57 protein-coding genes (2 of these 57 running past the window's edge) are annotated in these 57,671 nt (G+C 35.7%); 34 read left to right on the plus strand and 23 right to left on the minus strand.

From position 1 onward, the window contains the following. Positions 1-168 carry the 3' end of an ABC transporter substrate-binding protein gene (locus BC781_RS04235; protein WP_109615978.1) on the plus strand. Its footprint begins 1,080 nt before the window's first position, so only the last 168 of its 1,248 coding nucleotides appear in the window; the start codon falls outside the window, past its left edge; it ends in the stop codon at positions 166-168. A gap of 68 nt (positions 169-236) precedes the next feature. On the opposite strand, the gene BC781_RS04240 is transcribed toward BC781_RS04235, so the two are convergent. Further along, positions 237-917, minus strand: a complete 681-nt coding sequence (locus BC781_RS04240; RefSeq protein WP_109615979.1) for an FKBP-type peptidyl-prolyl cis-trans isomerase — start codon at positions 915-917, stop codon at positions 237-239. Between the two features lie 88 nt (positions 918-1,005). On the opposite strand from BC781_RS04240, the gene BC781_RS04245 reads away from it, so the two are divergent. From BC781_RS04245 to BC781_RS04255, 3 genes are all read left to right on the plus strand, one after another. Then, on the plus strand, positions 1,006-2,238 hold the full coding sequence (locus BC781_RS04245; protein ID WP_109615980.1) for a M48 family metallopeptidase: 1,233 nt from the start codon (positions 1,006-1,008) through the stop codon (positions 2,236-2,238). Between the two features lie 166 nt (positions 2,239-2,404). Further along, positions 2,405-3,622: a DUF4493 domain-containing protein gene (locus BC781_RS04250; RefSeq protein ID WP_109615981.1), complete on the plus strand. Its 1,218-nt coding sequence runs from the start codon at positions 2,405-2,407 to the stop codon at positions 3,620-3,622. A gap of 126 nt (positions 3,623-3,748) precedes the next feature. Continuing rightward, positions 3,749-4,975: an MFS transporter gene (locus BC781_RS04255; protein ID WP_109615982.1), complete on the plus strand. Its 1,227-nt coding sequence runs from the start codon at positions 3,749-3,751 to the stop codon at positions 4,973-4,975. Between the two features lie 78 nt (positions 4,976-5,053). Here BC781_RS04255 and BC781_RS04260 read toward each other — a convergent pair whose 3' ends face one another. Beyond that, positions 5,054-5,974: a pseudouridine-5'-phosphate glycosidase gene (locus BC781_RS04260; RefSeq protein ID WP_109615983.1), complete on the minus strand. Its 921-nt coding sequence runs from the start codon at positions 5,972-5,974 to the stop codon at positions 5,054-5,056. A 259-nt stretch (positions 5,975-6,233) separates the two neighbouring features. Between BC781_RS04260 and BC781_RS04265 the strand changes: the two genes are divergently transcribed. Next, the gene (locus tag BC781_RS04265) at positions 6,234-7,400 is read left to right on the plus strand and encodes a BamA/TamA family outer membrane protein (protein ID WP_109615984.1); all 1,167 of its coding nucleotides are present in this window, start codon (positions 6,234-6,236) and stop codon (positions 7,398-7,400) included. Positions 7,401-7,459: 59 nt separating this feature from the next. Here BC781_RS04265 and BC781_RS04270 read toward each other — a convergent pair whose 3' ends face one another. The 4 genes from BC781_RS04270 to prfB all read right to left on the minus strand — a co-directional run bounded on the left by BC781_RS04270 (position 7,460) and on the right by prfB (position 11,721). Continuing rightward, positions 7,460-7,870: a response regulator gene (locus tag BC781_RS04270; RefSeq protein WP_109615985.1), complete on the minus strand. Its 411-nt coding sequence runs from the start codon at positions 7,868-7,870 to the stop codon at positions 7,460-7,462. Between the two features lie 280 nt (positions 7,871-8,150). Next, positions 8,151-9,683 (minus strand): L-piperidine-6-carboxylate dehydrogenase, encoded by a 1,533-nt coding sequence (amaB, locus tag BC781_RS04275; protein WP_109615986.1) that lies wholly within the window; start codon positions 9,681-9,683, stop codon positions 8,151-8,153. A 168-nt stretch (positions 9,684-9,851) separates the two neighbouring features. Next, entirely contained in the window at positions 9,852-10,349 is a 498-nt protein-coding gene (locus BC781_RS04280; RefSeq protein ID WP_109615987.1) for a hypothetical protein, read from the minus strand. A 294-nt stretch (positions 10,350-10,643) separates the two neighbouring features. Continuing rightward, positions 10,644-11,721 (minus strand): peptide chain release factor 2 gene (prfB, locus tag BC781_RS04285; RefSeq protein WP_109615988.1). Its coding sequence is split into 2 segments (ribosomal slippage): positions 10,644-11,660 and positions 11,662-11,721, totalling 1,077 coding nucleotides; the frame shifts between segments, so codons are not numbered across the junction. Positions 11,722-11,911: 190 nt separating this feature from the next. Here prfB and BC781_RS04290 point away from each other — a divergent pair. Next, positions 11,912-12,619, plus strand: a complete 708-nt coding sequence (locus BC781_RS04290) for a head GIN domain-containing protein (RefSeq protein ID WP_109615989.1) — start codon at positions 11,912-11,914, stop codon at positions 12,617-12,619. Positions 12,620-12,709: 90 nt separating this feature from the next. On the opposite strand, the gene BC781_RS04295 is transcribed toward BC781_RS04290, so the two are convergent. Both BC781_RS04295 and BC781_RS04300 read right to left on the minus strand, forming a co-directional pair. Beyond that, complete coding sequence (locus tag BC781_RS04295) at positions 12,710-12,958, minus strand: NifU family protein (protein ID WP_109615990.1); 249 nt, start codon at positions 12,956-12,958, stop codon at positions 12,710-12,712. Positions 12,959-12,974: 16 nt separating this feature from the next. Further along, positions 12,975-14,078 (minus strand): Mrp/NBP35 family ATP-binding protein, encoded by a 1,104-nt coding sequence (locus tag BC781_RS04300; protein WP_109615991.1) that lies wholly within the window; start codon positions 14,076-14,078, stop codon positions 12,975-12,977. A gap of 199 nt (positions 14,079-14,277) precedes the next feature. Here BC781_RS04300 and BC781_RS04305 point away from each other — a divergent pair, with 199 nt between their 5' ends. Then, positions 14,278-14,604, plus strand: coding sequence for a nucleotide pyrophosphohydrolase (locus tag BC781_RS04305; RefSeq protein ID WP_109615992.1), 327 nt, complete (start codon positions 14,278-14,280; stop codon positions 14,602-14,604). A gap of 63 nt (positions 14,605-14,667) precedes the next feature. Here the strand turns inward: BC781_RS04305 and BC781_RS04310 are convergent, their stop codons facing one another. The 4 genes from BC781_RS04310 to BC781_RS04325 form a co-directional block, all read right to left on the minus strand. Next, positions 14,668-15,882, minus strand: a complete 1,215-nt coding sequence (locus BC781_RS04310; RefSeq protein ID WP_109615993.1) for an NAD(P)-dependent oxidoreductase — start codon at positions 15,880-15,882, stop codon at positions 14,668-14,670. 63 nt (positions 15,883-15,945) lie between these two features. Beyond that, positions 15,946-16,506: a thioredoxin family protein gene (locus BC781_RS04315; protein ID WP_109615994.1), complete on the minus strand. Its 561-nt coding sequence runs from the start codon at positions 16,504-16,506 to the stop codon at positions 15,946-15,948. 434 nt (positions 16,507-16,940) lie between these two features. Beyond that, entirely contained in the window at positions 16,941-17,129 is a 189-nt protein-coding gene (locus BC781_RS25850; protein WP_109615995.1) for a helix-turn-helix domain-containing protein, read from the minus strand. A 416-nt stretch (positions 17,130-17,545) separates the two neighbouring features. Continuing rightward, positions 17,546-18,007 (minus strand): lecithin retinol acyltransferase family protein, encoded by a 462-nt coding sequence (locus BC781_RS04325; protein WP_109615996.1) that lies wholly within the window; start codon positions 18,005-18,007, stop codon positions 17,546-17,548. Between the two features lie 183 nt (positions 18,008-18,190). Between BC781_RS04325 and arsC the strand changes: the two genes are divergently transcribed. The 3 genes from arsC (at position 18,191) to BC781_RS04340 (ending at position 21,250) form a co-directional block, all read left to right on the plus strand. Further along, a complete protein-coding gene (gene arsC, locus BC781_RS04330; RefSeq protein WP_109615997.1) occupies positions 18,191-18,529 on the plus strand; it encodes an arsenate reductase (glutaredoxin) in 339 nt (112 codons plus the stop codon). Positions 18,530-18,730: 201 nt separating this feature from the next. Beyond that, on the plus strand, positions 18,731-20,782 hold the full coding sequence (locus tag BC781_RS04335) for a SpoIIE family protein phosphatase (RefSeq protein WP_109615998.1): 2,052 nt from the start codon (positions 18,731-18,733) through the stop codon (positions 20,780-20,782). A 147-nt stretch (positions 20,783-20,929) separates the two neighbouring features. Beyond that, positions 20,930-21,250, plus strand: a complete 321-nt coding sequence (locus tag BC781_RS04340; protein WP_109615999.1) for a hypothetical protein — start codon at positions 20,930-20,932, stop codon at positions 21,248-21,250. Here BC781_RS04340 and BC781_RS04345 read toward each other — a convergent pair. The 9 genes from BC781_RS04345 to BC781_RS04385 form a co-directional block, all read right to left on the minus strand. Beyond that, a complete protein-coding gene (locus BC781_RS04345; RefSeq protein WP_109616000.1) occupies positions 21,247-22,236 on the minus strand; it encodes a sodium:calcium antiporter in 990 nt (329 codons plus the stop codon). The two genes, BC781_RS04340 and BC781_RS04345, sit on opposite strands and share 4 nt — an antisense overlap. 10 nt (positions 22,237-22,246) lie before the next feature. After that, entirely contained in the window at positions 22,247-23,029 is a 783-nt protein-coding gene (locus BC781_RS04350; protein ID WP_109616001.1) for an amidohydrolase, read from the minus strand. 24 nt (positions 23,030-23,053) lie between these two features. Beyond that, positions 23,054-23,539 (minus strand): CAP domain-containing protein, encoded by a 486-nt coding sequence (locus BC781_RS04355; RefSeq protein WP_109616002.1) that lies wholly within the window; start codon positions 23,537-23,539, stop codon positions 23,054-23,056. A gap of 67 nt (positions 23,540-23,606) precedes the next feature. Further along, the gene (gene def, locus BC781_RS04360; RefSeq protein WP_109616003.1) at positions 23,607-24,167 is read right to left on the minus strand and encodes a peptide deformylase; all 561 of its coding nucleotides are present in this window, start codon (positions 24,165-24,167) and stop codon (positions 23,607-23,609) included. 37 nt (positions 24,168-24,204) lie between these two features. After that, positions 24,205-24,618, minus strand: a complete 414-nt coding sequence (ruvX, locus tag BC781_RS04365) for a Holliday junction resolvase RuvX (RefSeq protein ID WP_109616004.1) — start codon at positions 24,616-24,618, stop codon at positions 24,205-24,207. Positions 24,619-24,740: 122 nt separating this feature from the next. After that, positions 24,741-25,100, minus strand: a complete 360-nt coding sequence (locus BC781_RS04370) for an arsenate reductase family protein (protein WP_109616585.1) — start codon at positions 25,098-25,100, stop codon at positions 24,741-24,743. Positions 25,101-25,112: 12 nt separating this feature from the next. Further along, positions 25,113-26,009, minus strand: coding sequence for a bestrophin family protein (locus BC781_RS04375; protein ID WP_109616005.1), 897 nt, complete (start codon positions 26,007-26,009; stop codon positions 25,113-25,115). A gap of 113 nt (positions 26,010-26,122) precedes the next feature. After that, complete coding sequence (locus tag BC781_RS04380) at positions 26,123-26,524, minus strand: MaoC family dehydratase (RefSeq protein WP_109616006.1); 402 nt, start codon at positions 26,522-26,524, stop codon at positions 26,123-26,125. Positions 26,525-26,573: 49 nt separating this feature from the next. Next, positions 26,574-26,849 carry a hypothetical protein gene (locus BC781_RS04385; RefSeq protein ID WP_109616007.1) on the minus strand — a complete coding sequence of 92 codons (276 nt, stop codon included), beginning with the start codon at positions 26,847-26,849 and terminating at the stop codon, positions 26,574-26,576. Positions 26,850-27,159: 310 nt separating this feature from the next. On the opposite strand from BC781_RS04385, the gene BC781_RS04390 reads away from it, so the two are divergent. The 4 genes from BC781_RS04390 to hemE all read left to right on the plus strand — a co-directional run bounded on the left by BC781_RS04390 (position 27,160) and on the right by hemE (position 32,642). Then, entirely contained in the window at positions 27,160-27,861 is a 702-nt protein-coding gene (locus BC781_RS04390) for a 2'-5' RNA ligase family protein (protein WP_109616008.1), read from the plus strand. Between the two features lie 120 nt (positions 27,862-27,981). Beyond that, complete coding sequence (locus BC781_RS04395; RefSeq protein ID WP_109616009.1) at positions 27,982-29,913, plus strand: ATP-binding protein; 1,932 nt, start codon at positions 27,982-27,984, stop codon at positions 29,911-29,913. Between the two features lie 183 nt (positions 29,914-30,096). Further along, a complete protein-coding gene (locus tag BC781_RS04400) occupies positions 30,097-31,575 on the plus strand; it encodes a CCA tRNA nucleotidyltransferase (RefSeq protein WP_109616010.1) in 1,479 nt (492 codons plus the stop codon). A gap of 32 nt (positions 31,576-31,607) precedes the next feature. Beyond that, positions 31,608-32,642: a uroporphyrinogen decarboxylase gene (hemE, locus tag BC781_RS04405; protein ID WP_109616011.1), complete on the plus strand. Its 1,035-nt coding sequence runs from the start codon at positions 31,608-31,610 to the stop codon at positions 32,640-32,642. Between the two features lie 79 nt (positions 32,643-32,721). Here hemE and BC781_RS04410 read toward each other — a convergent pair whose 3' ends face one another. Continuing rightward, positions 32,722-33,147: an STAS/SEC14 domain-containing protein gene (locus BC781_RS04410; protein WP_109616012.1), complete on the minus strand. Its 426-nt coding sequence runs from the start codon at positions 33,145-33,147 to the stop codon at positions 32,722-32,724. A 206-nt stretch (positions 33,148-33,353) separates the two neighbouring features. Here BC781_RS04410 and tsaB point away from each other — a divergent pair, with 206 nt between their 5' ends. The 20 genes from tsaB to purB all read left to right on the plus strand — a co-directional run bounded on the left by tsaB (position 33,354) and on the right by purB (position 57,485). Continuing rightward, positions 33,354-34,061: a tRNA (adenosine(37)-N6)-threonylcarbamoyltransferase complex dimerization subunit type 1 TsaB gene (gene tsaB, locus BC781_RS04415; RefSeq protein WP_109616013.1), complete on the plus strand. Its 708-nt coding sequence runs from the start codon at positions 33,354-33,356 to the stop codon at positions 34,059-34,061. A 132-nt stretch (positions 34,062-34,193) separates the two neighbouring features. Beyond that, positions 34,194-36,710: a replication restart helicase PriA gene (gene priA / locus BC781_RS04420; protein WP_109616014.1), complete on the plus strand. Its 2,517-nt coding sequence runs from the start codon at positions 34,194-34,196 to the stop codon at positions 36,708-36,710. Between the two features lie 243 nt (positions 36,711-36,953). Next, on the plus strand, positions 36,954-38,117 hold the full coding sequence (locus tag BC781_RS04425; protein ID WP_109616015.1) for a hypothetical protein: 1,164 nt from the start codon (positions 36,954-36,956) through the stop codon (positions 38,115-38,117). A gap of 141 nt (positions 38,118-38,258) precedes the next feature. Beyond that, positions 38,259-38,687, plus strand: a complete 429-nt coding sequence (locus BC781_RS04430; protein ID WP_109616016.1) for an RrF2 family transcriptional regulator — start codon at positions 38,259-38,261, stop codon at positions 38,685-38,687. Between the two features lie 239 nt (positions 38,688-38,926). After that, positions 38,927-39,649 carry a phosphoadenylyl-sulfate reductase gene (locus tag BC781_RS04435; protein WP_109616017.1) on the plus strand — a complete coding sequence of 241 codons (723 nt, stop codon included), beginning with the start codon at positions 38,927-38,929 and terminating at the stop codon, positions 39,647-39,649. A gap of 181 nt (positions 39,650-39,830) precedes the next feature. Next, positions 39,831-40,376, plus strand: a complete 546-nt coding sequence (locus BC781_RS04440; RefSeq protein ID WP_109616018.1) for a DUF4178 domain-containing protein — start codon at positions 39,831-39,833, stop codon at positions 40,374-40,376. Positions 40,377-40,456: 80 nt separating this feature from the next. Then, the gene (locus tag BC781_RS04445) at positions 40,457-41,311 is read left to right on the plus strand and encodes a hypothetical protein (RefSeq protein ID WP_109616019.1); all 855 of its coding nucleotides are present in this window, start codon (positions 40,457-40,459) and stop codon (positions 41,309-41,311) included. Positions 41,312-41,398: 87 nt separating this feature from the next. Next, complete coding sequence (locus BC781_RS04450) at positions 41,399-42,991, plus strand: polyamine aminopropyltransferase (protein ID WP_109616020.1); 1,593 nt, start codon at positions 41,399-41,401, stop codon at positions 42,989-42,991. Between the two features lie 388 nt (positions 42,992-43,379). Then, positions 43,380-44,072 carry a succinate dehydrogenase cytochrome b subunit gene (locus BC781_RS04455; RefSeq protein WP_109616021.1) on the plus strand — a complete coding sequence of 231 codons (693 nt, stop codon included), beginning with the start codon at positions 43,380-43,382 and terminating at the stop codon, positions 44,070-44,072. A 19-nt stretch (positions 44,073-44,091) separates the two neighbouring features. Next, positions 44,092-46,023, plus strand: coding sequence for a fumarate reductase/succinate dehydrogenase flavoprotein subunit (locus tag BC781_RS04460; RefSeq protein WP_109616022.1), 1,932 nt, complete (start codon positions 44,092-44,094; stop codon positions 46,021-46,023). Positions 46,024-46,042: 19 nt separating this feature from the next. Beyond that, entirely contained in the window at positions 46,043-46,795 is a 753-nt protein-coding gene (locus BC781_RS04465) for a succinate dehydrogenase/fumarate reductase iron-sulfur subunit (RefSeq protein WP_109616586.1), read from the plus strand. 204 nt (positions 46,796-46,999) lie between these two features. Continuing rightward, positions 47,000-48,259, plus strand: a complete 1,260-nt coding sequence (locus tag BC781_RS04470) for a tetratricopeptide repeat protein (RefSeq protein WP_109616023.1) — start codon at positions 47,000-47,002, stop codon at positions 48,257-48,259. A gap of 110 nt (positions 48,260-48,369) precedes the next feature. Then, positions 48,370-48,804, plus strand: a complete 435-nt coding sequence (locus BC781_RS04475) for an SRPBCC family protein (RefSeq protein WP_109616024.1) — start codon at positions 48,370-48,372, stop codon at positions 48,802-48,804. A 47-nt stretch (positions 48,805-48,851) separates the two neighbouring features. Next, positions 48,852-49,913, plus strand: a complete 1,062-nt coding sequence (locus BC781_RS04480; RefSeq protein ID WP_109616025.1) for a M42 family metallopeptidase — start codon at positions 48,852-48,854, stop codon at positions 49,911-49,913. Positions 49,914-50,113: 200 nt separating this feature from the next. Continuing rightward, complete coding sequence (locus tag BC781_RS04485) at positions 50,114-52,552, plus strand: penicillin acylase family protein (protein WP_109616026.1); 2,439 nt, start codon at positions 50,114-50,116, stop codon at positions 52,550-52,552. A gap of 58 nt (positions 52,553-52,610) precedes the next feature. Then, on the plus strand, positions 52,611-52,910 hold the full coding sequence (locus BC781_RS04490; protein ID WP_146201618.1) for a hypothetical protein: 300 nt from the start codon (positions 52,611-52,613) through the stop codon (positions 52,908-52,910). Positions 52,911-52,922: 12 nt separating this feature from the next. Continuing rightward, positions 52,923-53,960 (plus strand): bestrophin family protein, encoded by a 1,038-nt coding sequence (locus BC781_RS04495; RefSeq protein ID WP_109616028.1) that lies wholly within the window; start codon positions 52,923-52,925, stop codon positions 53,958-53,960. Between the two features lie 140 nt (positions 53,961-54,100). After that, positions 54,101-54,475, plus strand: a complete 375-nt coding sequence (locus tag BC781_RS04500) for a TerB family tellurite resistance protein (RefSeq protein WP_109616029.1) — start codon at positions 54,101-54,103, stop codon at positions 54,473-54,475. Positions 54,476-54,741: 266 nt separating this feature from the next. Continuing rightward, complete coding sequence (gene rsgA, locus BC781_RS04505) at positions 54,742-55,806, plus strand: ribosome small subunit-dependent GTPase A (RefSeq protein WP_109616030.1); 1,065 nt, start codon at positions 54,742-54,744, stop codon at positions 55,804-55,806. A 338-nt stretch (positions 55,807-56,144) separates the two neighbouring features. Beyond that, a complete protein-coding gene (gene purB, locus BC781_RS04510; protein WP_109616031.1) occupies positions 56,145-57,485 on the plus strand; it encodes an adenylosuccinate lyase in 1,341 nt (446 codons plus the stop codon). A 103-nt stretch (positions 57,486-57,588) separates the two neighbouring features. On the opposite strand, the gene BC781_RS04515 is transcribed toward purB, so the two are convergent. After that, positions 57,589-57,671 carry the 3' portion of an arylsulfatase gene (locus BC781_RS04515; RefSeq protein WP_109616032.1) on the minus strand. Its footprint extends 1,504 nt past the window's final position, so only the last 83 of its 1,587 coding nucleotides appear in the window; the start codon falls outside the window, past its right edge — the gene reads right to left on this strand; its stop codon occupies positions 57,589-57,591.

Here is a 57,671-nt window from a genome sequence, read left to right on the forward strand (position 1 = left end):
GACAATCACTTGTTCAATAACAATAAAAGACTAAATGCACTAGGCTGGAATGAGTATTATGAAACCTCTACAATGAGCCCAGATATTGTACTAAAAGACCTCATTAAGATTTTCCACCCCGACCTCATCAAAGAACATGAGCTGTACTACTACCAAACACTTGAATAGATTATAATAAAAAAAGAGTCACTCTAAATCTTCCTTTAGAGTGACTCTTTCTATTTCGCTAATATTTCTTAGTCTACAATATCGATCAATTCTACTTCAAAATATAAAGTTGAATTTGCAGGAATACGTCCGATAGAACGTTCTCCATATCCAATCTCTGGTGGAATTCTTAATATTGCTTTTGTTCCTACAGGAATACTCGTTAGACCTTCATCCCATCCATCAATTACACGACCAACACCAATTGGGAATGTCAAAGGAGTACCTCTGTCGTAAGAACTATCAAAGACTTCCCCATTCTCTAGCATACCTTTATAGTGAACTACAATTTCATCTCCCTTAGCTGGAATATCTCCATTTCCTTGTTCTAAGATTTTAATACCTAAACCAGAATCTGTAAAATCGAAACCAATTTTCGTTTTTTCTACATTCCAAGTTTCCAAGGCTACTTCCAAAAACAGAACATCTATGGCTGAAAGTTTTGCTGTCTTTTCAGTAATCTGTGTCAGCAAATAATCTACATGATTTTCACCTTCCTTAATTATCGGAAGTTTGTAAGACTTACTTTTTTTAGTAGAGAAAATAAAATAATCACTTTTCTCAATAAACTGAGCACATCTAATTCCAAATCGAGCATCGGTAAAACAGTAGTCTATATCTTCAGTTGTTGGGGCACAATCCTCACATTGGGCATATACTGAAAAAAAACTCAACTGAGATATGAATAGTAATAGGATAAAAGCTCTCATATTCTAAATCTATCTTTTGAACTATTTTTTGAACACTAATTAATCATCTAATTTCTTAGATTTGTAAAAGAGATCAAAAAAGAAAACGATGGAACAGACAATTTTGTATGTTATTTTAGGAATTCTAACAGTTGAATTCTTACTAGAACGAACTTTAGGGTATTTAAATAAAAAAAATACGAAAGCTCAACTACCTTCTGAGCTAAGTGAAATATATGATGAAGATAAATACGAAGAGTTTATCCGCTATTCAAAGGCTAAGGATCAACTAGGTAATATTTCTTCAATTTTTAGTTTTATTGTTACAATTCTGATGCTTGTGAAAGGTTTTGCGTGGATCAATGATTATGTAACTTCATTTGGGCTGAATCCTATGTGGACCTCTTTGGCATTTTTTGGTGTAATTGGTTTAGGTTCTACAATCATTTCTTTACCATTTGACTGGTACGCTACGTTTGTAATTGAAGAAAAATTCGGATTCAATAAAACGACTGTTAAAACATTTATTCTAGATAAAATCAAAGGTTTAGTATTAGGCGCTGTTATTGGAGGCTTATTGCTTAGTGTATTCATTTGGTTCTACAATGCCTTCCCAGAATTCTTCTGGTTATATGCTTGGGGTATCTTTATGGTATTTACACTTTTAATTACAATGTTCTATACCAACTGGATTCTTCCTTTATTCAATAAATTGACTCCTTTAGAAGATGGTGAATTAAGAAACGCAATTGAGGCATATTCTAATAAGGTAGATTTTCCATTAAAAAATGTGATGGTACTAGACGGCTCAAAACGTTCTACAAAAGCAAATGCATTTTTTAGTGGATTAGGCAAAGCAAAAAACATCGTACTTTACGATACTTTGATTGAGAAAATGACTACTGAAGAAATTGTAGCTGTGTTAGCACACGAAGTAGGTCACTACAAAAAGAAGCATACACTTCAGATGTTATTTATTTCTGCGGTCAATATGTTGATTACATTATATGTATTGAGTTTAGTAATTAATGAACCTTCATTCTCAGCGGCTTTAGGTGTAGAAACTCAAACACCAATTTTCCACTTAAGCCTTATTGTCTTCTCATTGTTATATAGTCCAATCTCTACAATTACAGGATTGACAATGAATGTACTTTCAAGAAAGAATGAATTTGAGGCAGATGCTTATGCGCGTTCTACATCTTCTGCTAATGATCTGATTTCTTCATTGAAAAAGCTTTCGGTAGATGCTTTAAGCAATCTAACCCCTCATCCTGCTTATGTATTTTTCCATTATACACACCCTCCTTTATTACAGAGGATGGCTGCATTGAAAGCTTAGATAACATATTTTTCACTAAAGAAACGGCATGTTTAGGTCTAACTAAACGTGCCGTTTTTTTATTATATTCTAAATATTTCTATTGATTATTCACCTACCTATCCTTATCTTTTATAGACTATCTAAAATTTTTACACCTAATATTTTTCATAACCCAACCTTTAGAATGAAACAATCTATTCTCTTTTTACTCATTTTATCTTTTTCGTCATCCTGTAACCTATTGGAGAGTAATGACTCTACAAACCAAGGCATATTGACACTCATACCTTCGGTGAATCAAAATCAAAACCCTGTACCGCTTAAAAATGCAAGAATAACAGAGGATTCATACCTTTTTACCATTGATATTTTCAATGAAGATGATTTAGAGAACTCCATCCGATCATTAGACACAGAATCACTAAGTGAAGAATTGATTTTACCCGAAGGAAACTATATCGCAAAAGCTTACACCAACGAGTACAGCTTGCCAAGCTTTTCAGATTCCATTTATAGCGGACAATCAGAAAGTTTTTCTATTTCAGCTAATGAAGAAACGGAAGTTTCAATTAATTGTACACTTGAAAATGTAAAAGTCAGTATTTCCTACATACAGAATACCTTAGACTTTTTTGATGACATTTACACCGTTGTAAGCACCAATTCAGGAAGTTTATTATTCTCTCCAAATGATGAAATGACCTATTCTGGTTTCTTCGAGTCGGGAAACTTCAATTTTGATGTCAGAATGCAGAAAGACGGCATCAATTATCAATCGCTTTTTTCTTATGAAAATGCACAACCTTCTGATTGGTTAAAAATAAGTTTCAATTTCTCAGGAGAACTCACTGCCGATGGAATTGGGAACATCAACCTCATTATTGATGATTCTCAGAATGGAATCGATCTTGATTGGGAATTAGATCCTGTTGAGCTCGAAAATTATGCTTTATATATTTCAGAATATGCAGAAGGAAGTGGCTACAACAAAGCCATAGAGATTTACAATCCTACAGCTGAGTCTATTGATTTAGCTAATTACAGTATAGTTTTTTATGCAAATGGAGCGACAGAATCTAGTTCTACTTTAGACCTAAGTGGGGAAATCGAAGCATATTCAACCTACCTTATTATACACTCAAGTTTTGATCAAGATTTACTTCCAGAGAACATCACCCAAAATCTTGAAGCAAGTATAAGCATTACAGGAAATGATGCTTTTGTTTTAAGTCATCAAGAAGAAGCCATTGATCAGTTTGGCGTGATTGGGGATGATGCTGATTTCGCATCGAATATTACCCTCAGACGTAAAGCTGAAGTAGGTGAAGGTAATTTAATATTCAGTATGGAAGAATGGGATGAATTTGAAGAAGACAATTTTGAGAATTTAGGAACAAGATAAATACTTTAGAGTTTAAGCTGATGTGGTATTCGCATCAGCTTTCTTCATTTTATAATTAACAATTTCGAATATCCTGAACAAAACGAAGTGATTTTACGTGAATGAATGGTTCACAAAACGATATAAATGGAACTCACTACAAAAGAAAAACGGATATTATATTTACTAGCAGCAGTAAGTTTTACTAACATATTAGACTTCATGATCATGATGCCTTTAGGGAATCAATTCAAAGAAGTCTTTGATCTCATACCTTCCCAGTGGAGTCTTGTCATTTCCTCTTATACCTTTTCAGCTGGAATATCTGGAATCCTTACTTTCTTTATCATTGACCGCTTCGAACGCAAGAGCTTTCTATTAAGTATTTATACAGGCTTCATCATAGGAACAGCCTTTTGTGCTTTGGCTTTTAGTTATGAATCTTTGGTTGTTGCAAGGGCGTTTACAGGGATTTTTGGAGGTGTAATCAACGCTATACTTTTCTCTATGGTTGGTGATATTTTGCCTGTCTTAAAAAGAGGAAAAGGAATGGGCGTTTTACTCATTGGTTTTTCAGCAGCATCTTCTTTAGGTGTACCTCTTGGGCTATATTTAGGATTAAACGTTAACTGGCAAGCACCCTTCATTTTCATAGTGGGTGTCGCAGTATTGTTATGGTTTGCAATCCTAAAATTCATACCCAAAATCAATAATACAAAACAAGCGAGAAGTCTATCAGATTCGTTTAGAGCTTTAAGTAAAATATTTAGAAATAAGACACAAATTATTGCATTAGCAGGACTATTTTCGATGTTTTTCGGGCATTTCATTATTATCCCATTCTTAGCTCCATATATGGTCAATAATGTCGGAATTTCTGAAAATCACCTGACTTGGATATACTTCATCGGTGGGATTGTCACTATTTTCTCTTCGCCATTCATTGGTCGATTAACGGACAAATATGGTAGATTGAAAGTATATGCAATACTGGCTTTACTTTCACTTATCCCTCACCTGATAATTACAAATATGGGCCCTACTCCTATCCACTTTGTATTAATTGCTTCTACCTTATTATTTATTCTTGGGGGAAGAAGCATCCCTGCCAACACAATGGTTTTAGATACAGCAACAGCCGAAGAAAGGGGAGCATTTATGAGTATCAGATCAGGTGTCCAACAAATGGCATCTGCTCTTGCTTCTTTTATTGCAGGCTATATTCTTATGGAAACGCCTAGTGGTACTTACGAAAATTATTCTATTGCGGGAGGTCTCGGTGCAATACTGACATTGTCCTCAATATTTCTAATGTACAAGGCGATGAATGCTAATAAAAATGTAAAAGAAAAAGTTGCTGAGGTAGCCTCTTAAGCTTTAAAAAGACTCTAATGCACAAATAAAGCCCCACTCTAAATCATAACGAATGGGGCTTTATTGCTTTCAAAAGAATTATATATCCATTTCTGCCATTGTCTTTGCTAGCTGTGCGCCTACCAGTGCATTATTTTCAAGAAGATGAATATTTGCGATTAAGCTTCTACCTTCAGTTTCTTGTCTTATTCTCTCGAGCAAGAATGGCGTTATTTCTTTACCAATTATATCTTTTTCTGCTGCCTCAAGCATTGCTTTACTGATTGCCATATTGATTTCAGATATTTGCATTGCATGAATCTTAGGTATAGGGTTTGCGATCACAACTCCTCCTTTCAACCTCATTTTCCATTTCACTTCTACTACTTTAGCCAATTCTTCTAAAGTATCAATTGAATAATCACATTTAAAACCACTTTCACGACAGTAGAATGCTGGAAAATCTTCAGATTTGTAACCAATCACAGGTACTCCCCTTGTTTCAAGAAACTCTAAAGTCATTCCTATATCTAATATCGCTTTTGCCCCTGCACAGACCACTGCTACATCCGTTTTAGCTAACTCATTCAAGTCAGCAGAAATATCTAAGGTATTCTCTCCTCCCCTATGAACCCCTCCAATTCCTCCTGTCACAAAAACCTTGATCCCTACCATGTGTGAAAGTATCATGGTTGAAGCTACTGTTGTCGCCCCGTTTTTATGAGAACCTACTACATAAGGTAAATCTCGTCTACTGACTTTTATAATATCTTTTGAAGTACAAATGAACTCCAATTCTTTGTCAGATAATCCGACTTTTATTTTCCCATCAATAATACCAATGATAGCAGGTACAACCCCCTCTCCTCTGATTACTTCTACAACTTTTTTTGCTGTTTCAAGATTTTGAGGATAAGGCATTCCATGTGCAAATACAGTCGATTCTAAAGAAAGTACAGCCTGATTATTGGCCAAGGCATCCTTTACTTCATCGTTTATATCAAATAGCGTAAGTGGCATAAGTATCGTTTAGCTAGTAGAAATAGTTAACTATTCGTTAGTGATTACTTCTATAAGTACCCGATAACAACAGTAGTTCATTTTTATAAAATGATGCTCAAAATAAAGCTTGAAAATTAAAGCCTATGTAAAAAGGTTTATAGAGTAAGCTCTACACAAGAAAATACCTTAACACTTATTACTAAAAGATTAGAGCTAATCCACATCATTTAAAGGCACTTTGGGGTCTGTCTATATTGAAGATTTATAAGAATGCCTTATGAAAAATATATTCATTTTACTTTTTACATTTTTATTGACAAACACCTATCTCTTTGCCCAGAAAACCGAAAAAGTGGAGGCAGATACAGTGGGCTTTATCAACAATATTGTAGAAAAAACTCTAGACCTTGTAACTGTTGAAAAAGGCAATACCACTTTTGCTGCTTTTCCTACCTTAGGATACTCAAGTGCTATCGGATTAGATTTTGGGATTTTTGGTGTTTATAGTATTAAACCAGAGGAAGATGAGCAGAGTACAAACAGCCGATTTCATAGACCAACTACATTTGTTCCATCGATTAGTTACTCAACCAAGAAACAGTATATGTTTTCTTTAGATGCTATGATTTTCTCAAAGAGCGGTTGGAACAGCATGTCTAGTTTTAATTTTTTAAATATGCCCGGAGTTTACTTTGGTATTGGGGTACAACCGAATGAAGAAGTTCAAACGACCCTATTCTCATCTACACGTTATCTTTTTATGGGGGAAATCAATAAATCTATCAATGATATTTATTTCATAGGATTAAAGTATGATTTGAGCCACGTACACAATTTCAACCTTGAAGGAGAATCATTACAACCAGATATCACAGGATATGATGGTGGATGGGCTAATGGATTGGGAGTAACTTTGAAAAGGGATACACGAAATAATACCACCTACCCCACTCAAGGAAGCTTTTGGCAATTCTCAGCTATGAAGTATGGCAAATACTTAGGAAGCTCATACGATTATGAGACTGTTTTATTTGATTTTAGGAACTATTTTGAACTCGGAGATGGTAAAAACTCATTGGCTGTACAAGCATTCATGCAAATGACTTTTGGGGAAGTCCCTTTTTATAATATGCCTAATCTAGGTGGTTCTAAATCTCTTAGAGGTCTTGTCCACCAGAGTAAATACATAGACCAGCACATTTATTACGTACAAACAGAATACCGACGAACTTTAGATAACAGATTTGGTGTAACAGCTTTTGTAGGTACAGGAAATACGCTAGCACACTTAGATGATAACTGGACAGAGGGAATGAATACGGTCTACGGTTTAGGAGGGCGCTTTAATCTAGTCCCAAAAGAGCGAATTAACTTTAGACTAGACTACGGAAGAAGTATTACAGGAGAATCAACGCTTATCATGACTGTGATGGAAGCATTCTAAATAAAAAAGGAGAAACCGATGATTCTCAGTATCTCCTTTTTAACCCCGTTAGTATAAATCTACACTTCTAGTGTATTAATATTTTGCTGAGTAAGTGGTTTATTTATATACTTCTTAACGTAAGTATAGTTTTTAGACTTACTGATATCTTGTGGATTAATTGACGAAGTCAACATGACAATTTTACATTTTTTCTTCGTTGCTTCGCTCAGTTTATCGAACAAGTCCAAAAACTGAAAACCATCCATGAGTGGCATGTCAATATCAAGGAAAATGATATCTGGGAGAATAGTTTCAGCTACACTGTCAAGTTTCTCGACATTTTTCAAAAACTCAATCGCACTTTTTGCTCCCGAATGTACGTATATATTTTCACTGATATTCGCCGCTTCAATCATCTTCTGATTGATCAAATTATCGATCTCATTATCATCAATGAGCATTACGGAATAAAACTTTTTATCTGCCATTCGTTGAAGGGAATAATAATTTTATTTGGGTTATAAATAATAAAGGCAAGTCAATTTTGATGGTAATGCCAACCTGCATCTCTATTACAATATAGAAAAAATTGTCTCAGTTTAAGCTTAAAAAGCTACGACTCATTTCTCCTCTCTTGTAAGCTTTTGAGCATAATTCAATTAAAAGTAAAAAAATAATTTAACATTTCATTCCTTATCAATAGAAAAAAGACCTTAACTTCAAGTCTTCTTGAAATTAAGGTCTTGTAACTTTTGGAACTTTAATTCATTAAATATCGAATTTTATTCCTTGTGCCAACGGCAATTCTGTACTGTAGTTTAGTGTGTTGGTTTGTCTTCTCATATACACTTTCCATGCATCAGAACCTGACTCACGACCACCTCCAGTTTCTTTTTCACCGCCAAATGCGCCTCCAATTTCAGCACCAGAAGTACCAATATTCACATTCGCGATACCACAATCAGAACCTGCTGCAGCAAGGAATCTTTCAGACTCTCTTACATTTAGTGTAAATACTGCAGATGATAAACCTTGCTTCACTCCATTTTGAATCTCGATAGCATTCTCGATATCACCAGAATATTTGATCAAATACAAAATAGGAGCAAAAGTTTCTTCTTGAACCATTTCATATTCATTCTTAGCTTCTACAATTGCAGGAGTAACATAAAAACCCGATTCATATCCTTCGCCAGTAAGAACTTCACCACCTACAAGAACATTTCCACCTTCTTCACTTACATTACTCAATGCATTCTTGAAGTTATCTACAGCATCTTGATCGATAAGAGGCCCTACCAATTTAGACTCATCTAGAGGATTACCAATTGGTAATTTAGGATAAACACTTACCAATCTATTTTTTACTTCCTCATAGACATTCTCATGAATAATCAATCTACGAGTAGATGTACAACGTTGCCCACATGTACCAACAGCACCAAATACAGTAGCTCTAATTGCCATTTCCAAATCTGCATGTTCAGAAATAATCACTGCATTGTTTCCTCCTAACTCTAATAATGACTTACCAAGACGAGCACCTACAGCCTCACCAACTTTCTTACCCATTCTAGTAGAACCAGTTGCTGACACCAACGGAATACGCTTGTCATGAGACATCGCAGAACCTACTTCACCATCACCAATTACAAGATTAAAAATACCTTCAGGTAATCCATTCTTTCTCAAAACATCTTTAAGGATATTCTGACAAGCAATAGCTGTAAGAGGTGTTTTTTCAGAAGGTTTCCAAATACAAACATCTCCACAGATACCCGCCAGCATAGCATTCCATGCCCAAACAGCTACAGGGAAATTAAATGCAGAAATTATTCCTACAATCCCGATTGGGTGATACTGTTCAAACATTCTGTGCTCTGGACGCTCTGAGTGCATTTGCAAGCCATAAAGTTGTCTTGATTGCCCCACAGCAAAATCACAGATATCAATCATTTCTTGTACTTCACCCAAACCTTCTTGGTAAATTTTACCCATTTCGTAGGTTACTAATTTTCCAAGAGGATCTTTATACTTTCTTAGTTCTTCTCCAACCTGTCTAATAATTTCGCCACGCTTTGGCGCAGGAAGTTTTCTCCATTCTTTAAAAGCAGCCTGCCCTACCTCTATAACCGTTTCAAGGTCTTTTTTAGTAGCCATCTCTACTTTTGCAATCAACTCACCATTTACAGGAGAATAAATTTCACGAATCTCACGTCCTCCTAGTTCTGCCCATTCCAAACCTGTTGCGTAAGCAGGATTCACATCCTGAATACCTAGGGTTTTAAGTACTTCTTTCATAGTTGTTATTTACCGGTTTTAAAGCTAATTGTTCAATTTGGGGCAAGATATAAATAATCTGAGATATATTTTCAGTGATATTTTTATACAAAAAAAGCTTCTCACAAATGTCAGAAGCTCTTTAGCGGTAATCTATATAAGTAATAGTTATTTTTCTTGATATGAAAGTTAATTGACTATAGTAGTCTTGATAATTTCTCCTCCACAATCACAGGTGTAAAAAACAGAGCCATCATTTCTAATTGTGGCATCTGTTGTACAACTTCCTTTTCCTGCACAACTTATTGATAAACCCGAAACCTGTTTTCCCATAAACATATGATCTAGGTCTATCACATTCTTCATCTCTAGAATTAAATTTCTTTTGATTGTTTGATTTATTTCAAAATCGATTGCGGCAAGAGTTGCCTTTTGTGTTTTCTCTGTTGAAACTCCTAAGATCGAAATCTCAGACTTATCTACGCCCATTTGATCTGCAATGAAATACAGCAGATAATCGTCTTCTTCAAACCACCACATTCCTTCTTTTTCAAGCTGACTTACAAATACATCTTTTGAATAATGTTCATATTCGCATGCTGAAAGAATAAATATACAAGTAAAAAAAATGATCGATTGAGTAAAAAATAGACGCATTGTACTTGCGAAATTTTTATACTTATTCATGTTAGTAGGTTAATTAGTTCGTGATTGATTTTTTGGACCAATAGTGTATCAATTTAGAGTTAGACAACGCTACATTAAATATGTAATCAGTTGTGGATAAAAAAATCTAAATTTTCAATAAAAGTCAGTCCGTAAACATTTTCATTTTACTTATGCACTTGTGAATACTCTTACTTTTCCTTCTTTTGAAAAACCTTTTACTTAGGTCGTATTCGTTGTTATAAATTTAATAGAATAAGCCCATAAAATCCTAATCAAAGATCTTATGGGCTATTCTTATAGATAAAATTTTTATTATTGAGCCATTAGGAAGGCTTTGATGTAGTCATTAATGTCACCATCTAAGACTTTTTGTACATCGGTACGCTCATGACCTGTACGTACATCTTTGATCAACTTATAAGGATGTAGTACATAGTTTCTAATCTGAGAACCAAAATCGATCTTCATCTTAGAACTTTCTACTTTATCTCGTTCAGCATTTCGCTTTTCAATTTCTTGTTGATACAATCGAGATTTCAACATCTTCATAGCCTTTTCCTTATTCTGAAGCTGTGAACGTTCTTGCTGACACTCTACAATAATACCCGATGGTGCATGACGTAAACGAACGGCTGTTTCTACCTTATTTACATTTTGTCCACCAGCACCTCCTGAACGGAATGTTTCCCAAGTAATATCGGCTGGATTAATATCAATATTTATAGTATCATCTACTACAGGATATGCAAAAACTGAAGCAAAAGAAGTATGTCTTCTTCCTCCCGAGTCAAAAGGAGAAATACGAACAAGACGGTGTACTCCAATCTCAGATTTGAGGTAACCATAAGCAAATTCACCTTCGAACTCCAAAGTTGCAGATTTAATCCCCGCTACTTCACCTGGCTGATGGTTTACTGTTTTCACTTTAAAACCATTTGCTTCTCCCCACATCATGTACATACGGAAAATCATCTCGGCCCAGTCATTACTCTCCGTACCTCCAGCACCTGGGTTGATCTCAAGCATTGCGTTCAGTGAATCTTCTTCGCCCGAAAGCATTTTCTTGACTTCTAATTCCTCAATGGCATCTTCCGTCTTCTTTCCTTCTTCAATTACTTCTTCTTCAGAAACATCACCTGCTTCAAAGAATTCATAAAGGGTTTCAAGATCCTCAAAAAGACCTTGAACTTTCTCGAAGTCCTTCACCCACGATTTCTTACTCTTAATCTCTTTCAGTACCTTTTCAGCCTCTTTTGGGTCATCCCAAAATCCTGGTTGTAAAGTCTGCTGTTCCTCTTCTTCGATCAGTTTTACTTTGTTTTCGTAGTCAAAGATACCCCCTCAAGGCATCCACTCTTGCCTTTAAATCCTTCAGCTGTGTAGCGTTCATGGTTTTTGTTTTATAATTGATAAGTTTGAGCTAGCAAAGATATTAATTTCAACAGCATTTTAGAAAAAAGATCTTACCTCACTCAATACTCACTTATATAAACCCATATTTTTTCAAAAATATTTTTGTAGTGCTGCAACCTTCTTTTTTCACCTACATCTTTAGGTCAAATCAGTTAAATAAAACCAACATGAAAAATACTTATCTAAAAACCGTTTTTGTTCTTGCTCTTTCATTTTTGAGTGCTTCACTTTTTGCTCAAGACATAAAAAAAGACCTTCCTAACTTCAGCGCATTGAAAGTTAGTGGTGCGTTTGATGTGATTTTAAAACAAGGCAACAAAACGGCTGTAGAAGTTCAATTGAAAGGATCTACAAAAGCAGAAGATATAGAAATTGAGGTAGAAGGTGAAAGTCTTAAAATCAGACCAAATCCAAAGGTTAGAAGTTGGTATAATAGCTCTCCTTCTGCTACTATATATGTTTATTTTAAAAACTTGGAAAATATCTCTTCATCAGGCTCTAGCGATGTTACTTCTCGTGATGTTGTAAAAGCTGACGAATTGAAAATAGCATCTAGCGGTTCATCTGATATAAAACTTCCTATTGAAGTCAATGAATTAGATTTATCTGCTTCTGGTTCAACAGATATTTACCTTTCTGGTAATGTAAAAAATGATGCTGAAATGTCTCTTTCTGGCTCTTGTGATGTGGGCACTTATGATCTAATTCTAAATAACTTAGAAATTAACATGAGTGGTTCTTGTGATGCAAAATTAACGATTAATGGCGAGTTAGAAGCTAGAATTTCAGGTTCTGGAGATATCTCTTATAAAGGAGAGCCGACTACACAAAGTGTAAAAATCTCAGGTTCCGGAGACATTCACAAGGTTATGTAATCTGTAAAAAATCATTTTCATATTAAACATAAAAAGCAACAAGGAGCTTCCCTGTTGCTTTTTTATGTATAGAAATAAGTTGTAAGCTGACTACTCAGCCATATTTACAGCTTCTACTTTCACAATTTCTGGTACAGCATTTTTTACTGCTTGTTCAATCCCTGCCTTCAAAGTCATAGCAGACATTGGGCAATCACCACATGCACCAAGCAATTCAATCTGAGCAATACCATCCTCAGTAACATCAATTACTTTTGCATTTCCACCATCAGCTTCCAAATACGGTCTGATTGTGTTTAAGGCTTCTTCTACTTGTTTGATCAAAGAATCGTTTGCCATATATATTTAAATTAAGTTATTCCCAAGTTTTGATCTCTACACGTTCTGTTTCAGATTGTGCAGCATTTCGGATAGCCACATTTCTAGCCAATTCTTCAGCAATTCTTGCAAAAGCCTTAGATACAGGACTATTTTCATCCATTACGATTGGCTCACCGGCATCTCCACCTTCACGAATTCCTTGTACAATTGGCACTTCTCCCAAGAAAGGAACCTCATATCTGGAAGATAGAAGTTTACCTCCATCTCTTCCGAAAATATAATATTGGTTATCTGGAAGTTCTTCTGGAGTAAAATATGCCATATTCTCAACCACACCTAGTACAGGTACATTAACTGACTGAGATTGAAACATTGAAAGTCCTCTTTGCGCATCAGCCAATGCTACTTTTTGAGGAGTAGTTACAATCACAGCTCCAGTTACAGATGCATTTTGAACTAATGATAAATGAATGTCACCCGTTCCTGGAGGAAGGTCCACGAATAAATAATCTAATTCACCCCACTCTGTATCAGTAATAAACTGACGAAGTGCAGAACTAGCCATTGGTCCTCTCCAAATCACAGCATCTTGAGGTTGTGTCAGGAATCCAATAGAAAGGATTTTCACACCATATTGTTCAACAGGAATCATCATTGTTTTGCCCTCACGTTCTACAACACCAGGACGAGCATTTTCCATATTGAACATCGTAGGCATACTAGGTCCATAAATATCGGCATCAATAATACCGACTTTAGCACCTGTTTGTGCCAAAGCAACTGCAAGGTTTGCCGTTACGGTAGATTTACCTACCCCACCTTTACCCGAAGCAATTGCAATCACGTTTTTGACTTCTGACAAAGACTTCTTATCTGCTACATACGAAGTCACTGTCGCTGTCATATTTATATCTAATTCGAGATCTTCAGCAACATGTTCTTTCACCGCATTCTCACAATCCTGTCTGATTCGCTCTTTTAGCGGACAAGCTGGTGTTGTTAATACAACAGTGAAACTTACTTTTTTACCTTCGACTTTAACATCCTTAACCATATTTAATGTGATCAAGTCTTTTTTCAAGTCTGGATCATCTACATGGCGTAGAGCGTTGATTACATCTTTTTCTGTGAAGCTCATTCTTTTATTCTATACAGTTACGCTTTCCCCTTACCGTTAAATTTCGGTAAGAATCTAAGTATTGTTTGTAAATTTACGACAATTTTGGAAAAAGTGAGGATAGTTCATCTCAAACAATTCTATATACTTAAGATTATAGCTGTTTTCACTTCTTTAAACCAAGAGTCACCTTATTTAACCAACACAAATATAAATTGTTATGACTATTGAAGAAGCACAAAAAATAGTTGATAAATGGATCAATACCACAGGAGTACGTTACTTTAATGAGCTGACTAACACGGCTATTCTTATGGAAGAGGTTGGTGAAGTTGCTCGTATTATGGCTAGAAAATACGGAGAGCAATCTTTCAAGAAATCTGATGAAGATGTAGATCTTGGTGATGAAATGGCCGATGTTCTTTTTGTTTTGATATGCCTAGCAAACCAAACAGGGATTGATCTTACTGAAGCTCTCAATAAAAACTTAGAGAAAAAGTCGATCAGAGATGCTGACAGACATAAAAATAATGAGAAGCTAAAATAAGACTAAAAAAAACACCTTTTAGAGATTTCTAAAAGGTGTTTTTGAGCTAATTTCAAAATATACTTACCCCTTATAAGCATCTACATAATCTTGTAAATAGCTGTAATTTGAAGTCAGTTTACCTCCATTCGTAATTGTTGCTCTCTCAATTATTCCATCCGCATCATTTGAGAAAAGAAGAGGTACAATTTCTTCTACTAAATGACTTCCGAAATCTTTAGAAGCATCTTTCGGTAACTCACACGGCAAGTTATCTACTGCCATTACTGAAATGTTCTTATCAGAACTAAATGTACTTTCTTCACTTCCCGTCTGAGGATTATAATCATAGAACGGATCAGCTATAGTACTTGGTCGTAAAGTAGAAGGAATTGGGTCTGCTATATCACAACTGATATCTGAAATAAACTGAATTCTGAAATCATCTCTCTTTGCATCTTCTTGGGTAAAGAAAACTGGAGAACTTTGATCCCAGAAATGTCCCGCAATGAACATATCTGTTGACTTATAGAATTTTTCAAAATCGGAAACATAGTCTCCCCCATTTTTGAAAAAGTCTTCAAACTTAAACTCTTTCCCTTGTCCATGTTTAACGTAAGAATCGGCATCAGCTCTACAGAAAACAGGCTCTTGGAAACTTTCTTGTGAAAGATATTCTTCTACGTTAAGTTCTTTCAATTCTAAAAGCTTCAGAATTTCTTCAGCACCTCTTGCCACTCTACCACTACCCGTAAGTAGAATCTTGATATTCGGTAGGTCTACTTTTTTCAATTCTTCTTTCAACTCTTCAAAATCATCACATTCATGAGCTGGTTTTAACTCATATCTTCCAAGACGAATTCCGAGACCTCTGAAACCATTATATGCACCTACAATTCCAGCATATCTACCGAAACCCAATACACGAGAGCCATCTTTACGAGTCAGACACTCATAATCTGTCATTTTAAGTCCATTATCCAACATGGCTTTCAATAATGGCCTATTATATTCTTGGAATTTGTGAGTATGAGAGAAAAAGAAGTAATGTTTATCAGCCATTAAATCTTTGATCGGCACTTCTTTTACCCCAAACAGTACATCACAATCACTCAAATCTTCTTGTAAAACAATACCTTTTTGAGTGTATAAATCATCTGAAAAACATCTGATAGGACTTGGTTGAACAACAAGCTCTAAATCTTCAAATGTATTTTTTAATAATTCACACTGCGTTGGAGTGAAAGGTACACGTTTGTCTGGTGGTGTTTTCCCCTCTCTTAAAATACCGATTTTCATGTTTCTAGTATAAAAGTTGCTTTTGGCTAAGTAAAAAATGAATTATAAGATTCTTCAAACCTACTAATAAGGAGATTTATATGTCTCCCTAAATTCAGTTAATTTTTTATCAAATGTCTCTTGCGAGCTAAATACGTCTTTCTGATCTGCGTGGCTTGAGAAGAAGGAGAGTAACATATGCATTTCCTCTTTCTGTCTGAATCCTGCTATTGGTAAAAGTACATCAAAATCATGACTAGCCAATACGACTGTTGGGTAGCTTAATCTACCTCCAAGTAATGCAGCTGCCAATTCATGATACCCTCTGCGTCCATTGGCTACAAACTTAAATTCATTCCCATTAAAATTGATTGGCTCTTTTTGCTCTGCATTAAATTTTATAGGCATAAACTTCTCATTCAAGACACTACTTACTTTAGGGTCTTTAAAAGTCATCTTGTCCATCTTTTTACAGTAGCCACACCAGTCGGTATACACATCTATAAAGATCATTTTTTGAGCAGAAGTATTTTCCTGCATCGCTTTTTCAAACGATTGCCATTCTACTTCCTGTCCTAAAGAAAGGGATAAATTAATTACACTTAGTAAAAAAGTAAAGAGGATACTACTTCTAAATACAGTCATGATATCAGGGTCAAATTTCTTAATCTATAATGCATTAGCATTTGAAGGAATGCGAAAACAATTTAAATACCAAAAATTACAATGGACTTATTTATGATACTTGCTCAAGTTCTTACAAAAGTAGGAAAATAAAAAAAGCCGCTAAAATAGCGACTTCTTTCCTCTGTTTAACCTAATTTATTAACCCATTATCAATCAAAAATCTTTACACTACTAACCGACTTCCCATAAGTAGTGTTCCATTCTCAATTTTTTTTTCGTGTTTTTTTGACATTTGTACCATTTTCCCACTTTTAGTCATCTATAATCTTTTTAAAAGTCAAAGCCTTACCGTGTCAAACATCAGTTTTTTCACAGCAAGGCTATCTGAAATGAATACATTTTGAATAGGTCATACTCCGTAAATCGGAAGAAGTACTAAATTTTTAAAACGATTACTTGTAAAAATAATCGACGTTTACACTTAGTGAACGACTCAACTGAATCAAGTCACTAAGGCTTGGGGTCATTACTCCTTTTTCAATACGACATAATTGACTTTGAGGGATCAAAGTTTTTTGAGCTAATTCTTCTTGTGATAGTTGTAGTTGTTTACGTAGACGTTTTACTTTTCTGCCGACCATAGTAATAGTATAATTTGGGTTTTAGGAATTTAATAAGGTTTCATGAGAAGTCGCTTAATAAAGCAAGCGACCAAATAGAGCGCAGATAATAGTATTATTAGTTGATTATTATGAAACTAACACTATTTGAATTCAGAAGCAAGAATATGTATGATTTGGGATAAATGTGCAATTGTATTGCTGATAGCTAAATTTGCGAAATTTTAATTTCACTCATCTTAGGAGTGCAGTTTATTAGTCAGATAGTTTATTCTAGCACATAGAATTATACTTTTCTAATATTATCCATGTACTTAGTTTAGAAATCACATTTTCGATAATTTCAATCAATTTTTAAGTATTAAGAACGATGTTATGAGAATAGTAAGAAATGAGAAGTTTAGACATGTAATAAATACACTAAAATTGCAAAAACATTAATTATCGCTTCTTCGTTTAGGTAGTTCTTCATCCAAAGGAGTATCGAGATACCAATAAGACGCTACTGCCGCAAATACCAACAATACAGCGGAACTCAATAAACCAAATCCGACCTTTTGCACTTGAGTACTTTCGTGTTTTCCTGAAATACACCATTCCACAAAATGCTCACAGTTATTTCCCCAAAGTGAATATCCATCTTCTCCAATTCGGCTAAAAGCCCTTTTTACAGCTTCCATCGGATCGTATGTACGAGCGTCATCATCTCTTATATATATTTCCATTCCTTCTGAAAACTCTTCCAAACTCACAACAGATACAGGCCCAGCCTCCCAATCGCCTAAATACCCTGCATAATGGATGACTTTACCATCTCCGACACCAATTCCATGATGTGTATACCATGACTTCTTTATATAGATGTGTTTGCCAAAATAGTTTTCTGCTAATTTGTTCATAATAAGAAAATAGTTTTGGGTTCACTTAATATCTACGAATTTCCCAATTCAGAGGTTAGCCCCTCAGAAAACACCTCCCATATGATTTTTGTAATGACAAGTGTAGAAAATTGTGTGCTTTACTTTTTTTCTTAACTTGTGTTATCTCTATTTCTAGGAATAATTATATAACACATTTTTATAATGAAGATCTTACATAATCCTCGTTGTACTAAAAGCAGGCAAACCTTAGCGCTAATTCAAGAGAAATCTGAAGATATTTCAATTATTGAATATCTAAAAACGCCACCGACACGAGACGAATTAAAGGACATTTTAAAGAAGCTCGATATGAATGCTTCTCAAATAATTAGAAAGGGAGAGACAATCTTCAAAGAAAGCTTTAAAGGAAAAGATCTTACAGAAGATGAATGGTTAGATGCAATGGTTGAATTTCCAAAACTCATTGAAAGACCTATCGTTATCAAAGGAGATAAAGCTGTGATTGGTAGACCTCCAGAAAATGTATTAGAAATTTTATAACTTCAAAAACTGCTAAAACACCAAGTTTTAGCAGTTTTTTTATACATAGTATTACTTACCCAATATAGTAGTGTGATTTAAACCTTTTTTATTCTCATAATATTCAACTACATTATGCTTTAAATACAATAACAATTAACATACACAGTTAGAAACTACATTCTATCTAAACCAATTCAATTACCACTACCAGTACAAACTATGAAATCAAAATTAGTACTACTCTTACTATTTTGTCTCTACATTCCTTTGTATGGACAACTTACTGACATTGATAGTTTAAATAAAAAATTAGCAGAAGAAGGGATTACAGATTCCACACGTATTGAGCTTCTTTGTCAACTTTCTGAATACTATTACAGAAATGACAACGAAAAAGGGATAGACTACGGGCTTCAAGCCTTGAAATATGCTCAAAATTTAGGGAGTCCTCTTTTATCTAACAAAGTGCATAATGCACTTGCGTTGAACTACACCACAGGGAGTATTTATGATAAAGCTCTTGAGCATGCTATGCTCGCTTATGATTTTGCTAAAACAGTAAATGATGTTGATGTTTTAGCTCTAACGCTGAAAAACATGAGCTTTACTTACCACTATCAGGGTAAATACTCAGAGTCATTAAAATACAGTCAGGATGCTTTGGCACTACTTCGCCCGAAAGGTGGAAATGATCTTTTGATTAACACCCTTTACACACACGTAGGTGAAGGACATCGTGAGTTAAAGAATTATGATAAAGCTTTGGAAGCTTACCAAAAAGGGATTCTAATTTCTAAAAAGAATAACTTTACAGAGCAGCTTGCTATGCACAAACACAATATGGGTTGTGCATATAATGATATGGGGGAGCACCTTAAAGCCATTTCTCTTCTGAATGAATCCTATAAACTTTTTGAGTCAATTAACTTCAACTATGCATTCTCAGAACACTACCGTCAGAAGGGTGTTGCCTATAAATCTTTGGGTGAAGAAGAATTGGCACAACAAGCTTTTCTGAAAGCATTAGAAGAAGCCAAAGTCATTAGGTCTAGAGGATATGAAAAACAAGCATTGTATAGCCTTTTTCAACATTATCAATCAATCGGTGAATTTGAAAAATCACTTAACTATCACATAGCTGTAAAAGATTTAGAAAATGAACTTCTAAATGAGAATAATGAGAGACACTTGGCCTTGCTACGTGTTCAGCATGGTTTGGAACAAAAAGAAAAAGCTTTGTCTCTCCAAGAGTCTGAAATCGAAAAACAAAGAATTTATCAGTGGTCTTTATTAGGTGCTGTTACTTCTTTGTTCATCATTATTCTTGTCCTTTTTGTTAGTTATAAACTAAAATCTAAATCGAACAAACAGCTTTCTGAACAAAAGGAGCTTTTACATGCACAAACTCAAGAGCTACAAACACAAGCCGAAGAGTTAAATCAGCTAAATGAAGAAATTCAGACCCAAAGAGACTTCCTTGAAAAAAATAACATCAACCTTGAAGCTTCTAATAAAAAGATGTTAGATAGTCTTCAAGCTGGTAAAATCATTCAGCAAGCACTTCTACCAAACAAAGTAGAATTCAGAGCTTTATTTAAAGACTCATTCTCTATTTATAAACCAAAAGATGTTGTTTCGGGAGACTTTTACTGGACTTCTAAGCATGACAATAGAACGTATTTAGCTGTTTTTGATTGTACAGGTCATGGCGTACCAGGAGCATTCCTAACTTTACTTGGGTATTCAATGTTGAATCAGATCGTGAACATTGAAAAAGAAAGTAAACCTTCTCTCATTCTTGAGGCTCTTCATAGAAAAATGAGTAAAGCCCTGCTTGAAGGAGGAAATACAAACAAAGATGCAGGAATGGATATTGGTTTGGCTTGTTTTGAAACAAAAGATGAAGACAATGTTCAAGTAACTTATGCTTCTGCCAAACGCCCATTGTACTACATTCATAATTTAGCCCTTGAAAAAGTAAAAGGAACTGCTAAATCAATCGGACAAGAAAAACAAGATGATGTTAGGTTTGAAGATTTTGAGCTAAATCTACATCATGGGGATATGCTTTACTTCACTACCGATGGCTATGTAGATGCGCCATCGGAAGACAGAAAGCGTTTCGGAACTCCTCGATTTGAAAATGTACTTTCAGAAATTCATCTTTCTACATTGAAAGAACAAAAATCAGTCTTGAAAGAGCTTCTTGAAAGACACATGAAGGATGAAAGTTTAAGAGATGATATTACAGTTTTAGGTATTAGAATCTAAAAATAATTAAAGGTAAAAAGGATGTATACATGTTCTTTTTACCTTTTTTCAATTTTTATTCATAATTTGTTTGGGTAAGCTTAAGCCTTTCCGTGGTATTCTTAGCTACTTTTAAGACTGATTATTTAGATTAATTGCCAATTTTTTATGCCAAAATTACCAACTCTAAAAAAACGCAATTCAAGCGCTACAACGGTTCAAACCGTTTGCTTTGATGGTCCTATCCTAATCTCAGAATTATATCAAGACCCTTCTAGTCAAAAACACATACGCTCAAAAGACCCTATTAAACTTGTTGCTGAAGAAGGTAAATGGAATGTTTATTGGCAAAAGAAATACCTTTTAGGGCAACTTCCACAAGATATTTACCCTACACTAGAGGGTATTATGAATAAAGGAGATAAAATAGAAGGTAGAGTAAGTAAAACTGGTGCACAAATTCACGTCGCACTTTATCAGATTTCTTAACCCCTGTTTACGACAAATACCATATACATCACAAATACGATGGTATAACTAAAACTTACTAACCTCGGCATCTTTTCATTTTTACCTGAAAGATAACCAAAGATAATCATCACCATAGTTGTGAGAAGGAATAGCAAATCTACATTCAAAAAAGTAGGATAAGCAGGTGATCCAAAAGAGTTACTTGCTGGCAATACAAAAAGGATGTTGAAAAGATTTGAACCTATTGCATTTCCTATAGCCAACATCTTTTGGTTATGTTTGAGTGCTATAAAAATGGTAACCATCTCTGGTAACGAAGTTCCTGGAGCTAAAATCAATAAACTTAGCATCGTATGGCTCATACCCAAGAATTGACTTAGTTTCACACTAAGCAGAAGACCTCCGAATGCGCCTAAAACAATCATTGTCAAGCCACTGATAATATCAAAAGAAACTCCCCACTTGTAATGAGACAATGCATAAGGAATATTTTCTTCACTTATAGCTATATCTTTACTGTGATCTTCTGTTCTACTTTTTAGTGGCATTAAAATGTAATGGAACAAAAAGAATACGAAAATAATTGAAGTATCACTTGCACTCAATTCGTTTGTTTCTGCACCAAAAATAAGATGATCATTCACCAACACTCCTACAAGCAAAATAGAAAGAATAGCTAAAGGAATATCCTTCGCCAAAGTCATTTTATTTATGCTCAGCGTTATGAAAAATGCTGGAATACCCAGAATACAGAATAAATTGAATAGGTTAGAACCAATAATTGTGGCATATAGGATTTCACCTGTTTCATAATACGATGAAATAATTCCTACAGCTAGTTCAGGGAGAGATGTACCAATAGCCAACACACTCGCTCCTATGAGCATACTGTGCATTTTGGTTTGCTTAGTTAGTATTGAAATTCCTTGAACAAATGCTCTTGCACCTTCAGCTAAGATCAGTAAGCATATACCGATTCCAAATAAGTAAAAAAGTAACTCCAATTAGAAAGTTTTAAAGTATCGTAAATTTATCAGCATCAAGATGGGCAGGAAATTTCTCTCTTAATCCATCCAAATCTTTTCTATGAAGAGATACAGATATAATTTGCTCTTTATCATAAAGTTCATTCAGTGCATTTCCTTTAGGACTAACTACCACCGAATGACCATTATAAGCCACCATATTCATATCTTGACCAGTACGGTTGACACCAATGCAATAACTAAGGTTTTCTATAGCTCTTGCCTTCAAAAGCGTATCCCATGCTTCAACTCTTGGAGCTGGCCAGTTTGCTAAATATACTAAGATATCATATTCATTTCCGCAATTTCTACTCCAAACTGGAAAACGAAGATCATAACAAATCAGCGGGCATATTTTCCAGCCTTCAACTTCAACAATTAGCTTCTCTTTCCCTTCACTAAAAGTCTTGTCTTCATCGGCCATTCTAAATAAATGGCGTTTATCGTAGTACTTATAGCTTCCATCGGGATTCATTACAAGTAAACGATTGAATACTCCTTCTTTTTCTTTGACAGGAAAACTTCCCATAATGACCGCATTTTTCAATTTTGCCATCTGAAGCATCCATTTAGAAGTTGTCAGATTCATGGGTTCTGCCAATTGAGCAGCTTCTTGATGAAAGCCCGTCGTGAACATTTCAGGTAAAAGAATTAGATCTGTATCATCTTCTATTTCCCAAAATAATTCTTCCAACATAGCTAGATTTGCCCCAATCTTTAAATCGTAAAGATTCGTTTGCACCAAAGCGACTTTCAACTGTTCTTTCAACATAAATCTATTGCTTGAAAAAGTACTTTATAAAGCTTCAATAAAAATCACACTAAAATAAGTATTTCCTTGCTGATCCTGCATCGCTCCAACGGCACATGCATTATAAGAATCAGAAATCATGTACCTACTGTAGCTTCGTTTTATATTTTCAAAAGCATGAGAAGCGGGGTTTATCTGGAATTGAAACCCGATTTTCATTTCTATTTCACCATAATTACCAAAAGTGATCGACTTTCTTATGGCTGATTTTCGCTGATCTGTAGGCTCGTTTAGCGTTCGTCTTTTCTCTGCCATTTTGATTGCATACCTTTTCGCTTGTTCATAAATGGCTTGATCAGTACGATATGCTGGGTTATTGGAAAATGAAGTTCTGTAACTATTAATTTCGTTAAACAACTGCAATTCCATACCTTCCATTCCCGAAAAATCGAATGCATTACTGTCACAGGAAAAGAAAAATAATGATAGTACAAAATATACAAGTCTAAAGAATTGGGATTTAGATTTCATATTTTGGAGGGTTGATAAGTTTAGGAAAAATAGGCAGATTTATGAAAACCTGCCTTACAAAAATAATTTATGCCTTAGGGAATCTCATTTTATACTCATGAGGAACTTTACCTTTTGAGATGTTGGCAAGTTTCCCTTTGATCATTCTCTTCTTTAATGGGCTAAGCAAATCTGTGAAAAGAATACCTTCAATGTGATCATACTCATGCTGAATGACACGAGCGTTCATATCGTCATACTCTTCAATATGCTCTTGTCCTTTTTCATCCAAATAACGGATTTTCAAATTATCAGGTCTGAAGACTTCACCTCTAATACCAGGGATACTCAAACAGCCTTCTTCCATGCCCCATTCTTCACCCCATTCTTCAATGATTTCAGCATTGATAAAGACCTTCTTTACGCCTTTACTTTCCTCTCCTTCATCAAACATTGGAACAGAGTCGATTACAAAAATTCGTTTTGCAATTCCAATTTGAGGTCCCGCAAGTCCTACCCCGTTGGCATTGTACATTGTTTCATACATATTATCTACCAACTCTTGGATGTTCTGAAGTTCTTCAGCTGTGAAATCTTCACAATCTTTTTTCAGAACTGGGTCTCCGTATGCTACTACAGGTAAAATCATTCTTTTATATCTATATTCTAATTTCTTTCATTCTTGCTTAGAAACCTTTACTCTCCATATAAGACTGAAGAATAATCACGGCACTAAGTTTATCTAAATTACCTTTCTGACGACGATCTTTCTTTTTCATTCCACCTCTGATCATGGCATCCATAGCCATTTTAGAAGTATATCTTTCATCCTCCAAATGAACAGGGAGATTAAATGTTTGCTCTAATTTAACCTTAAAGTCCATTACTGCCGATGTTGAATCTGTAGCAGTGTTATCAAGATTTTTAGGATGTCCGAGTACAAAAGCATCAACAGGTTCTTGTTCTAGGTATTTTTTAAGATAATCAATTAGGTTTTCAGTAGGAACCGTCTCAATAGCAGATGCAATAATCTGCATAGGATCGGTAGCTGCAAGCCCTGTTCTTTTCAGTCCGTAATCAATTCCTACAATTCTCCCCATATATCTTGTTTTATCATCTTTGAAAAATACTAAAGCACAAAAATAAGCATTCCTATCTAGCTATAAAACAAAAAAGGTTATGGTATCAGCCATAACCTTAAGAATAATAGTGATATTCTAAATTATTTTGAAGTAGCAACCGCTTCTTTGAGAGCTTCTACGGTTTTCTTAGCATTCCCGACAAAGATTTGATCATCCCAAAAAATAACCGGGCGCTTCAAGAAAGTATATTCTTCCAAAATGTAGTTTTTATAATCTTCTTCCGTGAGCGCTTTTTCTTTCAGCCCCCACTCTTTGTACTTCATTGCTCTTCTACTAAAAAGAGATTCATAACTCCCTACTTTTTCTTTCATGCTTTCAAGCTGATCTAGCGTAATGTTCTCAGTCTTGATATCTTGAATTTCTACTCCCTCTGGGATTTCCGCTTCTTTCACAATTCGCTGACAAGTAGAACAGCTTGAAAGTAAATATACTTTTCTCATTTTATTCATTTTTTAAACTAACTCTGGAGTCGTTTCCCCTTCCATGATCTCAAAGACATTTTTACAGATGTTTTGAGCAATCTTATCGACAGGAAGGTCATTCGGATCTTCTCCGAAAGGCTCTTCAATTTCTTCTGCAATAGTCACCAAACTCATTGCAACGTAGTATATACTCGTTACTGCCAAGATTGTCCACCATCCTAACGAACTGATAAAACCAAATGGAATGACCATTGCATAAATCCAAATATAAATCTTTAAAAGATAATTGTGTGCCGAAGGAATTGGAGTATTCTTAATACGCTCACATTTTCCGATAATATCAATCAGCTCATCGGTATTCTCAATCAATTTGAGTTGTTGAAAATCTGTAATTTCATTTCGTGTATATGCCTTATTGATCGTACGCAGCATGAGTTGGATTGCTGAGTTTGGTTTGTGTGCCCAAGCGTCAATAAGTTTTATTTCTTGTTCGTCTAGAAAAGATACTTCTGAAAGGTTTTTACGGTCACGAAGGTGTTCTTTCAAAAGAAAAGGATAAGCTGCTATAAGCTTTACCAGATATATTCTTTCCTCTTGATTTTTAATAAGGTTAACGACTTGAAAGGCAAAATTTCTTGAAGTATTCACCAGTCCACCCAAATTTTTTCTTGCTTCCCACCACCTGTCATAAGCTGTATTGGTTCGAAAAACAAGTAAAAGACCTAAAGCTGCCCCCATTAAACCAGGTAATGTAAAACTGGTAAATTCTAGATTTAAAAAACCTAACTCATAAATCAGACATAAAAGTGCTGTAGGGATAATGACTGCTATTAGGCTTGAAAGCAATCTTCGGATAAGGTATCCTTTGAAACGTAGAATAGTAAAGATAGTCGAGTCTAAAAAAGATGGTCGGTTTTTGGTATTCATAATGGCTGAATTTTAGAAAAGTAGAAGTAACAACAATGAGATAATATGTTGGTTTTTGAAGATCACAGCCAGAGTTTCTTCTTTGACTGTGATCTATAGAAAGAGTTTCTAGCCTAGAATTTTTCTTTATGAATAACTGTAGCCACACCTTTAATAGTAGCTTTCCCAGTTTCTACATCATAAACTTCAGTCGAAATCTGAGCTGAATGTCTTCTTTCATCAATTGAAACAATTTCAAATCTTGCTTCATAAGGATGAGAAGGATACATAGGTCTCAAAAACTTAATTTCTTGACCTGCATAAATACTTCCTGCTCCAGGAAATTGCGTTCCTAATACTTTTGAAAAGATACTCGCAGAAAAAATACCGTGTATGATCGGCTTTTTGAATTGCGTTTGAGCTGCAAATTCTGCGTCTAAATGTAGTGGGTTTGTATCTCCTGACAATTCTGCAAATTGATTTACCTGTTCTTGAGTTATGTTAAAAGAATAGGTGAATTTTTCATGTAAATCCATGTAAAAAATATATGTTTTTTGATAATTCTAAAACTAAGTAAATTCCTTCTTAGTCTTCTAATAATTCCTTTTTCTTCTTTACCTCATCAAAAAGGCTTTTAGCTTTATCTACGCTTTTCTCTACCTTACTTTGAATCATTTCTAAGTCTGTAGGTGCATATTCATCGAAAAGAATGTAACCAACTGCTACTAACAAGGCCATCAATACAATTTTCATGATTGTCTTTGCCACTTTTACAATCACGAACAAACAAAGAGCAATCGTTACCACGACAATAGCCATCTGTTCAAGATTCATTCCCTCTAAAATCTCTTTAATTTCCATGTACCTTATTATTTAGTGTTTTCTTAACAAATATTTTCCATGCTTTATCAAAGGCAAAATATCCCTTTTTCAAGTCAAAAATAAGTCTAGACATATTTTTTCTTAAAAAAGGAATAAAATCCACAATCATGGGAGTTTTAAGCCTTTTTCCTTCATTGCAAAATTAATCAATATTCAATATTTTTAATAAGCCTTAACGAGTCTTCTTAATACAAAAAACTGTTAGTTCAGTTCTATGCTTGATTCTCGTAAAGCATCTCACTTTATTTTACCTTAATCCGTTGATTTCACTACATGTTTTTCTAAAAATATGCGTGTTACAAACCTAGCCTTAGATCAAAAGTATCATGAAATCTCTCAAACGGGAAAAGCTGCGGCATCCCAACAAGAGGTTTATGTAGATCATTTTTTAAACGACCTACCTTCGGATAATCGAATAGGTCTCACTGCCCTTATTCCTATAAAAGGAGAAGTTTTAGAATCGATTAAGACGGTTTTAAGCGAGCTAAGCCATATTGATCCTTTTCAGTACTACTATCCATTAACCGATCTACATGTCACGGTTCTTGATTTTATTGGAGCTACTGAAAGTTTAAAGGTGAATCCTAAGCAGATCAAGCTTTACAAAGAAATGTTACACAATGTGTTACTTGATCAAAAAAGTTTCAAAATAGACCTAAAAGGTATCGTAATGAGCAAGGGGGCGGTGATCGCTAAAGGATATTATGAGCATAGTCTTGAATCTATCCGAAATGGATTAAGGTATGAAGCCACAAAAAAAGGGCTTTTACTAAAGGAAAGATATGAAGTCGTTACTGCACATGTGACAATGGCTAGATTTAGATCTTCTTTGATCAACCCTGCTCAGTTTGTTTCTACTATTGAGAAGTTTGAAAATAAGTCTCTAGGAACAATTGAAGTAGATAAAATTGATTTCGTACTTCATGACTGGTACAATTTAAAATACAAAACACAACTTTTACAGAGATATCCTCTTCAAAAAATTATTTAAACCAAATTTTATTTTAAATTTAGGCAATCCGAAACTTATGTCTGATATTTTTTACGATTCATTGCTTTGAACTTTTTAGACTACTTTAAACACAAACACTCCTTTCTTCGGAAAATAATAATGCCTGTCATTAGTGTTTTCTTCATCTCACTGATTATAATCTATTTCTATATAATTTTTGATGAATACAGATCATTTAACACTGATCTTCAAGCACTACAACAACATACCGTAGCTCAACAAGCAACAAAATTTCAGGAAAGCTTTCAAGATATTTCTGATGACATCTACGAAACTGCAATTTCACACGACAAAACCTTCCATCAAAAAACAGCTTCTAAAGCCAAAGAAATTGCTCATTTATTAGACTTTATCTATTCTCAACAAAAATTCTCTAAATCTCAGTTTATAAGTAAACTCCCAGAGATCACATCTATCATCCCGATCTACTCTGGCGAGTTAAACTTTTGCATCATCGATAAGAATGGAAATGTTATCTACGATCCATATTCGTCTTTGCAATCAGTACCCAACGAGAATAAACAGTTTCCGTCTTTGGCAGCCAAGTATTATCTAAAACACAAAAAGGATAAGTCCTCTCTAATCCTTGGAGATCATATTGATAGCGACAGGACCTTGTGTGGCCTTTATATCAAACCATTAGAAAATATAGATTGGTTTGTTTGTACAGGAGGGTTACGTCCAGTAATCATAAAAAAGTTCTACAATGACCTTCTTCTTGACATTGAAAAAAATGTATCGTCAAAAGACACACATCTAAGTATTTTTGATCAAGATGGACGAGCTATTTTTCTAGACAATAGAAGAACGATAGAGCTAAAAGGAAAACACATTATAGAAAAACTAGAACTTGTTGATTCTTTAATTCATAGCGAAAAAGAATTAAAAGTATCTATTATTCAAGATATTCAAGGTTCGCATGAACACCTAACTATAGCAGGAAACATTAAGGTATTAGGACTTAAAATTTTACTGGAAAAAGATTTAAATCCCCTTTCTGCTAGAGCTGAATTACTTCATGTCCATAGAAGGCAAGAAACCCAAAATAGCATCATTGCTTTTACCCTCCTTTTACTAGTGCTCATGCTAATTATTGCTTGGGTTGTTGTCAGATCGTCTAGAAGAGTACTCGGAAATATTAATAACTTCTCGAAATTTTTTGAAGAAGAAGAAATCAAGGCTATTGATAAAGAAAAGCTACATTTTATTGAGTTTAAAAGTCTGGCAGATAAGGCCAATCAAATGATTGAAAATCATAAGGAAGCCAATAAAAAGATCATAAAACAAAGAGAAAGCATTAGGTATCAGAACAAAGTACTCTCTCAACAAAATCAAGAATATCAGAAGATTAACCTTGAAATGAACAATATTTTGAGTGTAGTAGCACATGACCTAAAATCTCCTTTAAATAGTGTTTATGGTCTAGCCAATTTGATGAGCAATGCTCCTGACATTCCTAAAGAGTATAAAGAATATGCTGAACTAATACAGCACCTCATCAGTGACGGAAACAACTTGATTCAAGATTTGATTGAAGTCCATTCAAGAGCCCAACAAAATGATAGTTTAAATATTGAGACTATCAATGTTGGTAAACTTTCAGACGGATTAGTTAAGAAGCACGAACATGATGCGCTAAGGAAAAAAATAGCTATTAATGTTCAAGCTGAAGAAGATACAGAGATTACTTCAAGCCTTAGAATTATCAACCGTATTCTCGATAACATTCTCAACAATGCTATTAAATTTTCACATTACGGTAGTCAGATTTGGCTACACTTCTGGATGCATGATGATTTCCTAAAAATTTCAATCAAAGACCAAGGTCCAGGCATCAAGAAAAACGAACAACACCTTCTTTTCAAGAAGTATTCTAGGCTTTCAGCGAGACCAACTGGAGGTGAATCTTCATCAGGTTTGGGGCTTGCTATTGTGAAACAACTTTTAGAAAAAATAAGCGGAGAGATCAGTTTTAATTCTGAAGAAAGTAAAGGAACAGAGTTTATCATCTCAATTCCTTCTATGAAATAATTTTTTAAACCTCCGTTCTTGCTCGAAAAATGAGGTTTTCCAAATCTTTTTAGCAAACAAATTCTTTACAATTTCATCGGCTGTTAAAAACCTATTAATTTTGCAGATCGAATTGAGAAGCCAAGCATTTTTATTCAAAAATTGTTTTGCTCACAAAGAGGTTGTTGTACTTACAAGATCAAGATGAACTTCAAAGATATATTAAATCAAGATAAGGTTTTTAATTTGATCGCCCGTAGTGGTGACGAGCTAGACTTACCCACATATGTGGTAGGTGGATATGTTAGAGACCTTATTTTGAAAAGACCTTCCAAAGATATCGATATTGTTTGCATAGGCAGTGGAATTCAACTTGCCGAGAAAGTTGCCCAAAACAGTCATAAAAATACTACGGTAAATACCTTTAAGAATTTTGGAACTGCCATGATCCGTTTGGATGATTGGGAGTTAGAGTTTGTAGGAGCAAGAAAAGAATCGTACAGAGCAAACTCTAGAAAGCCGATAGTAGAAAACGGTACTTTGGAGGACGATCAGAATAGAAGAGATTTTACGATAAACGCCTTGGCTATACAGCTCAATGCGTCAAATTTTGGAGAGCTAGTAGATCCTTTTGGTGGAGTAGAAGATATTAAGAAAAAAATCATTCGCACTCCATTAGACCCTGATATCACATTTTCAGATGATCCTTTGAGAATGATGCGAGCTATTCGCTTCGCTTCTCAATTGAATTTTGATATTGAGCCTGATACTTTTGATGCTATTATCAGAAATGCTGATCGAATTAAGATTGTATCAAAAGAACGAATTGTAGATGAACTGAATAAGATTATTCTTTCACCAATTCCTTCTTATGGTTTTAACCTTCTTTTCCATGGTCAACTCTTGAAGCATATTTTCCCTGAAATGGTAAATTTGCATGGAGTAGAGAGACGAGATGGAAAAGGGCATAAAGACAATTTTTACCATACACTTAAAGTATTAGACAATATCTCTAAGGCGAGTGATGATCTTTGGTTGCGTTGGGCTGCAATTCTTCATGATATTGCAAAACCTGCAACAAAGCGTTTTCATCCAAAAATAGGCTGGACATTCCATGGTCACGAAGATAAAGGTGCTCGAATGGTTCCTCGTATTTTCAGGAATATGAAGTTGCCGCTGAATGAAAAAATGAAATTCGTTCAGAAGTTAGTCCGTCTTCATCTTCGCCCTATTGCTTTAGTTAAAAAAGACATTACGGATTCAGCAATCAGAAGATTACTCTATGATGCAGGTGATGATGTCGAAGCACTGATGACTTTATGTCGTGCAGATATTACGTCTAAAGATGATAGGAGGGTAAAACGCTATTTGGAAAACTTTGACTTGGTTGAAGAGAAAATGGCGATAGTAGAAGAAAAAGATCAACTCAGAAACTTCCAACCGATCATCACAGGAGAAATTATCATGGAAACTTTTGGTATCGAGCCTTCAAAAGAGGTAGGAGACCTAAAAATTAGAGTCAGAGAAGCGATATTGGAAGGAGAGATTACAAATACTTTTGAGGATGCTTATCCATTCCTATTGAAGGTAGGGCAAGAGATGGAACTAAGCGTAGCTAAGAGGTTTGAAAGTTTACCAACTCCACCTGAAGAATCAGAAGAAACTTCAGCACAAAAAGCTTAATAAAAAAGAACTAAACGTAGCTATACATAAACATGCAATTAAAAAATGATCTACTGCTAAGAGCAGCAAAAGGAGAAAAAACAGAGAGAGTTCCAGTATGGATGATGCGTCAAGCTGGACGAATTTTACCTGAATACAGAGCTGTAAGAGCAAGTGTGAGTGGGTTTATTGAGCTTGCTCAAACACCAGAACTTGCTGCGGAAGTGACTATTCAACCTGTAGATTTGCTAGGTGTAGATGCAGCGATCATTTTCTCAGATATTTTGGTAGTACCAGAGGCGATGGGCTTACCATATGAAATGGTTGAGAAAAAAGGCCCTCTTTTTCCTGAGGTCATTAAATCTGCAAATGATGTAGAGAAAATGCGTGTTCCAAACCCTGAAGAAGAGTTAGGCTACGTATTAGATGCGATCAAAATTACAAAAAAAGAGCTTGCTGGAAGAGTGCCATTAATTGGTTTTGCCGGTGCTCCGTTTACTATTTTCTGCTACATGGTAGAAGGTCAAGGGTCGAAAACCTTCTCAAAAGCAAGAAAAATGATGTATCAAAATCCAGCTTTAGCACATGCTTTGTTGGAAAAAATCACTGATACAACAATCGCATACTTGAAAGCTCAAATTGCAGCTGGTGCAGACCTAATTCAAGTATTTGATTCTTGGGCTGGTATTTTACCTCCATCTCAGTACAACGAATTCTCATTGAAATACATCTCGAAAATCTGTGATGCTATTCAAGAAGTTCCTAAAACTGTTTTCGCTAAAGGAGCATTCTTTGCAAGAGCTGAAATGGCGAAGCTTGATTGTCAAACAATCGGTTTGGATTGGAATATGGACATCAAAGAATCTCGTAGTTTAATTGGAGATAACAAAACACTTCAAGGGAATCTTGATCCTTGTTTACTTTATGCTTCTGATGCTGAAATTGAGCGAGGAACAAAAGAAATGCTAGATGCTTTCGGATTCCACAGACACATTGCCAATTTAGGTCATGGTGTATATCCTGATACAGATCCTGAGAAAGTAAAAGTATTTATAAATACAGTAAAAGAATATAGTGCAAAACAATAATTTGAACTGTATTTAAAGATAAGCCCCATTCAACAATTAGGTTCAATGGGGCTTCTTTTATTCTCGATAATGTGAGTCATTAATTACTTTGAGAAAACAACCACTTTTCAGCATCTTTTTGCTCATTGAAAAATTGTGTTTCAAATGCTTTTACGGTATCATCATCAATGATTTGTTCCGTAGAAAGTTGGGCAAACATATCATTACTCATCACTACCGCGATTTTTCTTAAGCCTTCATTATCTTCAGAGTCCAAAGCTCTTGTAAACTGCTGATCTACCACCCATTTTTGTGTTTCAGGGCTAACTGTAAATAAAAAATCCACACTGTCTGATAGCGAAAATTCGGCTTCAAATTCTAAAATCAAATCTGAAAATAACATCACTTCTTCTCTGTATTCATCGTCAGTCATGCTGAAAGATTCTGGAAACCAACGATTATACATACATTTCTTATCGGCATCCCATTCAATTTTCCAATAAGCATTCTTGTGTAATAATTCCATATTGAGGAAGATCTGGTTGAAAATAAACAAACATGAAAGTATCTGATTTTTAATATGAATGATGATCAAAGCAGAGCACTGAATTACAGACGTAATGAAGTTAGATTTTATTATCTGAAATGGATTTATGATTGAGATCTTATAAAAGTTGAGAAATATGTACCTTTGTGCATTAGTTTATTGAAGGGAAAGAAGACAAGAGATAAATGATCTTAAGTATAGATACATCTACACCGATCTGTTCGGTAGCCTTACACCAAACAAATGGCGAACTTTTGGGCGTTTCAGAGCTTCACATTGACAAATCGCATTCAGCTTCTTTGGCTGTTTTGGTAGATGAGTTGGTGAGAAATACAGGAACGACTTTACAAGACCTGAAAGCAGTAGCTGTATCCATGGGACCGGGCTCTTATACAGGTTTGCGTATCGGGACGGCAACGGCTAAAGGATATTGTTATACATTGGATATTCCGATGATTGCGGTTAGTACTTTGGCTGCTATGGCACAAAATGTTAAACGTTTTGTGATGGAGGGCAAAGCATTGATTTGTCCGATGTTGGATGCAAGACGTATGGAAGTCTATACCGCTTTTTATAATAAAGATTTGGAGATGGTGAAAGAGGTACATCCGAAAGTGATCGATGAAACTTCTTTCCAAGAAGAACTAGCCGATTCTCCAATCTATTTCTTTGGGAATGGCGCTCCAAAGTCAGTGGAAGTGATTCAACACGAAAATGTGAGATTTGTAGATGGCATTTATCCGTCAGCAAAATACATTGGTGAGTTGGCTTGTCAGAAATTTGAGAAAGAAGAATTTGTGGATGTAGCTTACTTTGAGCCTTTCTATTTGAAAGAATTCCGAATGAGTCCTTCTAAGAAAAATCCTTTGGGGCTCAATAAAAAGAAGGCATAAAGTAAAATTGTAGAGATAGAAGGGTGTCTCTACAGTTTTCTTTTATATTCTCATTCGTTGAGAATAGCGAAGTAACGCATTTTTTAGCCTATAATTAGGTCGTAGTTTTAAGTAGAAGACAGAAAAGAGCTCATGCAAACTGCCATTGGGGAGATTCAAACACTTTTTGTAGACGTACTTTTACCAGTACCCATTCCGAAGTACTTTAGGTATCGTGTGCCTTCTGATATGGTAGAGATGGTACAAAAAGGTGTTCGTGTCATGGTAGAATTTGGGCGAAGAAGAATTCTTACAGGAATCATTGTAGAATCTTCGGAATTCCCTCCTTCTAGCTATCAAGCAAAATATTTACTGGATATTTTAGAAGAAACTCCGTCTGTCAATGACAAACAGTTGAAGTTTTGGAAGTGGATGGCAGATTATTACCTCTGCCATGAAGGAGATGTCTTACAAGCTGCATTACCTTCGGGCTTAAAATTGAATAGTCAATCCCGAATTCAAGTCAACCCAGACTTTGATGAAGAAGATTTAGCTGACTTATCTGACAAAGCTGTTCGTCTTTTCCGTGCAGTACGACATCAACAATCGATTCCTTACGAGCAATCAGCCGATATTCTTGAGGTCAAATCTCCATATCCTTATATCAAGGAAATGATTCAGGCTGAGGCAATCATTATTTATGAGGAAGTAAAAGAAAAATATAAGCCGAAGAAAGTCTCAAAAGTCAGACTGAATCCTACGCTATTGGAAAACGCTTCAGGTTTAGAAGAAGTTTTTACAAGTTTAGCTAAGAAACCTAAGCAAGAAGATATTCTGCTCAAATACTTAGGGCTTGTTCCTGTTTACAATGACCCGAATGTCAATGATGCGGGAGTTGACAAAAAGAAGCTGTTGGAAGAGGGGAAAGAAATGTCTCCTTCTTCACTAAAAACGTTGGTGAAAAATGGCATACTAGAAGAATTCTCGGAAGTAGTTTCCCGATTTGACGATGCTCACTTTCAGCTTTATCAAAATATGGGACATGATTTTGAGCTTTCTGAAGCCCAACAAAATGCCTATTCTCAAATTTTAGAAAGCTTCAAAACAAAAGATGCAACTGTACTTCATGGTGTAACAGGAAGTGGTAAAACAGAAATTTACATCAAATTAATCCAAGATGTAATAGAAGGAGGAGGACAAGCCTTATTCCTTTTACCCGAAATTGCATTGTCTACTCAGATGGTCGTTCGTCTGATGAAGGTTTTCGGAGATCAGTTGGGCGTTTATCACTCCAGATATTCTGATAATGAAAGAGTAGAAGTTTGGAGAGGTGTCAATGAAGGACGATTTTCTGTGATTGTCGGAGTCCGTTCGTCTATTTTTCTTCCATTCGAAGATCTTTCTCTGATTATCGTTGATGAAGAACATGAAACGTCTTACAAACAACATGAACCTGCACCAAGGTATCATGCCCGTGATATGGCACTTGTTTTAGGAAGAATGCATCAAGCCAAAGTGATTTTAGGCTCAGCAACACCTTCGGTGGAAAGTTATTACTTAGCCCAAAAAGGACAATTTGGTTTAGTAAGCTTAACAGAACGTTTTGGGAATGCGACTCTTCCAGAGATTATCATTGCAGACTTAAAAAAAGAACGTAAACAAAAGAAACTGAAAGGTGACTTCTCTAGTCGATTAGTTGATGAAGTTCGTTCAGCCATTGACAAAGAAGAGCAAGTCATTTTGTTTCAGAACCGAAGAGGATATTCTCCATTCGTGATGTGTGAAGAGTGTTCTTGGACACCTACTTGCCCTAGTTGTGCTGTGAGTCTGACATATCACATTTACAAAAATGACCTCCGATGTCATTACTGTGGCTACCGAGAGGCTACACCAAAGACTTGTGTCTCTTGTGGCTCTACCAAAATCAAAACAGTAGGAACAGGAACGCAAAAGATTGAAGAAGAAATCCAAAACTTTGTACCAGCAGCAAGGGTACAACGTATGGATCAGGATACGACTCGAAAAAAGTATGGTTATCAGCAAATCATAGAAGATTTTGAGCAAGGACATATCGATATTCTAGTCGGGACACAAATGGTCAGTAAAGGACTTGACTTTGATAATGTGACTTTGGTCGGAATCTGTAATATGGATCAAATGATGTTTTTCCCAGACTTCCGAGCGATGGAAAGAGCATTTCAGATGGCTGTACAAGTGAGTGGAAGGGCTGGACGTAAGTCTAAAGAAGGGAAAGTAGTGATTCAAACCTATAATGCTGATCATCCATTACTAAAGAAAATCATCAAGCAATATTATGAGGGGTTCTTTAGGGTTGAACTCAAGGAACGCCATCAATACAGCTATCCTCCTTTTACTCGATTGATAAAAGTTACCGTAAAATCTGAAGATCAACTTTTAGGTGAAAAAGCTGCACTCCAATTGGCTAAAGGTTTAACCCGAAGACTAGGAATTAAGCGTGTTTTAGGTCCACAAGCACCAACAATCAACAAGATAAGAAATAAGTATCTACAAGAGGTGATGCTAAAGTTTGAGCGTCAAAACTTCGATCTGTTAAAAGCAAAAGGGATTTTGAAGGAAGAAATTTTCATAATAGAAACAGAGCCATTTTTTAAGAAAGTCCAAATTGTCATAGACGTAGACCCTTTGTAAGAGATTGTGTGTTGAGGGCTTGTTTACTAATTATTCTCCATTCTTTAAGGTGATAACTATAACGTCATATGCTAAATTTGAAGCTGATGATTCATTATACATTATAGTAAAACTTAAATAAGTTCAATCGCTACTATATCTTAATTATCAAAAAATAAAACATCACATAAAAAGTTTGACCCAAAATCAATAAGTCTATATCTTAGAACTTTAATTAGATGTTTTTTAAACTTTAATAAAGTTATGAGATTTTTTATTTTACTGATTCTCTCTCTAAATATCACAATCACTGCATTTTCAAAAAACACAAATCTTGCTGGTTATTACATTGATAATGACGGCAATAGAATCGAGGGTGAATTCAAAGACTTTTCTTGGGAATTTAACCCAACGGAATTCCTCTTTAAAAGAAATGAACGTGCTCCTTACCATCAAATTTCAATTGAACAAGCAAAAGAATTTGGTTTATTGGATGGGCATAAATACGAAAGGTTTAACAACTTCAGTATTGGTTCTACTGAGAGAAATATTTTCCTAAAAGTATTAGCTGAAGGTGATGCTAATTTATATTCATATAAAGATGAAAATAAAGAACGCTTCTTTTTCAAGTTGAATACAAATAAGCTTGAAGAACTAAAATACAGTAAAACCATGGCTGATGGTGTGGAAAAAGAAGACAAAAGTTTTCAAACCCAACTATGGCAGAATTTATCTTCGGATAATGTGAATGAAAAAGACTTCGTGAAAGCTGAATATACCGAAGAGAGCCTTCAAAGAATTTTTGGACTTTACAATGGAACTGAAACAAAACTAATTCAAGCAGGTGGTTCGTCTACCTTCAATGAAAAAAATACTCGAATAGCACTGACATCTGGTTATTACTTTGGTAAAGTTGACCTTACTGAAAGTCCAAGATATTTTTATGGTCCTGAGTTTCCCGAGTTCTCAAACTTCAGAATTGGATTTGAAGCGGAATTGTACATTCCTCTTATGGGTAATCATTTGGCATTTTTCACATCACCAACCTACCTTTTTGCTACCGAGGTTAGAGGTACATCAAATACAGATGAAGAAGCCATCCTCAACTTCTCTATGGTAGAGATACCTATAGGTTTACGTTACTACCTCTTCTTTTCTGATAAAGTACAGCTTTTTGCCAACATTGCAATTGCTGGAGATTTAACTATCAACTCGACTCTCAATATGGACAGAAAATATGGAGGTTACCCAGAAAAAGAATTGAAGTCTATGATTAGTGGGTCTGTTGGACTTGGTTTCAAGTATTCAAATTTCAGTGTTGAAACAAGAATTGAACCTTACAGAAATATATTCCGTGATCATATGAGCCTTGGCAGTAATTACAGCTCCTACTCTATCATACTTGGTTATGATATCTTCAAAAAATAAAAAAAGTCTTACATAGACTCACTTAATGCTAAAAACTGTCTTTTTTAATTATCTTAAAGATTAAATATAACTCAAGCATCGTTTTAGGAATCCTTTTTATAACTTTGAACTATATTGAGAGGATAGAAAGAAACCAGACTAATGTTATCAAAAAAGACAGTTTATGCACTCCATGCACTTACTTTTTTAGCAAGAAGACATGGCGATGGCCCTATATTGATTAGCGAAGTATCTGATACCTGTAAGATACCTAAGAAATTTTTAGAGAATATTCTTTTAGAACTTAAAAACATCGGAATCCTTTCAAGTAAAAAAGGGAAAGGAGGAGGCTATTATCTCATCAAAGAGCCTGAAGATATTACACTTGCAAAGATTATTCGAATGTTTAATGGTCCGATTGCGTTGGTTCCTTGTGTAAGCTTGAATTTCTATGAGAAATGCGATAGCTGCATGAGTGAAAATGTTTGTGGCTTGAATAAGATCATGATTGAAGTCAGGGACGAAACACTAAAAATCTTAGAAAATAGCTCTCTAAGAGACGTTTTGGACAATGATGAAAAGTTTTTGTAAATTTTTAATGAAAAGTCTACCATTTTGGTAGAATTTATATAGATTTGTAAAACTTAGAATCACAATCTACGTTGTAGGAAAAACTCGAAAGAGTTTTTTTTTGCACATAAAGTCTACTAAATAGGTAGAGATTATATATTAAAGGTGAGCTAAATCATTAGAAATTGAGAAGCCAAATACCCAAACTGGTAAAAACAGGTCAAATCGATTTCTATGCTCAATTTTAAAGCATTCAGAAGATGACTTATAAAACAGATAAAGATACTTTACAAGTACTAAAAGACAGTCTTAAAGGCTTATCCCCAGTCGAAGCATTGGCTGAGTTGGCAAAGCTATTCCCAGGTAAAGTCGTTTTTTCTACTTCGCTAGGACAAGAAGATCAAGTGATCACTGACATGATCTTCAAGAATGACATTCCTGTAAGTATCTTTACACTAGACACAGGTCGTTTGTTTCAAGAGACTTACAACCTATTAGATAGTGTAAAAAGAATTTATAAGAAGCCTATCAAGGTTTATTTCCCTAAAACTGAATCAATACAGAAGTTGGTAGAAGAAAAAGGACCAAACTCTTTCTATCAATCTGTAGAAAATAGAAAAGAATGTTGCTTTATCCGTAAAGTTGAACCTTTACAAAGAGCATTGAAAGGAAATGCTATTTGGGTCACTGGACTTAGAGCTGGTCAATCTGATGCTCGTCAGGACTTAGACTCTTTAGAATGGGATGAAGCAAATCAAATTATAAAATTCCATCCTCTTATCGATTGGTCATTTGATGAAATGATCAACTACTTGGAAGAACACCAAGTGCCTTACAACAGCCTACACGATAAAGGCTTCCCAAGTATCGGCTGTGCTCCTTGTACAAGAGCCGTACGCGAAGGCGAAGATATCAGAGCTGGAAGATGGTGGTGGGAGACTTCAAAGAAAGAATGTGGTCTACACCTTAAGCCTACGAAATAACCTAGAGAAGCTAGATCAGCTACTCTAAAAGAATATTTACTTGTGAGATAATTGTGTAAAATGGGAAAATCCGCTCTTATAGAGCGGTTTTTTTTTGTCAATTAATACTAAAAACAATTCTAATAATCGGAGGATTCTATATATTTGATATAGGTGAAAATTGAAACCAAACTTTAGAAATATGCCTTTCGGTTTTTTTAAAAAGAAAAAGAAGACGGACGAACCTCACTTCGACCCGACCAATATTGGAGTTATGGATATCCGTAAAGGATTTGTCTTTGACTATGATTTGAAAACTTGGGAAGTAACTGAAGAGTTTGAATATGATTGGGGTGATGATTACTTCACTTACGAATTCAAAATTGTAAGTTCAGACGAAACACTCTTCTTGAGTATTGAGAATGACGATGAAATTGAATGTCAAGTAAGTAAAAAAATGAACTTCAGTCGTTTTGATGAAGACGTTGAAGAAAGCATTAGCTCTAAAGGTAAGCCTCCTCGTCAAATCATTTGGGAAGGAGAAGTTTATTACAGAGATTCAGAAAGTTCTGGTTACTATCGTAATATTATGGATGAAAACTTCCAACCATTTATTTCATGGGATTATTACGATGATACCGAAAAAAAGGTATTGATTATTGAACAATGGGGCGAAGATGAATTCGAAGCTTCTGTTGGAAAAGTCGTTTCACCATCAGAAATATCTAATATTTTACCAATTAGCTAAACGATTTTTTAAGCATATCGTACTAATTACTAGCATTCTAGAGAAATCTCACTTCAGATTTCTTGTTAATAAACAATCAAATGAAAAAAGCACTCCTATTATTAGCAGCCTCTTTCTTCTTTTTTAGCTGCTCATCAGATCGTATGGTAAAAAGTCCTGTGGACGAGTTGGTTCGTACTATGGATCAAGAAAAGAACTTTACCATTGTTCTTTATGACATGGACATTGAAGGCTCAATTTTCGAGACTTACAAACACAAATATAAAATCTTAACTCCTAAACCTACTGGTGAAGAAGTACAAGTCGTAAAAGACAATGGAGATACTCTCATGGTTGCGAAAGACACTATGATGGTATCTTACACAGATTGGTACGAAGTAGACGAAAAATTCTTCAATCTTCACTCATCAGACATGGGAATGGAAATCGCTCATAAGAGAGATGGTGTATTGAAAAAAGAAGTAGCGCCTGCAGGTTATTCTCAATACGTAGGAAATAAAAACTATGGTGAATGGAGAACTGATTCTTCAGGAAACTCTTTCTGGCACTTCTACGGACAATACATGTTCATGCGTTCAATGTTCAACTTGGCTACTTTCCCAATTTATGCCTCGATGTACAACGACTACGGGCGATACAGAAGCATGGGTAGACCTTATTATGGAGGTGTAGATACTAGAACAGGAAATGCGAGATATGGTACATACTCTTCGACTACTGCTAAAATGAATCCTAGTTTCTCTAACAAAATGGCTTCAAACAGCAGTTTCAGTCAGAAAGTATCGAGCAAAGTATCTAAAAGTTCAAGTGCAGCAAAAGCGGGTTCTAGATCAGTAACTTCTTCTGCCGCGAAAACTACACGTTCATCATCAAGATATGGAACAAGCTCATCCTCTTCATCAAGAAGTAGATCATCTTCTGGAGGAGGAAAATAAGCAAAAATATAGTTTAGGAAATATGAAGACCTGTAAGTGCATTCTTGCAGGTCTTCTTATTGTTTGGAATTTTGAATAGTGAAGATAATGGGCTTGAATTCAATTTTAGGTAGATCTAATTCATTGAAATTAGCACTTTTTGCCACAGGGCTTTCGGGGATTGTTGCAGAATACGTTTTGTCGACCTTAGCGACTTATTTTTTAGGTAACTCAGTATTACAGTGGACGCTCATCATGTCTTTCATGATGTTTGCGATGGGGCTAGGAAGCCGTTTAAGTAAATACATGGAACGCTACCTATTAGAACGATTTATCATTGTTGAATTTATACTTTCCATATTAGTTGGCTTCTGTGCAGTTTTAGCCTACGGAGCTTCAGCCTATGCAAGTTTCAATGAATCTCTTAGTATTTTCCGATTACCTTTTGACGGAGTTGTTATCTACACTTTAAGTATTCTAGTAGGGCTTCTCATTGGGATGGAAATCCCTCTTGTCGCACGTTTAAATGATTCATTTGAGTCTTTAAAAGTAAACATCTCCAATGTGATGGAGAAGGACTACTACGGAAGTTTGATTGGAGGATTATTCTTTGCATTTATTGGCTTACCTATTTTAGGTTTAGTCTACACTCCATTTGTACTAGGAATGGTTAACTTATTGGTAGCTTTACTTCTTTACTTCAGATTAAAAGAATTAGTAAGCCCTCATCTAAGACCTGTACTTTTTGGAAGTGGTATGGTAGTTCTGTTAATGCTAGGCGTTGGAACATTTTTAGCCAAAGATATCATTGATTTTGGTGAGCAGAAACGCTATAAAGACAAAGTAGTATTCCAAACACAAACCCCTTATCAGCGTATCGTTCTTACCCAATGGAAAAATGATCATTGGTTATACCTAAATGGACGCCTTCAGCTTAGTTCATTTGATGAGTTTCTATACCATGAACCGTTAGTTCATCCAGCTATGCAATTAGTCCCTAATGCTCAAGAAGTTCTAATTCTGGGTGGAGGTGATGGATGTGCTGCTCGTGAAGTTTTGAAATATTCTTCTGTGCAAAATATAACTTTGGTGGACCTTGATCCTGAGATGACAAAACTTGCTAAGACAAACCCTATCCTCACAGAATTAAATAAGAATTCGCTCAATAACCCCAAAGTAAATGTGATCAATGGTGATGCTTATAGGTACATGGAAGAAACGCAATCCTTCTACGATGTCATCATTATTGATTTCCCTGACCCTAAATCAATTGAGCTAGCAAGACTTTACTCTCAAGAAATGTACTTCCGCTGTTATCAGCACCTAAGACCTCATGGTAGTCTGGTCGTACAATCGGGAAGTCCTTATTACGCAACCAAAGCTTTTTACTGTATTCAGAAAACCCTCCAGTCCGCAGGTTTTGAAAATGTGGTACCAATGCACAATCAAGTACTCACAATGGGTGAATGGGGATGGATGCTTACATCTAAAAAACTTTCAACAGATCAAATAAAAGACGTTCTTCAAAAAGATAAATTAGAAGAAATTGACACAAGATGGCTAACGCAGGATGGTATGAAACAAATTACTTCATTTGGCAGAAACTTAGTTGACATAGATTCTGCTAACTTAGAAGTGAACAAAGTTCATAACCCTGTTTTGGCAGAATATTACAACAAAGGCAACTGGGATCTCTACTAATAAAATCTCTTCAAAAATTTTCATAAGTCTGTGTAAACAATACGCTTAAACAAGTTGTTGAGCAAAAAAGCAGATAATTAAAATTTAAGGAGGTGATTTTCATTCTTTAGAAAAAGGTGATGATAGTTATAATAAATCAAGGTAAAATTATATAAAAATTAATTTTCGTGTAAAAACAACGATTAATTGACTAGCTATTAGCATTGAAATTCAGCATGTTGCCACATTTGTAAATGAATAAAAATGATATTTTTGTTTATTTAGAATGAGTCAAAATATCAAATGAGTGAGGAAAATTATTGTAAGATTTTCTTTCCGAGTATAATTTTGACAACAAAGAGTTAAGAAAGATTCAATTTAACACTAAACACTAAACAATTAAGTTGGTATGAGTTGGCTAACTAGATCACTGAGCAGTTCAGTAGGGAAAAAGCTTTTAATGGCTCTTTCTGGATTGTTCTTCATCCTGTTCCTTACAGGACACGTTATCGGTAACACGCAATTATTCAAATTAGATGATGGCGAGGCATTCAATAAATATGCTTTGTTCATGACTACGAATCCTGCGATTAAGATTTTGTCTTATTTGACATATTTCTCAATCATCTTGCATGTTGCTTATTCATTATTGTTGACAAGACAAAACAAGAAAGCAAGAGGTAACGTACGTTACGCTGTGACAAACAAGTCTCACAAAACTTGGTCATCGGCAAACATGGCTCTTCTTGGATCATTGATTTTGTTTTTCTTGATCACGCACTTAGCAATGTATTGGGCAAAAATGCACGGCTTCTGGGGCCAAATGCCAATGGTAGAGTACGACGGTGTAGAATATAAAGATCTCTATGCTTTAGTAGTAGAATCTTATAAAAGTTTACCAATGGTTCTTTTCTATGAAGTTTCTATGCTTTTAGTTGGTTTCCACTTATGGCATGCTTTTGCTTCAGCATTCCAAACTTTAGGTTTGAACCACAAGAAATATACTCCATTCATCCAAGCTTTGGGTAAAGGGTATACAGTAGTAGTTTGCGGATTGTTCGCAGCTATGCCTCTATTCATTTATTTCGTTGTAAACGCTTAGTGCAAAGAAAAACATTACGATGACTTTAAATTCTAATATTCCTCAAGGACCGTTAGCAGAAAAGTGGACGAAACACAAGTTTGATAGCAAGCTTGTAAACCCGGCTAACAAAAGAAAATTTGACATCATTGTAGTAGGTACTGGTTTGGCTGGTGCTTCAGCGGCTGCTTCTTTGGCAGAGCTAGGCTACAATGTTAAAAACTTCTGTTTCCAAGATTCACCTCGTCGTGCGCACTCTATTGCAGCACAAGGTGGTATCAACGCAGCAAAGAATTACCAAAATGACGGTGACTCTGTGTTCCGTCTTTTCTATGATACAATTAAAGGTGGTGACTACAGATCAAGAGAAGCAAACGTTTATCGTTTGGCAGAAGTATCTGTAGATATCATTGACCAATGTGTTGCTCAAGGTGTACCATTCGCTCGTGATTACGGTGGGCTATTGGCTAACCGTTCATTTGGTGGTGCTCAAGTATCACGTACGTTCTACGCACGTGGTCAAACGGGACAACAATTGCTTTTGGGTGCTTATTCTGCACTTTCAAGACAAGTGAACAAAGGTAAAGTTAAGCTTTACACACGTACTGAGATGCTAGACGTTGTAACTATCGACGGACATGCAAAAGGTATCGTGACTCGTGACCTTGTTACTGGTAAAATCGAATCGCACGCAGGACATGCTGTTCTTCTTTGTACTGGTGGATACGGCAACGTATTCTTCCTTTCTACTAACGCTATGGGATCTAACGGTTCTGCAGCTTGGAGAGCGTACAAGAAAGGTGCGATGTTCGCTAACCCTTGTTTCACACAAATTCACCCTACTTGTATTCCTGTATCAGGAGATCACCAATCGAAATTGACTTTGATGTCAGAGTCACTTCGTAACGATGGTCGTGTATGGGTTCCAAAAGAGCAGTCTAAGGCAAAAGGACTTTCAGCAAAAGATGCTGTAAACCTTCCTGAGTCTGAAAGAGACTACTACTTGGAAAGAAGATACCCTTCATTCGGTAACTTGGTACCTCGTGACGTTGCATCTCGTAACGCAAAGTACGCTTGTGACGAAGGACGTGGTGTGGGTAACACTGGTTTGGCTGTATTCTTGGATTTCGCTGATGCAATCAAGCGTGACGGTCGTGATGTTATCGAGCAAAAGTACGGTAACTTGTTCGACATGTACATGCAGATCACTGGTGACAATCCTTATGAAATGCCAATGATGATCTATCCTGCAGTTCACTACACAATGGGTGGTCTTTGGGTAGATTACAACTTGATGACAACTGTTCCTGGTCTTTATGCTTTAGGAGAGGCTAACTTCTCAGATCATGGTGCTAACCGTTTGGGAGCATCTGCATTGATGCAAGGTTTGGCTGATGGTTATTTTGTAGCTCCTTACACAATTGGTAACTACATCGCTTCTTTACCTCTAGGTGAGAAAGTAGATGTAAACCATCCTGAGTTCAAAAAAGCTGAAGCTGACGTAAAAGCGCGTATCGAGACATTGATGAACATCGGCGGTAACCAAACGCCAGATGACTTACACAAGAAATTGGGTAAAATCATGTGGGATTACTGTGGTATGTCTCGTAACGCTGAAGGCTTGAAAAAAGCAAAAGGCATGATTCAAGAACTTCGTAAAGAATTCTGGTCAGACTTGAAAATGATCGGTATCAACGAAGAGTTGAACATTACATTGGAAAAAGCACTTCGTGTTGCTGACTTCATGGAATTGGGTGAGCTTATGGTAGATGATGCACTTATGAGAGAAGAATCTTGTGGTGGTCACTTCCGTGAAGAATCTCAAACTGAAGAAGGTGAAGCTAAGCGTATGGATGATGAGTATTCATTCGTAGGAGCTTGGGAATACAAAGGTGATGACCAACAAGCAGTACTTAACAAAGAAGTGCTTGAATTTGAAAATGTTAAATTGACTCAGAGAAGTTATAAATAAGATAGTTATGTCAGGAAATATGAAATTAACTTTGAAAATTTGGCGTCAAGCGAACGCTAATGTCAAAGGAGAATTCAAAACATACGAGTTGTCTGATATCTCTCCAGACATGTCATTCCTTGAGATGTTGGACGTTTTGAACGAAGATGTTCTTCGTAAGGGTGAAGACCCTGTACACTTTGACCATGACTGCCGTGAAGGTATCTGTGGTATGTGTTCTCTTTACATCAACGGTCGTCCTCACGGACCAAAGCATGGTATCACAACTTGTCAGTTGCACATGCGTTCGTTCAAAGATGGCGATACTATCGTAATCGAGCCTTGGAGAGCTGCAGCTTTCCCTGTAATGAAAGACTTGATGGTAGATAGAACTGCTTTTGAAAGAATCATGCAAGCAGGTGGATACGTATCAGTAAACACTGGTGGTATTCCTGATGCAAACGCACTTCCAATTGCTAAAGAAATTGCTGATGAGGCAATGGATGCAGCTCAGTGTATTGGTTGTGGAGCTTGTGTAGCAGCTTGTAAGAATGCTTCTGCAATGCTGTTCATGTCTGCAAAAGTATCTCAGTTGGCATTATTACCTCAAGGTCATGCAGAAAGAAAGGCACGTGTTGAAGCGATGCTTTCTCAACATGACGAAGAAGGTTTCGGTGCTTGTACTAACACAGGTGCTTGTGAGGCTGAATGTCCGAAAGAGATTTCTATCACTCACATCGCTCGTCTGAATCGCGAGTACTTGGGTGCTTCAGCTAGCTCAAACAACGCTTAATTGAAGAAAGTTTAGCTCAATATATAAAGCCCGTCTCAGCAATGAGATGGGCTTTTTTGTTTTTTAGGTCTAATAATGAAATAATATTCTTTATAAAAAGACAAGAGTTCTGATTTGAGGTTAGTGGTTCAATGGTTTCTATTTTGTACTTGATGAGCTAAACTCTACCTTTATTAGGCATTATAGTATGAAACTTTTTAATATATGACCGACTTAACAAACAAAGGTAGATTTACACTCGCTAAAAATATTTTTACAGCCTTTTTCCCAAATTGGACTATCGCACTTCTCGCTCTCGCTTTAGGGTTAAGGTTCGTCAATATACATCCAAACTATATAGTCTTATCAGATTTCATTATTTCTGTACTCCTTTTTGTATGGAGTATGGGGCTAGTCACAATTCCAATTCATGAATTAGGCCATTTATTGATGGCAAAGCTAGTGAAAGGCAAACCACTTAGAATACAATTAGGAAGAGGACAAACACTTTTTAAGGGACAAATACTAGGGGTAAAAGTTTCTTTGAAACATAAAATAGACTCAGGTTTGGCGTTTGCTTCTTTCTCAAATATTTCTCATTTACGCTTACGTCTTGCAGTGTATATTTTAGGAGGAGTTTTTTTTAACCTCGCCCTTGCAGGATGTATTTATTACTTTAAAGGATTTGATTGGGATCGTCTCATTGGAAAGGAGGGAATTGATTTACTCATGATTTTAATGACAGCGAATGCACTAAGAGGAGCAATGAACCTTATTCCTTTTACTACTTATGCTATGGACTCGGTTCACGGTTCTGATGGGTATCAATTACTGAGTTTACCTTTCCGCAAAAAAGAAGACCTTGAAATCTATAATTATAGTGATAAGTTGCTGGATGCAGCTGAATTTGCAGAAGAAGGTAAATATGACCAAGCTTTAAGCATATATTTAGAATACCTTGAACGCTTTCCAAATGAAAACCTCTTGAAATACGGTATCAGTCACTTTTATCTTAAGTTGGGAGAGTTAGATAAAAGCTTAGAATTATTACTAGAGTTAGAGGAATTACTTAAAACAGATAAGAAAGTAAAAAGAGCAGAAGCGATATTGTATAATGCTTTAGCTTGGACTTATTTACTAAAAAATGAGTTGGAGAAAGCAGAAGAATATTCTAAAAAAGCCATACTTATTGCACCAAAGTCCGACGCCATTCGTGGAACAAGAGCTGCAGTTCTTGTTGAATTAGAAAGAATAGAGGGGAAACATATTCTTCAAGATCTGATTGATTTGAAGTATGTGAATGATGCTATGTTAATCAATGCGACTTATCTAGCTTATGCATTCTATCTACAAGAGAAGCCTGAAAAAATGAATAAATACCTTGAATATGTAGGTGAGCATCAGCAACATTTCCATTTAGATGGTCGAATGTTGTATGAAAGAATATTAGAGCGAATCGGAGAAAAAGAAAAGTTGACTGTTTAATAATTTCCAGTCTGTTGGGCTAAAAGTCTAAGTTTAGTGATGAGAGTTAATCTGGAGAGTTTAGACTAATTAATCAAGTATCTTGGGTAATCATCGCTTTAAAATAACTAATGAAAGTAATAGATCAAGCAATTGTAGTAGAGCAAGAGTTTAATTGCTCAAAAGAAAAGCTTTGGAAAACAATCACAGACTTAACACAGATGAGACAATGGTTTTTTCCAAACATTCCAGCATTTGAAGCAAAGAAAGGTTTTCAAACGCAATTTACTGTACAGGCTGAAACGAGAAGTTTTATACACTTGTGGGAGATTTTGGAAGTGATAACCGAACAAAAAATCGTTTACAATTGGAAATATGAAGAGTATCAAGGATCTGCAACAGTTTGTTTTGATTTGATTGAGAAAGAAAATCAAAGCATTTTAAGATTAACAAATACAGTTCTTGAAGATTTTGATGATCGCATTCCAGAATTCAGAAGAGAAAGCTGCTTAGAGGGTTGGAAATATTTTATACAACAAAGCCTCCCCTCTTTTTTAGATCAATAGCACATTTCTTTTACCTTTGAGACAGACTAAATATTAAAACCTTCACAATGGAACAATTAAACTTTGACTTGCTAAAACAAATCTCTGAGACTCCAGGAGCTCCAGGTTATGAAAAACCAATCAGAGATTTTATGATATCTCAAGTAAAAGATTTGTGTGATGAATGGTATACAGATAATATCGGTAACCTAATCACTGTAAAAAGAGGTAGTAATAACCCAGAAAACAAAAAAGTGATGCTTGCCGCTCATATCGATGAGATTGGTTTCATGGTAAAGCATATTGATGATAAAGGTTATATCCGTTTTCATACACTAGGTGGATTTGACCCAAAAACATTGACATCTCTTCGTGTAATTGTACACGGCAAAAAAGACTTAGTTGGAGTGATGGGCTCAAAACCTATTCACTCTATGAGCCCAGAAGAACGTAATAAGGTCATGAAATCGGAAGAGTACTATATTGACCTTGGCCTTCCAAAAGAAGAAGTAGAAAAATACGTTTCTGTAGGAAATCCAATCACGCGTAAGCAAGAAATGATTGAGGTTGGAAACTGTATCAATGGTAAATCATTAGACAACCGTATTTGTGTTTATGCATTATTAGAGGTTTTAAAGGACTTGAAAGGAAAAGAAATTCCTTATGACTTGTATGCAACTTTTACAGTTCAAGAAGAAGTTGGTTTGAGAGGCGCTCATGTGGCTGCCCATCACATCAATCCAGACTTCGGAATCGCAATTGATGTCACTGTTGGTAATGACGTTCCTAACATTGCACCTCAAGATCAAGTAAGTGCCTTAGGTGAAGGATGCGCTATCAAGATTTTTGATGCTGGAACGATCTGCGACTACCGTATGGTTGAGTTCTTAAAACAAACAGCGGAGAAACACGACATTCAAAATCAGCACGAAATTTTAACTGCGGGAGGTACTGATACAGCAGGAATTCAGCGTATGAGTGAAGAAGGAGCGATTGCTGGAGCGATTTCTATTCCATTAAGATATTTACATCAAACCACAGAAATGGCACATGCCAATGATGTAATTACAATGGTTAATCTTTTAGTAAAATCACTAGAAGATATTGACAAATTTGATTGGAGCCATTAATCTCTAAATGATGCTAATATGATAGTTCTTAGTCATATTAGCATCTTTCTATTTTTTGAACACTTTCCCATTTGATCTCTTCGAATATTTCTATTTTTTACTTTCTCCTAATTTGTTTCTAGTCTGAGATAAAGTTAATTTTTGGCAAGTTGACCCATTACGAAAAAATAATCCTACTTGCCCGATAAACTTACAGTTTCATGATGAAACAAATTACCTTTCTAATAAGCAGTCTTATCAGTATAACTTTGATCTGTGCTTTGGATAGCCGCATCAAAGTTTCTCATAATGACAAAACGATATTTATTCCTCCCCTTGCTAAATTCTTTGACCCTTTTCATGGTTTTTGGCAAAATGCAGAACCAATTCAACAAGTGCCAAGCCTCCCAGAACAAATTGAAGGTATTCAAGATCAAGTAGAAGTAAGTTTTGATACTCTCATGATTCCACATGTTTATGCTAAGAATAACCATGACTTGTATTTCCTTCAAGGTTATCTGACTGCAAAAGATCGACTTTGGCAAATGGAAATTCTGACAGCAATTGCTGCTGGAAGGCTTTCAGAAATTATAGGAAAAAAAGGCTTAGAAAATGATATTGAGCACCGACGTAAAGCCCTTAAAAAAGCAGCAGTGACTTTCATAGACGAGGCAGACAAAACACCTGGTATGTCAGAAATATTCTCAGCATATACAGAAGGTGTCAATGCCTATATCAATTCTCTTTCTTATAAAGATTACCCAATAGAATACAAGCTTTTAAACTACCAACCCGAAGAATGGTCTGCATTGAAATGTGGTTTACTAATCAAATCTGTAGCCAATGAACTGAGCGGATTTAATTCTGATATAGAATTCACAAATGCTCTTTTTCTTTTTGGGAAAGAAACATTCAATCAGATGTATCCCGAATTGATAGAGGAATACCATGAACCTATCGTTTCGGCATACCAATCTTTTACACCTTTGGAGGTTGGCAAACCACACCCTTCAGGATTTATTTCTTCAACAGTAAATAAAACGTTTGCTTATGAACCCCACCCAGACAATGGCAGTAATAACTGGGCAGTGAGTGGGGCAAAAACCAGAAGTGGAAACCCAATCTTGAGTAATGACCCTCATTTGACACTTATGCTCCCATCTGTTTGGTATGCCATTCATCTTCAATCTGATGATATGAATGTACAAGGAGCTACAATTCCAGGATTTCCTTGTATTGGTGTTGGTTTCAATGAAGATATCGCATGGGGTGTCACCAATGCCCGTAGAGATGTCATGGATTGGTACTCTGTCAAGTTCAAAGACAATAAAAAAGATGAATACTTACTGGATGGTAAATGGATGCCTGTTCAAAAAGAGGTTGAGAAAATATTTATCAGAGACCAAGGAGTTTATACAGACACTGTCCTATACACACAATGGGGACCTGTAGTTTATAGTGATCAGTTTGAAGGTGAAAACCATTACTATGCCTTAAAATGGGTTGCTCATGAACCTTCTACAGAGCTAGAAGCATTCTACAAAGTCAATAAAGCTAGAAACAAAGCAGAGTTTGAAGAAGCTGTACAAAAATACAGTTGCCCTGCTCAAAATTTTGTTTTTGCGAGCAATCAAGGAGATATCGGTATTCGAGTACAAGGCCGCTTTCCATTGAAATGGAAAGAGCAAGGAAAGTTCATTATGGATGGAAGCTTAAAAGAAATGGAGTGGAATGGTTACATACCAACACAACACAATGTAGAAGTGTTCAATCCTGAAAAAGGTTATGTTAGCTCGGCTAATCAGTATCCTGTACCTGCAGATTATCCATACTATGTTTTCGATCCTAAGTATGAATATTATCGAAATCGACGTATTAATTCCCTATTGGAAAGCATGAATGATATCACGGTTGAAGATATGGAAGAAATGCTCAATGATAACTACAATATGATTGCGGCAGAGAATCTTTGTTTTCTTCTTGATGAAGTAAGAATGCTAGAAATGAGTAAAGAAGAAAGCGCGGCCTTCGAGCTTCTTTCTGCTTGGGATTATAATTATCATCAAGACTTACTGGCTCCTGTCTACTTTGAACAATGGTCGCATGATCTTTCTGAAATTCTTTGGGATGAATTAGTTGAAACAAATCTCCCAACTCGACTTCCGACAGATATTGTCACATTTAATCTCTTAAGAAACAACCCTGAATTTGAACTGATTGATGTAAAAACTACAACAGAAAAAGAAACTGTAAATCAATTGATCTTAAAGTCTTTTCAATCTTCTGTCAAAAAGGTAAAAGAATGGAAAGAACAAAAAGATCATAAAGATTGGGCTGATTTCAGAAATACCGATTTACAACATCTTTTCAACCTAAACCCATTCAATATCCCTATCAAAAATGGAGGAAATCATCATATCGTAAATGCCACAACTAATGAGCACGGTCCTTCATGGAGAATGGTCGTTGAATTGACCAAAGACGGTCCACATGCAAAAATGGTTTATCCAGGGGGGCAGTCAGGAAATCCAGGCAGTCCATATTATTCAAGTATGGTCAAAAACTGGGAAGACTGCGAATTATACGAAATGAAATTACTCCCTAAAGGTTCTAAGGATGCATTTGTAGCTAACACCAATATCATTCAACCCAAAAAATAGTATGAAATTCTTTTTAACTCGTATTGCTCCGATCAGTCTGTTGGCCTTCATTGCTCAGATGATATTCCCTTGGTGGGGCGTAATTGCAGTTTGCAGTTTTATCTATACCCTATTTATGCCACCACACAGCGGATGGCAAGCTTTCTTCATGGGCTTTTTTGCATTATTATTATTGTGGGGTAGTGCAGCAAGTGTCATAGATATTCAGAATGAAGGAATATTAAGCAAGCGCATCGCCATGATATTACAATTACCAAGATCAGTTTATCTAGTAGCACTCACAGCCTTTTTAGGAGGGCTCATTGCAGGCTTAAGTTCACTATCTGGTTTTCATTTTAGAAGGATGTTATCGATCTGATAAGAAGTCTGAATGTATATTTTTAAGAGTATAAGTGTCGGTAAAGTTTTCCTTTTCACTTGGCATCACATTATTTGGATAAACCTATGGATGACAAGTGTTGCATTATTCTACAAATACTGTGATTTAGATTGGCTTACTTTACCTTGGCTTCCACTTTCTGTGATTGGTACTGCTGTTGCATTTTATGTAGGTTTTAAGAATAACAATGCTTATGATAGAATGTGGGAGGCTCGGAAAATATGGGGAGGAATAGTAAACTCTAGCAGAGCTTGGGGAAGTTCGATTAAGGGTTTTGTAACAGATCGAACAGCAGAAGAGTTATATACGGATTCTGAACTTCACTCTTTTCGTCAGAAAATGATTTCCAGACATATTGCTTGGTTGTATGCTTTAAGAAGTCAACTTTTAGTAATAGCACCATGGGAACATGCCAACCAAAGAGGGATGATAGGAGTAGCAGGAAAACGGTATCGGAAGATGTTTGGAGTAGGTTTGGTTGAAGATGAAGTAACAAAAATAGAACTGGAACACTTTCTTCCTTCTGAAGAATATGAACGTCTAATTCATTGTCAGAATACAGCCACACAAATTATAGATCAACAATCTGAAGATTTAAAAATTCTCAGAGAAAAAGGATTGATTGATGATTTTAGACATATGCAACTACAATCTATTCTAGGAGATTTCTATACACATCAAGGAAAGTGCAAACGAATTAAGAAGTTTCCATTGCCTAGACAATATGGAAATATGAGTTCTACATTAGTTACTATTTTCATTTTCTTACTCCCTTTTGGGATGATTACCGAGTTTATGAAACTCGGAGAATGGGCAATGTGGCTTTCTGTCCCGATTACGTCTATAGTCGCTTGGGTATATGTTATGATGGAAATTACAGGTGATTATTCAGAAAACCCCTTCCAGGGAATGGCCAATGATATTCCTATGCTCTCAATGTGCAGAAGTATAGAAATAGACTTAAGAGAAATGCTAGGAGAGAAAGAGCTACCTCCAGCTATTCAAGCTAAAAACGGCATATTGATGTAGGTACTAAGCATTGTTATCATGATACAACTTTACACTATCTTTTCCCGTTAAATAACGAACATAATCTTTAGTAATTGATACCCAAGTATTCACTACATGAAACTTGAACGATCAAAATTATTTCAACTAAAACCGAAAAGATGGTAGATAAAGAAAAACTATACGAAACGCTTGGAGAACTTCTTTATGTGGTCGCAATGGCAGATGGTGTAATTCAGAAAGAAGAAAAAGAAGCTTTAAATAAATTATTTGAAAATCATACATGGGCTTCTGAAATCATTTGGTCTTTTGAATATGAAGAGGCTAAACATTCATCAGTCGAAGAAGTTTACAACAAAGTCATAAATGTATGCCATGCTCATGGTCCTGCTGCAGAATACACAGAGTTTGTCTCTGCCATGAAAATAATTGCTGATGCTGCAGATGGAATTGACGAAAATGAACAGAAAGTGATTCGTTCGTTTTCAACAGATCTGATTGAGCGCTTCCAACGAGACTTAGATCGTTTCAACTAAAAATATTATGGGGTTTTCCATTCGGAAAATCCCTTTTTTATTATCATTTGTTCGGAGAGCCTTTTTTATCTTCTTCCATTTCTTTCCTACCTTTGTCACTCATGACACTGAATACCTACCATATCGCTGGGATCATTGCGTAATAGCTGACAGCTTTCAACCCTTGAAACTGTACGGCACCCTCTTCGCATTATGCTTTTGAGTATTTACTCACTCAACAAGCACTCTTTTTTATATCCAAGATTTACAGCAAAAAATAATCAAAAATGTATACTTTAACTCAATTGGGTTGGAACAATCATTTTCAAAAGGAATGGGACGCTTTGTCATTGACTGATTTTATTCCTGCGAGAATTATTACAGAAAATAAGACACAATACAAGCTTATTTCTGAAACTGGAATATTTGAAGCGAACCTTATGGGGAAATTACTATATGGTTCTGAAGCTGAAGATTTACCCAAAGTAGGCGACTGGGTAGCATTTCAAGCTATGGACGATCAAAACGGTTTTATTTTCGAAACTCTTCCTCGTCAGAATTCATTAGCTCGGAAAAAAGCAGGACAAGAACAATCTGCTCAAATTATAGCCTCAAATATCGATAAAGCATTCTTAGTACAATCTCTTGATCATAATTTCAATATCAGAAGGCTCGAACGCTACTTGGTTCAAGTGTATGAATTCGATATTCAACCAATCATCATTCTCAACAAATCAGATTTATGTGATGATTTAGTAGAGAAAATAATGGAAATTGAAGCTATTGCTCCTTCAGTAAAAATCTATCCTTGTTCTGTGCATGATGAAACAGGTATGGAGGATATCAAAACTGAAGTAAAAGAAGGCGAAAGCATTATTTTCTTAGGTTCTTCTGGGGTTGGAAAATCATCGATTATTAATTACATGATGGGAGAAACCCATTTCAAAACTTCTGAAATCAGTGATGCCGTCAACAAAGGGAAGCATACAACCACGCACAGGGAATTGATTGTTTTACCCGAAGGAGGGATTTTGATTGATAATCCTGGAACAAGGGAGTTTGGACTGACCGATGTCAAGAAAGGTTTGGAAATGACTTTTGAAGAAATTCAAGTTTTGGCAGAAGGCTGCCGATTCAAAGGATGTACTCATCAGCACGAACCAGATTGTAAAGTGCAAGAAGCTTTAGCCGAAGGTACACTCTCAGAAGACCGCTTTCAAAGTTATTTGAAACTTCAGCGTGAAAGTGCAAACTATCAAATGAGTAATTATGAGCGACGCAAGAAGGACAAGAGCCTGGGCAAGATGTATAAATCGATTCAAAACGGTTCTAGAAAATTAAAGAATAAATAGGGTGAATTATACAATCAGAAAAGCTCAGCTTGAAAGAGATTTAGGTGTTACCAGAATATTCTTCGAAAAAGAAGTTTAATGATCAGAAAAGCTATCTCAGTAATGGGGTAGCTTTTCTCATTCCTAACACTGAAAATGTTTATAGAAAGCCATTTTTAACAGCATAAAACATTTTAAAGGAAAAATTATTCATTTTCGGGATTTAATTCTCACCTATTCTTCTCAAATTCATTGGCAATTTTGAAAGAAGGGCTTAATTTTGCGCACATACTGCTAGACCTGATGAACAAAGGATTCAGGTCTTTTTCTTTTTTCAAAAAAATAAAACCTTTAGACAGATGTTGAATCAGCTGACTGCGATCTCTCCCGTTGATGGACGTTACGGAAGTAAAACTGCGGCATTGAGTGCTTATTACTCTGAATTTGCCTTGATCAAGTATAGAGTTTGGGTAGAAATTGAATATTTCATCGCACTATGCGAACAACCAATCCCTCAATTAGAAGGTTTTGACAAGTCACTTTTCCCGAAATTGCGTGAAATCTATGAGTATTTCTCAGAAGAAGATGCGCAAAAAGTAAAAGATTTTGAGAAAGTAACAAACCACGATGTTAAATCTGTAGAGTACTTTATCAAAGAAGAATTTGACAAATTGGGTATCCAAGAGCACAAAGAGTTTATCCACTTCGGATTGACTTCTCAAGATATCAACAACACCTCAATTCCTCTTTCAATGAAAATGGCGAATGAGAAAGTTGTTTTCCCTATGTTGAAAGAGACAATTGCTAAGATTAAAGAATTGGCAGAAGAGTGGTCAGCAATCCCGATGCTAGCTCTTACTCACGGACAGCCTGCTTCTCCTACTCGTTTGGGTAAAGAATTGATGGTATTTGTTTACCGTTTGGAAGAGCAAATGAAGCAATTGGAAGCGGTTCCTTATTCTGCAAAGTTTGGCGGTGCTACAGGTAATTTCAATGCTCATAAAGTAGCATATCCTTCTACTGACTGGATTGCTTTCGGTAATAAATTTGTTGGCGAATACCTTGGTTTGAAGCGTTCGCAGTTCACTACTCAAATTGAGAACTACGATAACCTTGCGGCTATGTTTGATGCTTACAAACGTATCGATACAATCTTGGTAGATATGTCTAGAGATATCTGGCAATATGTTTCTATGAAGTACTTCAAGCAAAAGATCAACAAAAATGAAGTTGGTTCTTCAGCTATGCCTCATAAGGTAAACCCAATCGACTTCGAAAATGCAGAAGGAAACTTGGGTATTGCAAATGCAATCTTTGAGCACTTGGCTGCCAAATTGCCTATTTCTCGTTTGCAAAGAGACTTGACTGATTCAACGGTATTGAGAAACATTGGCGTACCAATGGGACACGTAGTAATTGCACTTCAATCGTTGTTGAAAGGTTTGAACAAATTGGAGATCAACGAAGCTCAATTCCGTCAAGACTTAGAAGACAACTGGGCTGTAACTGCCGAGGCTATCCAAACGATCTTGCGTAGAGAAGGTTATCCAAAACCATATGAGGCATTGAAAGAATTGACTCGTACAAACGATGTGATCAATGAGCAAGCAATTCACAATTTCATCCAGACATTGAATGTAAACGATGAAATCAAAGCTGAATTGATGCAAATTACGCCTTATAACTACACAGGAATGTAATTCATCTTGCTATTAAAATATAAAAGAGTCATCCCGAATTTATTTTCAGGATGACTCTTTTCTGTTCATTAGGAATACTATGACTTCAATTTTCTCTCTATTCCTATTTTTTTCCTTCTGCTTCCAACTCTTGTACTGTTGGGATATTACTGAAAACATCGTCAATTACCCAAGAAGCAGGGCGCT

The sequence above is a fragment of the Sediminitomix flava genome, from assembly GCF_003149185.1.
GTDB classification, from domain to species: Bacteria; Bacteroidota; Bacteroidia; order Cytophagales; family Flammeovirgaceae; genus Sediminitomix; species Sediminitomix flava.

Coding starts and splice junctions, on each gene's coding strand:
- BC781_RS04355 (WP_109616002.1), bottom strand. CDS start 23,539: ATGAAATCTAAATCCCAATTCTTTAGACTTGTATATTTTGTACTATCA.
- BC781_RS04305 (WP_109615992.1), top strand. CDS start 14,278: ATGACTATTGAAGAAGCACAAAAAATAGTTGATAAATGGATCAATACC.
- BC781_RS04450 (WP_109616020.1), top strand. CDS start 41,399: ATGGGCTTGAATTCAATTTTAGGTAGATCTAATTCATTGAAATTAGCA.
- BC781_RS04385 (WP_109616007.1), bottom strand. CDS start 26,849: ATGGAAATTAAAGAGATTTTAGAGGGAATGAATCTTGAACAGATGGCT.
- BC781_RS04460 (WP_109616022.1), top strand. CDS start 44,092: ATGACTTTAAATTCTAATATTCCTCAAGGACCGTTAGCAGAAAAGTGG.
- BC781_RS04260 (WP_109615983.1), bottom strand. CDS start 5,974: ATGCCACTTACGCTATTTGATATAAACGATGAAGTAAAGGATGCCTTG.
- BC781_RS04295 (WP_109615990.1), bottom strand. CDS start 12,958: ATGGCAAACGATTCTTTGATCAAACAAGTAGAAGAAGCCTTAAACACA.
- BC781_RS04485 (WP_109616026.1), top strand. CDS start 50,114: ATGATGAAACAAATTACCTTTCTAATAAGCAGTCTTATCAGTATAACT.
- BC781_RS04280 (WP_109615987.1), bottom strand. CDS start 10,349: ATGAATAAGTATAAAAATTTCGCAAGTACAATGCGTCTATTTTTTACT.
- hemE (WP_109616011.1), top strand. CDS start 31,608: ATGCAATTAAAAAATGATCTACTGCTAAGAGCAGCAAAAGGAGAAAAA.
- BC781_RS04395 (WP_109616009.1), top strand. CDS start 27,982: ATGCCTGTCATTAGTGTTTTCTTCATCTCACTGATTATAATCTATTTC.
- BC781_RS04470 (WP_109616023.1), top strand. CDS start 47,000: ATGACCGACTTAACAAACAAAGGTAGATTTACACTCGCTAAAAATATT.
- BC781_RS04410 (WP_109616012.1), bottom strand. CDS start 33,147: ATGGAATTATTACACAAGAATGCTTATTGGAAAATTGAATGGGATGCC.
- BC781_RS04255 (WP_109615982.1), top strand. CDS start 3,749: ATGGAACTCACTACAAAAGAAAAACGGATATTATATTTACTAGCAGCA.
- BC781_RS04430 (WP_109616016.1), top strand. CDS start 38,259: ATGTTATCAAAAAAGACAGTTTATGCACTCCATGCACTTACTTTTTTA.
- ruvX (WP_109616004.1), bottom strand. CDS start 24,618: ATGGGGAGAATTGTAGGAATTGATTACGGACTGAAAAGAACAGGGCTT.
- BC781_RS04265 (WP_109615984.1), top strand. CDS start 6,234: ATGAAAAATATATTCATTTTACTTTTTACATTTTTATTGACAAACACC.
- BC781_RS04370 (WP_109616585.1), bottom strand. CDS start 25,100: ATGAGAAAAGTATATTTACTTTCAAGCTGTTCTACTTGTCAGCGAATT.
- BC781_RS04375 (WP_109616005.1), bottom strand. CDS start 26,009: ATGAATACCAAAAACCGACCATCTTTTTTAGACTCGACTATCTTTACT.
- BC781_RS04245 (WP_109615980.1), top strand. CDS start 1,006: ATGGAACAGACAATTTTGTATGTTATTTTAGGAATTCTAACAGTTGAA.
- BC781_RS04240 (WP_109615979.1), bottom strand. CDS start 917: ATGAGAGCTTTTATCCTATTACTATTCATATCTCAGTTGAGTTTTTTT.
- BC781_RS04250 (WP_109615981.1), top strand. CDS start 2,405: ATGAAACAATCTATTCTCTTTTTACTCATTTTATCTTTTTCGTCATCC.
- BC781_RS04350 (WP_109616001.1), bottom strand. CDS start 23,029: ATGTTGAAAGAACAGTTGAAAGTCGCTTTGGTGCAAACGAATCTTTAC.
- BC781_RS04310 (WP_109615993.1), bottom strand. CDS start 15,882: ATGAAAATCGGTATTTTAAGAGAGGGGAAAACACCACCAGACAAACGT.
- BC781_RS04400 (WP_109616010.1), top strand. CDS start 30,097: ATGAACTTCAAAGATATATTAAATCAAGATAAGGTTTTTAATTTGATC.
- def (WP_109616003.1), bottom strand. CDS start 24,167: ATGATTTTACCTGTAGTAGCATACGGAGACCCAGTTCTGAAAAAAGAT.
- BC781_RS25850 (WP_109615995.1), bottom strand. CDS start 17,129: ATGGTCGGCAGAAAAGTAAAACGTCTACGTAAACAACTACAACTATCA.
- rsgA (WP_109616030.1), top strand. CDS start 54,742: ATGTATACTTTAACTCAATTGGGTTGGAACAATCATTTTCAAAAGGAA.
- BC781_RS04490 (WP_146201618.1), top strand. CDS start 52,611: ATGATATTCCCTTGGTGGGGCGTAATTGCAGTTTGCAGTTTTATCTAT.
- tsaB (WP_109616013.1), top strand. CDS start 33,354: ATGATCTTAAGTATAGATACATCTACACCGATCTGTTCGGTAGCCTTA.
- BC781_RS04500 (WP_109616029.1), top strand. CDS start 54,101: ATGGTAGATAAAGAAAAACTATACGAAACGCTTGGAGAACTTCTTTAT.
- BC781_RS04425 (WP_109616015.1), top strand. CDS start 36,954: ATGAGATTTTTTATTTTACTGATTCTCTCTCTAAATATCACAATCACT.
- BC781_RS04445 (WP_109616019.1), top strand. CDS start 40,457: ATGAAAAAAGCACTCCTATTATTAGCAGCCTCTTTCTTCTTTTTTAGC.
- BC781_RS04480 (WP_109616025.1), top strand. CDS start 48,852: ATGGAACAATTAAACTTTGACTTGCTAAAACAAATCTCTGAGACTCCA.
- BC781_RS04390 (WP_109616008.1), top strand. CDS start 27,160: ATGCGTGTTACAAACCTAGCCTTAGATCAAAAGTATCATGAAATCTCT.
- BC781_RS04325 (WP_109615996.1), bottom strand. CDS start 18,007: ATGAACAAATTAGCAGAAAACTATTTTGGCAAACACATCTATATAAAG.
- BC781_RS04315 (WP_109615994.1), bottom strand. CDS start 16,506: ATGACTGTATTTAGAAGTAGTATCCTCTTTACTTTTTTACTAAGTGTA.
- BC781_RS04300 (WP_109615991.1), bottom strand. CDS start 14,078: ATGAGCTTCACAGAAAAAGATGTAATCAACGCTCTACGCCATGTAGAT.
- amaB (WP_109615986.1), bottom strand. CDS start 9,683: ATGAAAGAAGTACTTAAAACCCTAGGTATTCAGGATGTGAATCCTGCT.
- BC781_RS04380 (WP_109616006.1), bottom strand. CDS start 26,524: ATGGATTTACATGAAAAATTCACCTATTCTTTTAACATAACTCAAGAA.
- BC781_RS04455 (WP_109616021.1), top strand. CDS start 43,380: ATGAGTTGGCTAACTAGATCACTGAGCAGTTCAGTAGGGAAAAAGCTT.
- BC781_RS04335 (WP_109615998.1), top strand. CDS start 18,731: ATGAAATCAAAATTAGTACTACTCTTACTATTTTGTCTCTACATTCCT.
- BC781_RS04340 (WP_109615999.1), top strand. CDS start 20,930: ATGCCAAAATTACCAACTCTAAAAAAACGCAATTCAAGCGCTACAACG.
- BC781_RS04440 (WP_109616018.1), top strand. CDS start 39,831: ATGCCTTTCGGTTTTTTTAAAAAGAAAAAGAAGACGGACGAACCTCAC.
- BC781_RS04495 (WP_109616028.1), top strand. CDS start 52,923: ATGTATATTTTTAAGAGTATAAGTGTCGGTAAAGTTTTCCTTTTCACT.
- priA (WP_109616014.1), top strand. CDS start 34,194: ATGCAAACTGCCATTGGGGAGATTCAAACACTTTTTGTAGACGTACTT.
- BC781_RS04435 (WP_109616017.1), top strand. CDS start 38,927: ATGACTTATAAAACAGATAAAGATACTTTACAAGTACTAAAAGACAGT.
- arsC (WP_109615997.1), top strand. CDS start 18,191: ATGAAGATCTTACATAATCCTCGTTGTACTAAAAGCAGGCAAACCTTA.
- BC781_RS04270 (WP_109615985.1), bottom strand. CDS start 7,870: ATGGCAGATAAAAAGTTTTATTCCGTAATGCTCATTGATGATAATGAG.
- BC781_RS04290 (WP_109615989.1), top strand. CDS start 11,912: ATGAAAAATACTTATCTAAAAACCGTTTTTGTTCTTGCTCTTTCATTT.
- purB (WP_109616031.1), top strand. CDS start 56,145: ATGTTGAATCAGCTGACTGCGATCTCTCCCGTTGATGGACGTTACGGA.
- BC781_RS04465 (WP_109616586.1), top strand. CDS start 46,043: ATGAAATTAACTTTGAAAATTTGGCGTCAAGCGAACGCTAATGTCAAA.
- BC781_RS04475 (WP_109616024.1), top strand. CDS start 48,370: ATGAAAGTAATAGATCAAGCAATTGTAGTAGAGCAAGAGTTTAATTGC.